We start from the raw sequence: 42,724 nt of genomic DNA on the forward strand, positions 1-42,724 counted from the left end.
CCGCGGACCACTTCGGTGCCCAGGCCCCGGCCCCAGTACGGGGGTGCGAGGGCGGCGATCAGCTCGTGTCCGTCGACGTTGCCGGTCTTCTTCACCTCCGCGTGTCCGATGAAGGCGTCGTCCTGCCACAGTCCCCACACGTCGAACCGGCGCTTGGGGTAGACCTCGGTGAGGATGGCGCGGAACAGCGTGCGGATGTCCGCCTCGGGCACGCGTTCCTGGCCCATCCAGCGGCAGACCTCCTCGTCGCGCAGCAGCTCCACGAAGACGTCCTCGTCCTCGGGGCGGTAGGGGCGGAAGGTGAGTCGTTCGGTGTGCAGGACCGGTGTGGTCATGAGGGCTCCTCGGGACATGCGGGGAGGCGGGCGGAACCGGACCGGGGTGCGCGGCTGCGGGACGCACCCCGGCCCGGTCCTTCGTGGCTCCGCGCGAGCACGTCAGGCTTCGGCGTTCTCCATGCGCTCGCGCAGGCTGCGCGGACGCATGTCGGTCCAGACCTCGTCGACGTAGGCGGAGCACTCCGCCTCCGTGCCCTCCTTGCCGACGGGCTGCCAGCCGGCGGGCACCTCGATGTCGGCGGGCCACAGCGAGTACTGCTCCTCGTCGTTGCGCAGCACCTGGTAGCGGGTGTTCTCGTCCATGTCCGGCGGTCTCGCTCTCTCGGGTGGTGATCGGGTGGTGAAGGGGGCTGGGAAGGGGTTCGTGGTGCGTCTGCGGCGGTGGGGCGCGGGCCGCGGGGCGGGGTGTCACCGGCGGTCGCGGGCGTGGTGGGCGATGTGGCGCAGGGCCCGGGCGAAGTCCTCGGCGACGGCCCGCACGGTGTCGGTGGCGTGCAGGACGGGCCGGTGGTGCCAGGTGAAGGACAGCCGGCCGCCCTGCACCGCGCCGACGATCTCCAGCGGGTGGGAGCCGCTGTCGCGCGGGTCGTGGTGACGGCCGAACGAGCCGTGCTCGGCACGCACCAGGCCGTCGCCCGCCTTCTCGGGGCGGGCGTCCCACTGCCCGAGGTAGTTGAAGACGACCTGCCCGTGCGCGGCCCGGCCGAGCCGCTCGCGCACCTCGGGCGGGCCGAAGGTGCGCAGGGCGCCGAAGCCGAGGCCGTTGCCGGGGACGGCACGCAGCTGGCGGCGCACCGACTTCACCAGGGTCCGCCAGTCCCGGTCGGGGCTCAGGTCGGCGGGTTCGGGCACCTGGAGGGCGACCGGGTGGACGGTGGTGAACCAACCGACCGTGCGGGTCAGGTCCACGTCGTCGAGGACGTCCTCGCGGCCGTGTCCTTCCAGGTCCAGGCGGACCTCCTCGCGGCCGGTCCAGCGGGCCAGGGCCAGGGCGAGGGCGGCGAGCAGCACGTCGTTGACGCGGGTGCGGTAGGCGGTCGGCGCGGCGCGCAGCAGGGCCTCGGTGTCCGCCTCGTCCAGTTCGACGGTGAGTGTGCCGACGACATCCGTCCCGGGCCCGGCGGGTGTCTCGGCCGGCAGTGGTGCGGCGTTCACCGCTCGTTCCCAGTAGGGCAGTTCGTCGTCGAGGGCGCCGGACGCGACGTGCGCTTCGAGGCCTCGGGCCCAGTCGCGGAAGGATGTGGTGCGCTCTCCCGGCGTGACGGGTTCGCCCTGGGCGGCCTGGCGGTAGGCGACCTCCAGGTCGTCGCGCAGGATGCGCCAGGACACGGCGTCCACGACCAGGTGGTGGGCGACCAGGAGGAGGAAGGCGGGCCGGTCGGCGTCGCCGGTGAACAGGGCCGCCCGCAGCAGCGGGCCGCGCGCCAGGTCGAAGCCGGTGTGCAGGTCGTCGGCGGCCTTCTCCATCACCGCGTCGGCCTCGGTGGAGGTCAGTCCGCTCAGGTCGTGGCGGGTCAGGAGCCGGTCGCGGTCGGTGTCGGTCGTCGGCGGGTTGAACTGGTGCCAGCCGTCCTGGTCGGCGGTGAAGCGCATGCGCAGGGCGTCGTGGTGGTCGAGCAGGGCGTTCAGGGCCGTTTCCAGGGCGGTCGCGTCCACGTCGGCGGTGAGTTCCAGGAGCAGTGACTGGTTGAAGTGGTCGTGGTTGGCGCGCGGGCTGGTCAGGAACCACTCCTGGACGGGGGTGAGCGGCACGTCACCGGTCACCGGTTCGTCCCCGGAGTGCTGGGGGGCGTCGGTGACGACGTCGGCCAGCTCGGCGACCGTCTGGTGGGTGAAGAGGTCACGGGTGGTCAGGTGCAGCCCGTCGCGGCGCAGCCGGGAGACGACCTGCATGCTCAGGATGGAGTCGCCGCCGAGGTGGAAGAAGTTGTCGTGCGCGCCGACGTCGGCCACGCCGAGGACGTCGGCCCAGATGCGGGCGATGCGGTGTTCGGTGTCGGTGCGCGGTGGCGTGTGCGGCCCGGTGGCGGTGTGGGTGGGGCCGGGTTCGGGGAGGGCGCCCCGGTCGGTCTTGCCGTTCGGGGTGAGCGGCAGGTGGGCGAGCGGCACGAACGCCGACGGGATCATGTGCGGCGGGAGCAGCCCGGCGAGGTGGTCGCGCAGCTCCGGTACCGGCAGTTCCTCGGGGGTGCCCTCGGCGGGTACGACGTGGGCGACCAGCCGTCCGCCGGAGCGACCGTCCGGGTCGCTGCCGCCGCCGCGTACGGTGACCACCGCGTCGCGCACCCGCGGGCTGCGGCGCAGCGCGCTCTCGATCTCTCCGGGTTCGATGCGGAAGCCGCGCAGTTTGACCTGCTCGTCGGCGCGTCCGGCGAAGCGCAGTTCACCGTGGGAGTCCCAGCGGGCCAGGTCGCCGGTGCGGTACATGCGCTCTCCGGGCGCCCCGAACGGGTCGGCGACGAACCGGGCGGCGGTCAGGCCGGGCCGGTTCAGGTAGCCGCGGGCCAGTCCGGGTCCGGCCACGTACAGTTCGCCGGTGACGCCGGGCGGGACGGGCCGCAGCGCCGCGTCGAGGACGTGGACGCGGGTGGCGCCGGCCGGGCGTCCGATCGGCGGGGCGCCCGTGCCCGGGGCGAGCGGGCCGGTCCAGGTGGCGACGACGGTGGCCTCGGTCGGGCCGTACGAGTTGATCATCCGCCGGCCGGGGGCCCACCGTTCGACGAGGTGGGCCGGGCACGCCTCGGCGCCGACGATGAGGGTGCGCAGGTGCGGCAGGGCGCCGGCGGTCTCGGGGGCGACCGTGGCCAGGGCGGCCGGCGGGATCAGCGTGTGGCTGACGCGCCGCTCGGCGAGGACCTGGGCGAGCCGTTCGCCGACGAGAGGGCCTTCCTCCCCGGTGATCAGGGTGGCTCCGCTGAGCAGGGACACGCACAGCTCCAGCACCGAGGCGTCGAAGCTGGGCGAGGCGAACTGCAGCACCCGGTCGCCGGGGCCCGCGTCGTAGCGGCCGGCGGCGGCCGTGGCGAAGGCGGCCAGGCCGCGGTGCGTCACCGTCACGCCCTTCGGTGTGCCGGTGGAACCGGACGTGTAGATCACGTACGCCGGGTGGTCGGTGGTCAGCGCGGCCGTGCGGTCGGCGTCCGTGGGCGCGGTGTCGGGGCCGTCCGCGTCCCACACGGCGGCGAGGTCGTCCAGGACGAGCCAGGCGCCCGCGTCGCGCAGCATGAACGCGCGGCGCTGTTCGGGATAGTCCGGGTCGACGGGCAGGAAGGCGCCGCCGGCCTTGGCCACGGCGAGCTGCGCCACCACCGTCTCCGCGCTGCGGGGCAGGGCCAGCGCCACGATCCGCTCGGGTCCCACGCCCTGGGCGATGAGGCGGTGCGCCAGCCGGTTGGCGGCGCGTTCGACGTGCGCGTACGTCAGCTCGCGGCCGTCGGCGTCGGCCAGGGCGACGGCGCCGGGGGTGTGGGCGGCCTGCCTTTCGAACAGCTCGGGCAGGGTCGCCGCCGGGACCGGGCGGGCGGTGTCGCGTCCCTGGTCGAGGACGGCCTTGAGCGTTTCGTCGGTGGCGAGGGGCAGGGCGCCCAGGGGCCGGTCGGGGTCGTCGGCGACGGCGGTCAGGAGCGTGCCGAGCTGGTCGGCCATGCGCTCGGCGGTGGCCGGGTCGAACAGGTCGGTGTTGTAGGTGAGGACGCCGTGCAGTTCCCCGGTGCCGGTCTCGGCGAACTCCAGGGTGAGGTCGAACGCCGCGTGCCGCAGCTCGGTGTCGACGTCGGTGACCTCGATGCCGGGCAGGTCGAGGGCGGCGGCCGGGGCGTTCTGCAGCACCACCATGACCTGGAACAGGGGGGTGCGGCTGGTGTCGCGGACCGGCTGCACCGCGTCCACCACCTGCTCGAACGGCGCCTCCTGGTGGGCGAAGGCGTCCAGTACGGTCCCGCGCACCTCGCTGAGGAACTCGGGGAAGGGGCGGCCGGGTTCGACGCGGGAGCGCAGGACGAGGGTGTTGACGAAGAACCCGACGAGGTGCTGGGTCTCGGCGCGGTCCCGGCCGGAGGTGACCGTGCCGACGGCGATGTCCTCGCCGCCGGTCAGGCGGGCCAGGTAGGCCTGCGCGGCGGCGACCAGCGTGGTGAACAGGGTGGCCTGCCGGTCCCGGCCCACCCGGGCGAGGCGGCGGGTGGTGTCGCGGGGCAGGACGAGGCGCACGGTGGCGCCGTCGTGGGTGCGCACCGCCGGACGCGGCCGGTCGGTGGGCAGGTCCAGCGCCTCCAGGCCGGCCAGGTGCTCCTTCCAGTACGCGAGGTGGTCGTCCGTGCCGCGCCCGCGCTGCCAGTGGGCGTAGTCGGCGTACTGCACGGGCAGCGGCGGCAACTGGGCCTTTTCCACGCCGAGCTGAGCGCGATAGAAGTGGGCGAGGTCTCCGGTGAGCACTCCCGTGGACCAGCCGTCGGTGACGATGTGGTGCAGGGTCAGCGTCAGGACGTGCTCGTCGTCCGCGAGCCTGATCAGGCCCGTGTGCAGGAGCGGGCCGCGCCGCAGGTCGAAGGTGCGGGCGCGTTCGGCCTCCAGCAGTCCCGCCAGCCGGGTCGCGCGGTCGCTCTCCGCGAGCGCCGACAGGTCGTGCAGGGTCAGGGGCACCTCCCGCGTCGGGTGGACGATCTGCACACCGTGGCCGTCCACCGCGTCGAAGGTGGTGCGCAGCGCCTCGTGCCGCTCGACCAGGGCGCGCAGGGCCGCGGTGAGGGCGGGCACGTCCAGCCGGCCGCGCAGCCGCAGGGCCAGCGCGGTGACGTACTCGCCGCTGCCCGGCGCGAACTCCTCGAGGAACCACAGGCGTTGCTGGGCGTACGACATCGGGGCGGGCGTGTCACGGGTGACCGGGACGATCGCGGCGGGCGCGGCCTCACCGGAGCCGTCGGCGGTGAGCAGAGCGGCGAGGGCGGCGGGGGTGGGGTGGGTGAACACCGCACGCGGGGACAGGTCGGCGCCGAACGCCTCGGACAGGCGGGCGGCCAGCCGGATGCTGAGGATGGAGTCACCGCCCAGCTGGAAGAAGTCGTCCTCCACACCGGGGCACGGCACGCCGAGGACGTCGGCGAAGACGTCGGCGGTGCGCCGCTCGGCGTCGGTGCGCGGCTCGGCCGGGGCGTCCTGCCGGTCGCCGCCCGCGGGCTCCGGCGCCGGGAGCGCCGCCCGGTCGACCTTGCCGTTGCGGCTGAGCGGCAGCGCGGGCAGGGCGACGAACGCCGACGGGACGAGATAGTCGGGCAGCGTGCGGCGGGCGAACTCCCGCAGGGTTGCGGCGTCTTCGGTGCCGACCACGTAGGCCACCAGGCGACGGCTGCCGGGCCGGTCCTCGCGGGCCACCACCGTCACGTCCGTGACGCCGGGGTGCGCCGCCAGGGCCGCCTCCACCTCGCCGGGTTCGACGCGGAAGCCGCGGATCTTCACCTGGTCGTCGGCTCGGCCCAGGAACTCGACGGTGCCGTCGGGGCGGCGGCGGGCCAGGTCGCCGGTGCGGTACATGCGGGTGCCGGGCGGGCCGGCCGGGTCGGCGAGGAAGCGGGCCGCGGTGTCGCCGGGACGGCCCAGGTAGCCGCGTGCCACGCCTTCGCCCGCGATGTACAGCTCGCCGGCACAGCCCGGCGGTACGGGCCGCAGCCGGCCGTCGAGGACGTGCACGCGCAGGTCGTCGAGCGGGTGGCCGATGGGCACGGTGTCGGGGACGGCACGCGCGTCGGCGAGCGCGAAGGACGTCGCGAACGTCGTCGTCTCGGTGGGGCCGTAGCCGTCCACGACGGTCAGGCCGGGGCAGGCGGCCAGGACACGGCGCACGGCCGCGGCGGGTACGACGTCACCGCCGGTCCACACCTGGCGCAGATCGGTGAAGCAGTCCGGCGCGTCCTGCGCCAGCAGCCGGAAGAGGCCGGCGGTCAGCCACAGCACGCTCAGGCCACCGTCGCGGACCAGCTGCCGCAGCAGTGCCGCGTCCAGCGGCCGCGGGGGCGCCACGACGACACAGCCGCCGGTGAGCAGGGGCGCCCACACCTCGAAGGTGGCGGCGTCGAAGGCCACCGGGGAGTGCAGCAGCACCCGGTCGCACACGCCGCCGGTGAAGCGGCTGTCGGTGGCGAGGGCGGCCACGTCACGGTGGCGTACCGCGACCGCCTTCGGTTCGCCGGTCGATCCGGACGTGAACATCACGTACGCGAGTCGGTCGGGGTCCGCGGGGGCGGCCGTGGGCGCGCCCGGCACGGGGGTGCGCGCGGCGGCGACGTCCGCGGCGGTCAGCTCGGCCGTCGCGCCCGCCCGTTCGGTCAGGGTGCGCCGCCGGTCCTCGGGGGCGTGGGCGTCCACCGGGACGTAGGCGCCGCCCGCCTTGAGGACGGCGAGCTGGGCGACGACGAGTTCGGCACAGCGGTCCATCGACAGCGCCACCCGGTCCTCGACGCACAGGCCGTCGGCGAGGAGCCGGGAGGCCACGGCGTCGGACCAGTCGTTCAGGTGGCGGTACGTCAGCTCGGTGTCGCCGTCGCGCAGCGCGGGCGCGTCGGGGGTGCGGCGGGCCTGCTCGGCGAAGAGTTCGACGGGGCTGTGCGGTGCCGTCGGCCGGGCGGTGGTGTTCCACCGCTCCAGCAGGGCGTGGTCGTCCCCGGTCAGCGGCTCCAGGCCGGTCACGTCCGCGTCGGCCTCGATGGCGTCGGTGAGGGCGCGCAGGACGGTCGCGAGCCGGTCGGTGAGGCGTTCGGCCGTGTCCGCGTCGAACAGGGTGGCGTCGTAGGCGAGGTCGATGCCGAGGCGGTCGCCGAGGTGGGCGCGCAGGCACAGCGGGAAGGTCGGCGCGTCGTCGGCGCGTACCTCCTCCACCCGCACGCCCGTGCGGGCGGTGGCGGATTCGTCGACGGGGTAGTTCTCGAACACCACCATGCTGTCGAACAGCGACTCACCGGCCGGGACCTCGCTCAGCGCCTGGATGCGCGGCAGGGCGAGGAAGTCGTGGCGGCGGGCGTCGCTCTGCCGCTCCTGCACCTCCCGCAGCCAGGACGCCGCTCCCCCGCCCGTCACCCGGACACGGGTGGGCACGGTGTTGATGAACATGCCGATCATCGACTCCACGCCGGGCAGTTCGGCCGGGCGCCCGGAGACGGTGGTGCCGAACACGACGTCCTCGCGGCCGGCGTGGCGGGCCAGCAGCAGCGCCCAGGCGCCCTCGATCACGGTGTTCACCGTGAGCCCGGCCCGGGCCGCCGTCTGCCGCAGCCGCGCCGAGAGGTGCTCGTCCAGCTGCCGGTGCGCCACGGCGGCGGCGCGGGCGCGGTGCCGCTCGGCCGGTGTGCGGTCGTACGGCAGCGGGGTGCGGGCCGGGAAGCCGGCGAGGAGGCCGGACCAGTGGGCCTCGGCCGCGTCCTCGTCCTGGTCGCGCAGCCAGCGCAGGAAGTCGGCGAACGGGCGCCGGACCGGCGCGAGGGCTTCACGGCCGCCGGTGAGCGCGGCGTAGCGCTCGCACACCTCGGTGAGGAGCTGGCCGGTGCTCCAGCCGTCCAGGATCAGGTGGTGGGAGGACCACAGCAGCAGGATCTCGTCGCCGGGCAGCGCGGCCAGGGTGATGCGGGTGAGGGGTGCGGTGGTCAGGTCCATGCCCGCCGCGCGGTCGGCGGCCAGCAGTTCCTCGGTTTCCCGCTCGCGCCGCTCGGGCGTCAGGTGCCGCCAGTCGAGGTGGGTGACGGGCAGTTCCACGCGCCGGTGCACGACCTGGACGGGGTGCGGCAGGCCCTGCCAGTGGACGCTGGTGCGCAGGGCCTCGGTGCGGTCGGCGACCTGCTGCCAGGCGGCGGCGAGGGCCCGCGGGTCGGTCACCCCGGACAGCCGTACGGCCACCCGGTCGAAGTAGGCGCCCGCCGTGTCCACCAAGCCGTGGAAGAGCATGCCGGCCTGGAGGGGCGTCAGGGGCAGGACGTCCGCGACGTGCCGGCCGTCGCCCACGAGGCGGTCCAGCTCCGGCTGGCCGAGTCCGGCGAGCGGGAAGTCCGACGGGGTGCGGCCGCCCGCGTCCGGGCGGGCGCAGTGGGCCGCGATCTCGCGCAGCGCCGCGCACATCTCCTCGGCGAGCGCGCGGACGGTGGACTCGTCGTAGACGGCCGGCGGGTAGGTCCAGCCGAGTTCGAGCCGGCCGTCCTGGACCACGCCGGTGATGTCCAGCAGGTAGGGCCGGGGGGCGTCGGGGTCGGTGTCGGAGCCGACCGGGGGCAGGGCGGCGCCGTACAGGCCGCTGCCGCCGCCGTCGGCGTCCCACTGGCCGTGGTAGTTGAAGCCGACCTGCGGTGCCGGGGCCCCGCCCAGCGGGCTGTCGGGCAGGAGGTGGCGCAGCGCGCCGTGGCTCAGGCCGTGCAGGGGCACCGCGCGCAACTGCTCCTTGACCGAGCGCAAGGTGTCGTGCCAGCCGGCGTCGGGGGCGACGTTCAGCGCGAGGGGGAACTCGGCGGTGAACCAGCCGACCGTTCGGGACAGGTCCACGTCGTCGAAGAGGTCCTCGCGGCCGTGGCCCTCCACGCCGACCAGCACGCTCGCACGCCCGCACCAGCGGGCCAGGGTGCGGCCGAGGGCGCTGAGCAGGACGTCGTTGACCTGGGTGCGGTAGACCTCCGGGACCTGGCGCAGCAGGGCCTGGGTCGTCTCCGGCTCCAGTTCCACGGTGACGGTGGCGGCGGTGCCGTGGGTGTTGGGGCCGGGCCGGCCGGCGGGCAGGTCGGCAGGAGCCTCCGTGGTGTGCCGCCAGTGGTCGAGGTCGCCGTCCAGGGCGCCGGAGCGGGTGTGCGCCTCCAGCCGGGCCGCCCAGTGGCCGTACGCGGTGGTGGCCGGGGGCAGGTCGACGGGGTGCCCGGTCGCGGCCTGTCGGTGGGCGGTCTCCAGGTCGGCCAGCAGGATCCGCCAGGAGACGCCGTCGATCACCAAGTGGTGGACGGTGAACAGCAGTTGTGCGGGCAGGTGCGGACCGCGGTCGAAGATCAGGACGCGCACCACCCGGCCCTCGGCCGGGTCGAGGGAGGAGCGGGCGTCGTCCGCGAGGCGGGCGGCCTCGGTCTCCAGGGCGGGGCCGTCGAGGCCGCCGGCGTCGTGGTGGGTGACGATGCCGTCCGGGATCTCGGGCAGGATCTCCTGACGCCAGCCGTCCTCGGTGCGGCGGAAGCGGGTGCGCAGGGCCGGGTGGTGGCGTACGAGGGCGTCCACGGCGGTGCGCAGCGCGGACAGGTCGGTTCCGGGGGCCAGTTCGAGGCGCTGCGACATGGTGAAGCGCAGCGGGTCACCGGGGCGGCGGCCGTCGAGGTACCAGCGCTGGATGGGCGTCAGCGGTGCCTCGGCGGGCACGGCCTCCTGCGCCGCGGCCGGCGCCGTCTCGGTGACCCGCAGGGCGAGTTCGGCGACGGTCTGGTGGCGGAAGACGTCCTTGGTGGTCAGCGCCAGTCCGGCCTGGCGGGCCCGGGAGACGATCTGGATGCTGAGGATGGAGTCGCCGCCGAGCGCGAAGAAGTTGTCCCGCGCGCCCACCCGTTCGACCCGCAGGACGTCCGCCCAGATCACGGCCAGCGTCTCCTCGGTGCCGGGGCGGGGTGCCACGTACGTCGTGGCGGGGTCGGGCTGCGCGGGCGGGGCGGGCAGGGCACGCCGGTCGGTCTTGCCGCTGGTGGTGCGCGGGATCCGGGCCAGCGGCACGAACGCCGCCGGCACCATGTGGTCCGGCAGGGTGCGCCGCAGCGCGAGGCGCAGCTCGTCGGCGGTCGGGGCGGTGTCCCCGGCGGGCACCAGGTAGGCCACGAGCATCAGCCGGCCCGCGTGCTCGCGTGCCGTCACGACGGCCTCGGTCACCTCCGGGTGGGCGAGCAGCGCGGCCTCGACCTCGCCGGGTTCGATGCGGAACCCGCGGATCTTGATCTGCTCGTCGGCGCGGCCCAGGAACTCCAGCAGTCCCCGCTCGTCCCAGCGGGCGCGGTCGCCGGTGCGGTACATCCGCTCCCCCGGCGCGCCGAACGGGTCGGCGAGGAAGCGGGCCGCGGTCAGGCCGGGGCGGTTCAGGTAGCCGCGGGCCACCTGGGCACCGGCGAGGTACAGCTCACCCGGCGTGCCGGGCGGCACCGGACGCAGGGCGCCGTCGAGGACGTAGGCGCGCAGGTTACGGCCGGGCCGTCCGATGACCGGCCGGTCGGGGCGGTCGGTGACGCGCCCGTAGGTGGCGTCGACGGTGCACTCGGTGGGGCCGTACATGTTGTACGCGGTGACGTCGAGTCCTTCGGCGGCGCACAGTTCCCGCCAGGTGTCCGGGCCCGTCGCCTCACCGCCGACCAGCAGGACGCGCGGGTGGTGGCGGCCGGGTGCGAGGAGTCCGGCGGCGATGAGTTCGCGCAGGAAGAGCGGGGTGACGTTGACCAGGTCCAGACGGCGTTCGGTGATCTGCGCGCAGAACGCCTCGGGGTCGAGGCGTACGTCCTCGTCGACGAGGTGGACCTCCTGGCCGAGGGCGAGCAGCAGCGGGCCCTCCCACGAGGTGTCGAAGGAGAACGAGGCGCTGAGCGCGGCGCGCAACCGCCGCCCGTCCGCGGTGTGCGGGGCGACGAGCCCCTCACGGTGGTCGTGGACGAGGTTCACCAGGTGGCGGTGTTCCACGACGACGCCCTTGGGGCGGCCGGTGGAGCCGGAGGTGTAGACGATGTAGGCGGCGTGGTCCGGGCGCAACGGGGCCGGGCGGTCGCGGTCGGTGGGGTCGTGGGCGGGCAGTCGGTCCCACGGCGTGTCGCGCAGCGTGCCGGTGGTCAGCACGGTGTGCGGGGCCGCGTCCGCGAGGAGACCGGCGAGGCGTTCCTCGGGGAGGTCCGGCTCCAGGCACAGCAGGGTGCCACCCGCCTTGGCGACGGCGAGGACGGCCACCATCAGGTCGGAGGTGCGCGGCAGCCGTACGGCGACCACTCGCTCAGGGCCGACGCCCTGGGCCAGCAGGTGGTGGGCGAGGCGGTTGGCGCGCTCGTTCAGGGCGGCGAAGGTGAGCGTGGCGTCCCGGGCCACCAGGGCGGTGACGTGCGGGGTGCGGGCCGCCTGCGCCTCGAACAGGGCGGGGAAGGTGGCCTCCGGGACCGTGAGCCGCGGTCCCTGCCAGTCGTGCAGCACGCGCCACTGCTCGTCGGCGGTCATCAGGTCCAGCGCTCGTACGTCCCGGTGGGGATCCCGCGCCGCCGCCTCCAGCAGGAGACGCAACCGGGCGGCCAGCCTCCGGATGGTGTCCTCGTCGAACAGGCCGGTGTTGTACTCCAGGTGGCCGGTGACACCGCCGTCGCCCTCGACGAAGTCGAAGGCCAGGTCGAACGTGGCGTGCCGGACCGGCGGCAGGACCGGTTCGACGTCCAGGCCCGGCAGCGCGGGAGCCTCGGCGCCCAGGTTGTGCAGGGCGACCATGACCTGGAACAGGGGGGTGCGGCTGGTGTCCCGTTCGGGCTGGAGGGCATCCACCAGCCGCTCGAAGGGCACGTCCTGGTGGGCGAACGCGTCCAGGACGGTGCCGCGCACCTCTTCCAGCAGGGCGTGGAACGACATGCCGGGGCGCACCCGGTTGCGCAGCACGAGGGTGTTCACGAACATGCCGACCACGTCGTGCAGTTCGGGACGCTCGCGGCCGGCGGTGACGGTGCCGACGGCGAAGTCGTCCTGGTCGGCCCAGCGGGACAGCAGGACCGTGCACGCGGTCAGCAGCGTCATGTACAGGGTGGCGTCGGCCTCCCGGCCGCGTTCGCGCAGCCGGTCGGTCAGTTCGACGGGCAGGTCGAAGGAGACGAGCGCGCCGTCCCGGGTGCGGACGGCGGGGCGCGGCCGGTCGGTCGGCAGCTCCAGCAGCGGCACTCCGTCCAGCTTCTCGCGCCAGTGTGCGAGTTGGCGCTCGGTCTGTTCGGTGCGGGCGCGCTGCCAGGCGACATGGTCGGCGTACCGGACGGGCAGTTCGGGCAGTTCGGGGCGGCGGCCTTCGCGGGCCGCCGCGTACAGCTCGCCCAGGTCCCGGCCGAGGACGCCGAGCGACCAGCCGTCGGTCACCATGTGGTGGACGGCGAGGGCCAGCACGTGCTCGTCGGCCGCCGTGCGGGCCAGCCGGGCACGCAGCAGCGGCCCGGCCGCCAGGTCGAAGGGCGTGGCCGCCTCGCGCTCCAGCAGCGCTTCCAGCGCCGCCCGCGGGTCCGGGGCGGTGGTGAGGTCGTCCACGGGCAGGCCGACCGGGCGCGGTGGGTGCACCCATTGCCACGCCTGGCCGTCCTGTTCGGCGAACGTGGTGCGCAGCATCTCGTGTCGGGCGACCAGGCCGTCCAGGGCGGTACGCAGGGCATGCTCGTCGAGCGGGCCGCGCAGGCGCAGCACGGACAGCGTCGTGTACTCGGTGCTGCCGGGCTCGAACCGGTCGAGGAACCACAGGCGCTGCTGGGCGTGCGACAGCGGCGCCGGGGTCTGCGGGTCGGCCGCCGGTATCGCGTCGGCCTGGGGGGCGGGCGCGTCGCCGGCCGGTTCGCCCAGCTCGGCGGCGAGCGCGCGGACCGTGCGGCGGGTGAACAGCAGTCCCGGGGAGACGTCGGGGCCGAACGCGGCGCGCAGCCGGGCGGTGACCCGGACGGCGAGGATGGAGTCGCCGCCGAGCGCGAAGAAGTCGTCCCCGGAGTGCACCTCCTCGACCCCGAGCACGTCCGCCCAGGCGGCGGCGACCGCCCGTTCGGCGGGCGTGCGCGGCGGTGTCCGGTCGGTGTCGGCGGCGTAGCCGTCCGTCGTCGGCGCGGGCAGGGCGCGCCGGTCGAGCTTGCCGTTGACGGTGAGCGGCAGCGTGTCCATCGGCACGTAGGCGGCGGGCACCATGTGGGCGGGCAGCAGCCGCTCCAGATGGGCGCGCAGCTCGGCCGCCGAGGGGGCCGCGCCGCCGGAGCCGACGACGTGCGCGACGAGCCGGCGGGTGCCGGAGGCGTCCTCGAACACGCCGACCGCGGCGTCGGCGACGCCCGGGTGGGTGTGCAGGGCCGCCTCGATCTCGCCGGGCTCGATGCGGTAGCCGCGGATCTTCACCTGGGCGTCCGCGCGGCCCAGGTACTCCAGGGTGCCGTCGGGACGCCACTTCGCGCGGTCGCCGGTGCGGTACATGCGGCTGCCGGCCGGGCCGAACGGGTCGGCAAGGAAACGGGTGGCGGTGAGGCCGGGGCGGCCCAGGTAGCCGCGGGCCAGGCCCTCCCCCGCCACGTACAGTTCACCGGTCGCGCCGGGTGGCACGGGTGCCAGGTCCGCGTCGAGCACGTACACCCGCAGGTCGGGGATGGCCACGCCGATCGGGCTGGCGGGGCCGCTCGCGGCGGTGACGGGGTCGAGCGGGGCGTGGGTGACGTGCACGGTGGTCTCGGTGATGCCGTACATGTTGACCAGGCGGGGGGCGCCGGCCGGGTGGCGGGCCCACCAGTCGGCGAGCCGGCCGACGTCCAGGGCCTCGCCGCCGAAGATCACCGTGCGCAGCGCGAGGCGGGCGCCGGTCTCGGGGTGTTCGGCGTCCGCGCGGATGAGCGGGTAGAACGCGGACGGCGTCTGGTTGAGGACGGTGACCCGCTCGTCGGCCAGCAGCCGCAGGAAGTCCTCCGGGGAGCGGGCGGTCTCCTCGGGCACGACGACGAGCCGGCCGCCGTGCAGCAGCGGGCCCCACAGTTCCCACACGGAGAAGTCGAACGCGTAGGAGTGGAACAGCGTCCACACATCGTCCGGGCCGAAGTCGAACCACTGGCTCGTGCGAGTGAACAGCCGCACCACGTTGGCGTGCGGGATCACCACGCCCTTGGGGCGGCCGGTGGAGCCGGAGGTGTAGATGGCGTACGCGGGGCTCTCGGGCAGCGGTCGGCGAGCCTGGGCGGGGCCGGTGGCAGGGCGGCGGGCGAGGTCGGCCTCGGTGTCCGGGTCGTCGAGGAGGAGGACGGGCACACGCGTGCCGTCGACCCGGGCCGCGGTGGTGGTCACCAGGGTCACCGCGGCGGCGTCGGCGAGGAGGTGGGTGATGCGTTCGGCAGGCGAGTTCGGGTCGATCGGCAGGTAGGCCGCGCCGGTCTTCAGCACGGCCAGGACGGCGACGACCTGGTCGGTGGAGCGGGGCAGGGCGAGGGCGACGAACCGTTCGGGCGCGGCGCCGAGTTCGGCGAGGAGGTGGGCGAGGCGGCCGGCGCGGGCGTCGAGGGCCGCGTAGTCCAGGTGCTCGGTTCCGTGGGTGACGGCGACGGCATCGGGTGTGCGGGCGGCCTGCGCCTCGAACAGGTCCACCAGCGTCTCGGCGGGACGGCCGTGTGCGGTGCCGTTCCAGTCGGTGAGGATCCGGCGCCGCTCCTCGGCCGTCGTCCATGCCAGGGCGCGCAGCGGCCGGTCGGGGCCGTCGGCCAGTTCGGTGAGCAGCAGGCACAGTCGGCCGGCGAGCGCGCGGACGGTCGTGGCGTCGAACAGGGCCGGATCGTAGGCGAGGTCGAAGCCGAGGCGTTCGCCGTGGTAGGCGCGCAGGACGAGGGGGTAGTTGGTGGCGTCGCGGGAGGTCACGTCGGCCAGGCGGACCCCGGAACCGGCCGCGCGGGCCTCGTCGAAGGGGTAGTTCTCGAAGGCGACCATGCTGTGGAAGAGCGGGCTGCCGGACGGCACGTCGCTCAGCTGGGTCACCTCCGCCAGCGACACGGCCGCGAACCGCCGCGACTCGGCCTGGGCGTCCTGGAGTTCGCGCAGCCACGCGCCGGCCGTCCGGGCGGGATCGACGCGGACGCGGGTGGGCACGGTGTTGATGAACATGCCGACCATCGACTCGACGCCGGGCAGGTCGTCGGGCCGGCCGGAGACGGTGGTGCCGAACACCACGTCGTCCTGGGCGGCGTAACGGGCCAGCAGCAGCGCCCAGGCGCCCTGCACGACCGTGTTGAGGGTGAGTCCGGCCTCGCGGGCGGTGCGCGCGAGACGGGCCGACGCCTCCTCGTCCAGGCCGGCCGTGTGCACGTCCGCGGAGCGGGCCTGGTGGGCGTCGCGCAGGGGGCGGTCGGCGGGCAGCGGGACGGGCTCGGCGAAGCCGGCGAGGACGCCCTGCCAGTGGGCGCGCGCGGCGTCGGGGTCCTGTTCGGCGAGCCAGCGCACGTAGTCGCCGAAGGGGCGCCGCAGCGGCGGCCGGGGCTCGGCGCCGGAGGTGAGCGCGGCGTACTCCTCGCACACCTCGGTCAGCACCTGGGCCAGGCTCCAGCCGTCCAGTATCAGGTGGTGGGAGGTCCACAGCAGGTGCAGCCGCGCATCGGGCAGCCGGACCAGGGTCAGTCGCATCAGCGGGGCGGCGGCGAGGTCGATGCCACGGGCCAGGTCGTCGGCGCGCAGCCGGGCCAGGCGCTCGGCGCGCTCGGCCTCGTCCAGGTCGCGCCAGTCGAGGTGGGTCACCGGCATGCGTACGTCGCGGCGCACGACCTGGAGGGGCACCGGTACGTCCTCCCAGACGACGCAGGTGCGCAGGGCGGGTGTGCGGTCGGTGACGCGCTGCCAGGCGACGGCGAAGGCGTGCGGGTCGGCGACGCCCTCCAGCAGCAGTCCGGCCTGGTCGACGTAGACGTCGTCGGGGCCGCCGACCAGCCGGTGGAAGAGCATGCCCTCCTGGAGGGGGGTCAGCGGCAGGACGTCCTCCACGTCCCGCCCGTCACCGACCAGCCGGTCCAGGCGCTCCTGGTCGAGGCGGGCCAGCGGGAAGTCGGACGGGGTGCGCCCGCCGGCACCGGGGCGGGCACAGTGCTCGGTGATGGCGGCGAGCGCGCGGGTCATGGCGTCGGCGAGGGCGCGGACGGTGTCCTCGTCGTGCACCTGGTCGCTGTAGTGCCAGGTGATCTCCAGTTCGCCGCCGGTGACGACGGCGGAGACGTCCAGCAGGTGGTCCAGCGGCTCGTCGGGGGCGATGTCGCGGCCGGGGGCCTCGCCCGCCGGGACGAAGTCCCCGCCGTCGCCGGGCTCCCACTGGCCGTGGTAGTTGAAGCTGATCTGCGGCAGGGGCACGTCCCGCAGGGCGCGGGCGGCCGGGTCGGGCGAGCCGAGGCGGGCCAGGGCCTCGTGGCTCAGGCCGTGCCGGGGGACGGCCCGCAGCCGCTCCTTGACGGCCTTGAGGGTGGCGCCCCAGTCGGGTGCCTCGGCCGCTCCGGCGGGCGCGAGGGTGACGGGGTACTGGGCGGTGAACCAGCCCACCGTGCGGGACAGGTCCAGCGTGTCGTCCTCGCGGCCGTGGCCTTCCAGCAGGACGGTGACCCGCTCGGTGCCCGACCAGTCGGCGAGGACCCGGCTCAGCGCGCCGAGGAGCACGTCGTTGACCTGGGTGCGGTAGACCGCGGGCACGTGGCGCAGCAGGGCCTCGGTGGTGGCGCGGTCCACGCGGGTGCCGAGGGTGCGGACCGAGCCGGCGAGCGGGGTGCCGGGGCGGTCCACGGGCAGCGGGGTGCGGGGCCGGGCGGCCTCGGCCGCCCAGTGCGGCAGGTCGGCGTCGAGGTCGCCGGCGCGCACCCGGCGCGAGAGGTGTGCGGCCCAGTCGGTGAACGGCGTGGGCACGGGCTCCAGCCGGACCGTCTCGCCCCGGGCCGCCTGCCGGTAAGCCTCGGCGAGGTCGGCGAGGAGGATCCGCCAGGAGACGCTGTCCACCGCCAAGTGGTGGGCGGTGACGAAGAGTTGCGGTCGCTCGCCAGGGCGGGACAGCAGGGCGGCGCGCAGCAGGGCGCCGGTCTCCGGGTCGAGGGCGGCGCGGGCGGCCTCGGCGGCCTGTTCGCGGGCGGCCGTCGGGTCGGCGGCGCGGGAGAGGTCGTGGCGGGTGAGCAGGCCGGTGGCCGGGCCCTCGCCGGGGTGCTGGCGCCAGGTGTCCCCCGAGCGGGCGAACCGGGTGCGCAGCGCCGGGTGGTGGGCGGCCAGGGCCTCCAGGGCGCGCTCCAGCGCCGGCTCGTTCAGGTCGTGCGGCAGGTCCAGCAGCATGGACATGCTGAAGTGGCGCAGCGGGCCGTGCGTGGCGAAGAACCACTCCTGGACCGGCGTCAGCGGTGCCGGGCCCTGTTCGGCCGGCCGCCGGGGCGCGGGTACCTCGGCGGTGCGCACGGACGCGGCGGCGGCGAGGTCGGCGACGGTCTGGTGGCGGAAGACGTCCCGCGAGGTCAGGTGCAGGCCGGCCGCGCGGGCGCGGGAGACGGCCTGGATGCTGAGGATGGAGTCGCCGCCCAGCTCGAAGAAGTTGTCCGTCACGCCGACCCGGCGCGCACCCAGCACCTCGGCCCAGATACGGGCCAGGGTCTCCTCCTCGGGGGTGCGCGGGGCGACGAACTCCCGCTCGCGCTCGCCGCCCTCGAAGTCGGGGGCGGGCAGGGCGCGCCGGTCGACCTTGCCGCTGACGGTCATCGGCAGGGCGTCGAGCACGGTGAAGGAGGACGGCACCATGTGGTCGGGCAGCACCCGCCGCAGGGCCGCCCGCACCTCCCCCGCGGCGAGCCGCGCGTCACGGGCGGCGGGAACGAGGTAGGCGGCGAGCCGGAGGTGGCCGCGCGGGTCGGTGACGGCGACGACCGCGGCGGCGGCGACCTCGGGCAGGTCGGTGAGGGCCGCCTCGACCTCGCCGGGCTCGATGCGGTGGCCGCGCACCTTGACCTGGTCGTCGGCGCGCCCCAGGTAGTCCAGGCGTCCGTCGGCGGTCCAGCGGGCCAGGTCGCCGGTGCGGTACATGCGGGCGCCGGGCGGGCCGAACGGGTCGGGCAGGAACCGCGCGGCCGTCAGTCCCGGCCGGCCGCTGTAACCGCGCGCCAGCTGCACACCGGCCAGGTACAGCTCGCCGCCGACACCGGGCGGCACGGGCTGGAGCCGGTCGTCGAGGACGTAGGCACGCACGTTGGCCAGCGGCCGTCCCACGGTCGGGCGGCCGTCGCCCTCGATACGGCAGGCCAGCGCGTCGACCGTGCACTCGGTGGGCCCGTAGAAGTTGTACGCGGCCACGTCCCGCCGCGCCGCCAGCTCCCGCCACAGGGCGGGACCGACGGCTTCGCCGCCGAGCATGAGCACGCGCGGGTGGTGGCGCGGGTCGTCGAGCAGTCCGGCGGGCAGCAGCTGGCGCAGGTAGGTGGGGGTCAGGTCGAGGAAGTCGATGCGGTGCCGGACGACGTACTCGACCAGCGCGGCGGCGTCCAGCCGGGTCGTCTCGTCGACCAGGTGCAGCGGGTGGCCGTCGGCCATCAGCAGCACGCCCTCCAGCGAGGTGTCGAAGGAGAACGACGCCGTCAGCGCCACCCTCAGCGGGCCGCCGCCCGCCTCGGCGACGAAGCCCTCGCGGTGGCCCGCCAGGAGGTTCGCCGCGGCACGGTGCGTCACCGCCACGCCCTTGGGGCGGCCGGTGGAGCCGGAGGTGTAGATGACGTAGGCGGTGGTGTCGGGGTCGGGCGGGGCGAGCGGGCCACCGGTGGTGTCGCCGGCCTCTCGCAGCGCGGCCTCGTCCAGCACCAGCGCGGGCCGCGCGTCCTCCAGCAGGAACCGCACCCGGTCCTCGGGCAGCGCGGGGTCCAGGGGCAGGTAGCCGGCGCCGGCCTTCCAGACGGCGAGGATCGCCACGATCATGTCGGCGGTGCGCGGCAGTCTGAGCGCGACCAGGCGCTCGGGTCCCGCGCCACGCGCCACCAGGTGACGGGCCAGGCGGTCGGCGCGTGCGTCGAGCGTCGCGTAGTCCAGGCGGACGTCCCCGGCGACGAGGGCGGTGGCGTGCGGGGTGCGTGCCGCCTGCCGGGCGAACAGCTCGGGCAGGGTCTCCTCGGACACGGGGCGCGCCGTGGCGTTCCAGTCCTCTGTCACCTGCCGCTGCCGCTCGGGTGAGAGCAGGGGCAGGGCACCGAGCGGCCGGTCGGGTTCGGCGGCGGCGCCGTCCAGCGTGCGCAGCAGCTGGTCCGCCATGCGCTCGGCGGTGGCCGCATCGAACAGGTCGGTGCGGTACTCCAGCAGGCCGGTCAGCCCTTCTCCGTCCGGGACGAACTCCACGCTCAGGTCGAACGTGGCGGCCCGCCGGGGCACGGCGACCGGGGAGGCGGCCAGGCCGTGCAGGCCGGGCGCGGCGGGCGGCGCGGGGTGCAGCAGGACCATCACGTCGAACAGGGGGTTACGGCCCGCCTCACGGGTCGCGCCGACGGCCTCCACCAGCCGCTCGAACGGCGTGTCGCCGTGGGCGAAGGCGTCGTTGACGGTGTCCGCGGCAGCGGCGAGCAGGTCACGGAAGGAACCACTCGTCTCGACGCGGGTGCGCAGCACGACGGTGTTGACGAAGAACCCGACGGCCCGCTCCAGGTCGGTGCGCCCGCGTCCGGGGGTGAGCGAGCCGACCGTGATGTCGTCCTGCCCGGACCAACGCGCCAGCAGGGTCTGGCAGGTGGCGACCAGGGCGGTGAACAGCGTGGTGCGCTGCTCGGCCGCCAGGTTCCGCAACCGCTGCGTGGTGGCGGCGGGGACGGTGAAGGTGTGCACCGCGCCGGCGCCGGACTCCTCGCCGCGCCGCGGCCGGTCCAGCGGCAGCTCGGGCGCCACCGCTCCGGACAATTTCTCCTTCCAGTACGCCAGTTGACGATCCAGCCGGGGACCGGACAGCTGCTCGCGCTGCCAGACGGCGAAATCCGGGTACTGCGTGGCCACCGGCGGCATCACGGGCCGCGCGCCCTGGACGAGGGCGTCGTAGGCGGTGCACAGCTCCTCCAGCAGTACGCCCATCGACCAGCCGTCGGTGATGATGTGATGGGCCGTCAGGAGCAGGACGTGCGCGTCGGGTGCCTCCCGCAGCAGCAGGGCGCGCAGCAGCGGCCCGGCTTCCAGATCGAAGGGGCGCTCGTACTCGGCCAGTAAGGCCGCGTCCAAGTCCGTCTCGGCCTCGCGCGGGGCGGCCGTCAGGTCCCGGACGGGCAGCGGGAGCGGCCCGGCGGGACGCACGGTCTGCGCGGGGGTGCCGTCGGTCTCCTGGAACGTGGTGCGCAGGGCCTCGTGCCGCGCCACCACGTGCTCCAGCGCGGCGGACAGGGCGGTGTGGTCGAGGGCGCCGGTGAGGCGCAGCGCGACGGCGCTGTTGTAGCGCGGGTCGCCGGGGCGCAGCCGGTCCAGGAACCACAGGCGCTGCTGGGCGAAGGACAGCGGCAGCGGCCGGGTGCGGTCGGCGCGCGGGATGGCCTGCCGGGCGGCGGTACCGGGGGTGCCGGCGGCTCGTCCGGCCAGCCGGCGGCGGAGTACTTCCTGGAGGTCCTGCGGCAGGGCCTCGGCACGGTTTCGCTTCGAAGACGTCATGGTCGTCCGGTCCTCACCGTTCTTCGTGGTCGCTGTCGCCGCGTGCGGCGTCTTCGAGTTCGCTCAGCACCTGTTCCTCCACCAGGTCCGCCAGGGCGGCGACGGTGCGGCCCACCAGGACGTCGCGGGGCGTGAGGGTCACGCCGAAGGTGTCGTTGGCGCGGGAGGCGATGAGCAGGGCGCGCAGGGAGTCGCCGCCCAGGGCGAAGAAGTCGTCCTCGGCGCCCACGGTGGTCTCCAGGGCCTCCTCCCACAGGGCGGCGACGGCCTCCTCGGTGGGGGTGCGGGGCGGCACGTGTCCGGCGGTCCGCTCCCCCGCGTCGGGGACGGGGGCGGGCAGCGCGGCCCGGTCGGTCTTGCCGTTCTCCGTCAGCGGGAAGCGGTCCAGGGTCACGAACGCCGAGGGCACCATGGGGCCGGGCAGGGTGCGGGCGGCGAAGGCCCGCAGGTCGGCGGCGGTGGGCGGTTCGGCGCCGGGGGCGACGAGGACGTGGGCCACCAGGCGCGGCAGCCCCGGTTCGTCCTCCCGCACGCTCACCACGGCGTCCAGTACCGCCGGGTGGCGCACCAGGGTGGCCTCCACCTCGCCGGCCTCGATGCGGTGGCCGCGCAGCTTGAGCTGGTGGTCGGTGCGTCCGAGGTAGTGCAGTTCGCCGCGGGCGTCGCGGCGGACCAGGTCGCCGGTGCGGTACATGCGGGTGCCGGGCGGTCCGAACGGGTCGGCGCGGAAACGGGCCGCGGTCAGGCCGGGGCGGCCCAGGTAGCCGCGGGCCAGGGCCGGTCCGGCGAGCCACAGTTCACCGGGCACGCCGTCGGGGACGGGGCGCAGGCGCGTGTCGAGGATGTAGACGGCGGTGGCGGGCAGCGCGCGGCCGATGGGCGGTGCGGTGCCGTCCGGTTCCAGCGGGTCGGACCAGGTGGCGACGACGGTGGCCTCGGTGGGCCCGTAAGAGTTGATCATCCGGTGGTGCGGTGCCCAGCGGGCGACCAGCTCGGCCCGGCAGGCGTCCGCGCCGACCACCAGGGTGCGCAGGTCCGGCAGGGTGCCGGGGGTGTCCGGCGGGAGGGTGGCGAGCGCGGCGGGCGGCAGCAGGGTGTGCGTGATGCGCGCGGTGCGCAGGACGGCGGCCAGTTCGGCGCCGAGCAGCGGGCCGGGCGGCGGTACGACGAGGGCCGCGCCGTTCGGCAGGGACATGCACAGCTCCAGCACGGAGGCGTCGAAGCTGGGCGTGGCGAAGGCCAGCACGCGGTCCCCGGCGCGGACCTGGTAGTGCGCGGCCTCGGCGGCGGCGAACGCAGCCAGTCCCCGGTGGGTGACGACGACGCCCTTCGGGGTGCCGGTGGAGCCGGAGGTGTAGATGACGTACGCGGGGTCGTCGAGGTCCAGCGGGCGGACGCGGTCGGTGTCGGTGGGACGGTGGCCGGGTGTGCCGTCGGGCGGTGCGGCGAGCAGGCCGGCGACCTCCTCGGCGGTGAGGGTGACGGCGGGGTTCGCGTCGCGCTGCATCAGCGCGACCCGCTCGGCCGGGTAGCCGGGGTCCACCGGGAGGAACGCGGCGCCCGTCTTCGCCACGGCGAGCTGGGCGAGGACCATGTCCGCCGAGCGCGGCAGGACCAGCGCGACGATGTCGCCGGGTCCCGCGCCGCGCGCGATGAGCCGGTGTGCCAGCCGGTTGGCGCGGGCCTCCGCCTCGGCGAAGGTCAGCAGCGACTCCCCCGTGTCGAGGGCGGGCCGGTCGGGCCACCGGTCGACCGCGGCCTCGATCAGCGCGGGCAGCGTCGCCGGGGCCGGCGGCGGCGACTGCGGGCGGGCGGGGCCGTGCAGCAGCCGGTGCCGTTCGGCGGGCGGCAGCACGTCGACCGTGTGCAGCGGCGCCCGGTCCCCCGTGGCGGCGAGCGCGGTCAGGGCGTGCGTCAACCGGTCGGCCAGGGCGCGGGCCGTGCTCTCGTCGAAGTACCGGGGGTCGTAGCCGAGTTCCACGCTCAGCTCGTCGCCGGGTGAGATCACCACGGTGAGCGGGTAATTGGTCGCCTCGCGGGCGTCGAGGTCGCGTACGCGCACGCCGTGCGCTCCGGCGGTGGCGTCGCCGACCGGATAGTTCTCGAACACCAGCAAGCTGTCGAACAGGGGTGTGCCGGGGGGCAGTTCGCTCCACTGGTGCAGGTCGGTCAGCGGCACGTGGTCGAAGCGCCGGTCCTCCGCGCGGGCGGCCTGCGCCTCCCGCAGCCACGCGGCGCACGGGCTGGACTCGTCCACGGTGACCCGTGCGGGCAGGGTGGTGATGAACAGGCCGGTGATGGTGTCGGCGCCCGGGAGGTCGGCGGGCCGCCCGGAGACGGTGGTGCCGAAGCACACCTCCCGCTCGCCGCTGAAGCGCGCCAGCAGCAGCGCCCAGGCTCCCTGCACCAGGGTGTTGAGGGTGAGCCGGTGGCGGCGGGCGAAGTCCGTCAGCCGGGCCGTGCCGACCGCGTCGAGCCGCTGCGACAGCCAGGTGCCCGACCGGGCGGCGGCGCCCGGGGCGGGCCTGCGGTCGTACGGCAGCGGGGTGGGCGTGGCGAGGCCGGTGAGGGCGGCCTTCCAGTGTTCCTCGGCGGCGGCGGTGTCCCGGCCGGCCAGCCAGGCGGCGTAGTCCGCGAAGGGCCGTCGCCGCGGCAGCCGCGGCTCGGTCCCGGCGGCGAGCGCGGCATGCGCCTCCAGTACGTCCGACAGCACGTGGAAGACGCTCCATCCGTCCAGCAGGACGTGGTGGAAGGTCCACACCACGCGTACCTCGTCCGGGCCGAGCCGGATCAGGGTGACGCGCAGCAGCGGAGGCCGGTCCAGGTCGATACCGCGGGCGCGGTCCTCGTCGAGCAGCCGCCGCAGCTCGGCGTCCTGCCGTGCCGGGTCCAGGCCGCTCCAGTCGAGGTGGGTGACGGGCAGGGTGACGTGCCGGTGCACGGTCTGCAGCGGGGCCGGGACCCCGGCCAGGGCGACGGCGGTGCGCAGGACGGGAGTCGCGTCCACGACGTGCTGCCAGGCGGCCGCCAGCAGCGCGGGCTCGCGCACGCCGTCGGCGACGAAGGTGATCTGCTCGGTGTACAGGCCCTCGCCGGGCTCGTCCATGCCGTGCACGACCATGCCGGTCTGGGTGGGGGTGAGGGGGTAGACGTCCGTCACGTCGCGCCCGTCGCCGACGAGCCGGTCGACGGCCGCCTGGTCCAGGGCGGCCAGGGGGAAGTCGGACGGGGTGCGCCCGCCCGCGCCGGGCTCGGCGCAGTGCCGGACGATTCGGCGCAGTTCCTCCGCCGTCTCCTCCGCGAGGCGTGTGACGGTGTCGTGCCGGTGCACCCGGCGGGAGTACGACCAGGTGAACTCCAGCCGCTTGTCGGTGACCCGGCCGAGGACGTCGATCAGGTGCGGCCGGTCCGCCGAGCGGTCCATGCCGCCGGTCAGCCCCTCGTGGGGCGCACGCAGCAGACCGTCTCCCGCGGCACTCCAGTCCTGCTGCCCCAGGTAGTTGAAGCCCACCTGCGGCAGGCCGGGCAGTTCGCGTCCCGCCGTGGGGTGCAGGTGCCGCAGCGCGCCGTAGCCCACTCCCCCGCGCGGTACGGCCCGCAGGTTCTCCTTGACGGTCTTCAACGCGGTGCCGGGGTCGGCGTCGCGAGGCGCGTCGAGGCCGACCGGGAACATGGTGGTGAACCAGCCGACGGTGCGGGAGAGGTCGACGTCGTCGAAGAGGTCCTCACGGCCGTGGCCCTCCAGCGCGACCACCACCCGGTCCTCTCCCGTCCAGCGGGCCAGGACCCGGCCCAGGGCGCACAGCAGGACGTCGTTGACGCGGGTGCGGTAGGCGTCCGGCACCTCCTGCAGGAGCCGGCGGGTGTCCTCGGCACCGAGGCTCACCGTCACGGTCTCCTCGTCGGCGGCGGTGTTGCTGCCGGGGAGGTCGGTCGGCAGGGCGGCCGGGTGCAGGGCGCTCCAGTGCGCGATCTCGTCGTCGAAGCCGCCGTCGGCGGTGTGCGCGGCCAGGCGCCGGGCCCAGTCGCGGAAGGAGGTCGTCTTCGCTCCCAGGTCGGGGGTCTCCCCGGCGCGCAGCGCCCGGTGGGCGGTGTCGAGGTCTTCGAGGACCACCCGCCAGGACACCGCGTCGACGACCAGGTGGTGGGCGGCCAGCAGCAGGACGGGCGGCCGGTCGCCGTCCCGGTGGCACAGGGCGGCCTTGAGCAGCGGCCCTCGCGCCAGGTCGAACTCCGCGCTCAGGTCGGCGGCCACGGCGGCCGGGTCCGCCGGGCTGTGGTGCACCTCCAGGTGCGGGTCCGCGCCGGGCGGCGTGCCCAGCTGCCGCCACCGCCCGTCGCCGTCCGGCTCGTACCGCATGCGCAGCGCGTCGTGCTGCTCCAGCACCGCCGCGAGGGCGGCGCGCAGCAGTTCCTCGTCGGTGTCGGACGCCACCTCGAAGGAGACCGCCTGGGTGAAGCGGGCCGGGGCGCCGGTGAGGGTGTCGAGCAGCCAGTGCTGTACGGGCGTGAGGGGGACGTCCCCGACGACCGGCCCCTGGTCGGCCGTGGCTGTGGCCGTGGCGGCCGGCGACTCGTCGACCGCCGCGGCGAGTTCGGCGATCGTCTGGTGCTGGAAGAGGTGCCGGGGTGTCAGGGTCAGTCCGGCGCGGCGGGCCGCGGAGACGATCTGGATGCCGAGGATGGAGTCTCCGCCGAGCGCGAAGTAGTTGTCGGTCGCGCCCACGTCGGGCACGCCCAGCACTTGCGACCAGATCGCGGCGAGGGTCCGCTCGACGGCGGTGCTCGGCGGCCGGGTGTCCTCCGCGGCGACGGTCGCGGACCACACCGGTTCCGGCAGGGCCCGCCGGTCCAGCTTGCCGGTGGCGCCCAGCGGCAGCCGCTCCAGCGGCACCATGACCGCCGGGACCAGGTGGTCGGGCAGCGTCCGGGCGAGGAAGGCCCGCAACTCGGCCGGTGCCGGGGCGTCGCCGGCGCGCGGCACGGCGTAGCCCACGAGGCGCTTGTGGCCGTCGTGTTCCACGACGCGTGCGGCGGCCTCGGCGACCCGCGGGTGCCGCGCCAGCGCGGCCTCCACCTCGCCGAGTTCGATACGGAAGCCGCGCACCTTCACCTGGTCGTCGCCACGGCCCAGGTACACCAGGTCGCCGTCGGCCGTCCAGCGGACCAGGTCGCCGGTGCGGTACATGCGGCTGCCGGGCGGTCCGAAGGGGTCGGCGAGGAAACGGGCCGCGGTCAGGCCGGGCCGGTTCAGGTAGCCGCGGGCCACTCCGGTCCCGGCGAGGTACAGCTCGCCGGGCGCCCCGACGGGCACGGGCCGCATGCGGGAGTCGAGGACGTAGGCGCGGGCGCCGCCGACAGGTCGGCCGATGGGCGGGACTCGGTCGGGGTCGGCCGGGTCGCAGGTGAAGGCGGTGGCGTAGACGGTGGCCTCGGTGGGGCCGTAGATGTTCATCACCCGGCAGCCGGGGACGGCCTCGCGGACCTGGTGGACGGTGCGGGCGGGCAGTGCCTCGCCGGCCAGGACGACCGTGTCGGCGGTGACGTGCACGGTGTCCTCGGCCAGCAGGCGGCCGAGGGCGGAGGGTACGGCGCTGAGCAGCCCCGCGCGCCACGGCTCGGGCCGCTCGGCGAGGGCCAGCAGGTCGCGGACGACCTCGACCCGGCCGCCCGCCAGCAGCGGCGAGAGGATCTCGAACACCGACACGTCGAAGTTGAGCGACGTGGAGGCCACCACGTGGGCGAGTCCGCGGCCGGTGAACTCGGTGGCGGCCCAGTCGGTCAGCGCCACCACGGAGGCGTGGGAGACGACGACGCCCTTGGGGCGGCCGGTGGAGCCGGAGGTGTGGATGACGTAGGCGGGGTGGTCCGGCAGCAGCCGGGTGCGCCGCTCGCCGTCGGTGACGGGCGCGGCGGACGCGGCGGCCAGCCGCCCGGCGCAGGCCGGGTCGTCCAGGGTGATCCGCGTGTACGGGCCGTCGGGCAGCCGCGCGGAGGTCTCCGCACTGGTGATCACCGCGTCGGGGCGCACGTCGTCGAAGAGGAACGCGATGCGCTCCGCCGGGTGGCCGGGGTCGACGGGCAGGTAGGCGGCACCGCTCTTGAGGACCGCCAGGAGCGCCACGATCAGGTCGGCGGTGCGGGGCAGGGCCAGGGCGACGAACCGCTCCGGTCCGGCTCCGGCCTCGATCAGCAGGCGGGCCAGGCGGTTGGAACGCTCGTCGAGCTGCCGGTACGTGAGGTGGTCGGTACCGGCGCTGACGGCGGGGGCGTCGGGGGTGCGGGCGGCCTGTGCCGCGAAGGCGTCCGGGAGGGTGCGCCGCGGCAGCCTCGCCACCGGTCCCGCGAGCCGGTCCAGCAGGCGGCGTCCGTCGGCCGGCTGGAGCGGCGCCAGGTCGGCCAGGCGGCGGTCGGCGGCGGCGTCAGCAGTGTCGGCGGCGAACCGGGTCAGCAGCGTGCGCAGGCTCGCGCCGAGCCCTTCGACGGTGGCGGCGTCGAAGACGGCCGGGTCGTAGTCGAGGGTCACCGTCACGTCGTCGCCGGGCGCGACGACCACGCTGAGCGGGTAGTTGGTCGGCTCCACGTCGCGTTCCTGCTCGACGGCGAGTCCGTGCCGGGCCAGGGCGCCCGCGTCGAACGGGTAGTTCTCGAAGACGACGATGCTGTCGAACAGGCTGGTGCCGCCGGGCACCTCGCTCCACGACTGCAACTGGGCGAGGGAGACGAAGTCGTGGCGCCGGGACTCCGACTGGGCGGCCTGCACCTCGCGCAGCCACTCCAGCAGGGGACGCCGCCCGTCGATGCGCAGCCGGGTGGGCAGGGTGTTGATGAACAGGCCCACCATGGAGGTCACGCCGGGCAGTTCGGCCGGGCGGCCGGACACGGTCGTGCCGAAGACGACGTCGTCGCCGCCGCCGTAGTGGTGCAGCAGCAGCCCCCAGGCTCCCTGGAGCACCGTGTTGACGGTCAGCCCGGCCCGCTGGGCGGTCTCTCGCAGCCGCACCGACACCTCCTGTCCGAGGGCCACCCGCACCGTGCCCGACGAGGACGCGCGGTGGGCGTCGGCGGGGCGCCGGTCGCGGGGCAGTTCGGTGGGGACGGCGAACCCGGCGAGGGTCTCACGCCAGTGGCGTTCCGCCCGGGCGGTGTCCTGGGCGGCCAGCCACTCCAGGTAGCGGGCGAAGGGCGCCCGGTCGGGCACCTGCGGGCGGCGGCCGGCGGTCAGGGCCGCGTACCGCTCGCACACCTCGTCGAACACCTGGGCGGCGCTCCAGCCGTCGAGCAGCACGTGGTGGAACGTCCACACCATGCGCACCCGGTCCGGTGCCAGCCGGATCAGCGCCAGCCGCATCAGCGGGGCCGCGCCCAGGTCGATCCCGGCCTCCCGGTCCGCGTCGAGCAGCGCCTCCGTCTCCCGCGCGCACCGCTCGGCGGACCACCCGGACCAGTCGTGGTGGGTGACCGGGACGGCGGCCCGCCGCTCCACCACCTGGAGGGGTTCGGCGGTCTCCTGCCACACCAGGCGGGTGCGCAGGACCGGATTGGCGTCCGCCGTGCACTGCCACGCCTCGGCGAGCGCGTGCGGGTCGGTGACGCCGTGCAGGACGACCTGCACCTGGTTGACGTAGGTGCGGGCCTGCGGGTCCATGAGGCTGTGGAAGAGCATGCCCGCCTGCATCGGCGTCAGCGGGTACACGTCCTCGACGCCGCGGCCGTCGCCCACGACCCGGTCCACGGCGGCCTGGTCGAGCCGGGCCAGCGGGAAGTCCGAGGGCGTGCGGCCACCGGCCTCCGGGGCGGCGCAGTGCGCGACGATCTCCTCCAGTGACCGCAGCATGCTCTCGGCGAGGGAGGCGATCGTCTCCTCGCGGTGGCGACCGCCGCTGTAGTGCCAGGTGATCTCCAGTCGGTCGTCCTCGACGCGGGCCACCACGTCCAGCAGGTGCGGACGCGGCGCACCAGGGTCCTCCGCGCCGTCCAGGCCGCCGGGAACGGCCCGCACCAGCGCGCCGTCGGCGGCGGACCAGTCGAACCGGCCCAGGTAGTTGAAGCTGATCCCGGGCGGGGGCACGGCGGCGAGCCGTTCGTCGCCCGCCAGGTGGCGCAGGGCGCCGTAGCCGATCCCCCGGTCGGGCACGGCCCGCAGCTGCTCCTTCACGGCCTTCACCGCGGCGCCCCAGTCGCCCCGGGGCAGGTGGAGGGCGACCGGGAAGAGGCTGGTGAACCAGCCGACCGTGCGGGACAGGTCGAGGTCGTCGAAGAGCTGGTCCTCGCGGCCGTGTCCCTCCAGACCCACGGCCACGGTGCCGCGTCCGGTCCAGTCCGCCAGGACGCGGCCGAGGGCGGTCAGCAGGACGTCGTCGACGCGGGTGCGGTAGACGCCGGGGACCTTGCGCAGCAGGTCGTCGGTGCACTGCCGGTCGAGGCGTACGGTCACGGCGCGCAGGTCGGCGGCGGTGTTGCCGCCGTCGAGGTCCACGGGCAGGGGTTCGGCGCAATGCCGCGAGACGTCCGCCCAGTGGGCACGCTGCGCGGCGAGGTCCGCCTCACCGGTGCGTTCGGTGAGCCGCCGCACCCATTCGCGCACCGACGTGGTGCGCTGCGGCAGCCGTACCGGCTCGCCGGTACGGGCCTGCCGGTAGGCGGTCTCCAGGTCCTCCAGCAGGACGCGCCAGGAGACGCCGTCGACGATGAGGTGATGGGCCGCCAACAGCAGGCGGGCGGCCCGGCCCTCGCCGGTGAACAGGCGGGCGGCGATCAGCGGGCCGGTGTCCAGCCGGAAGCCCGTGTGCGCCTCGTGGGAGAGGCGGGCCTCGGCCTCCTCGGCGGCGCGGGCGTCCAGGCCGCTCAGGTCGTGCACCCGCAGCAGCTCCGGAACCTCGGTGTCCGCGGCGGCGTACTCCTGGTGCCAGGTGCCGTCCGCCGCGCGGGTGAAGCGGGCGCGCAGGGCGTCGTGGTGGGCCCACAGCGCGGCCAGGGCGGCACTCAGCGCGCCGGGGTCGACGTCCTCGGCCGTCTCGACGACCACGGACTGGTTGAAGTACTCCGGGCGAGGCGGCTCGGCGTCGAGGAACCAGTGCTGGATCGGGGTGAGGCCCACCTCCCCGGTCACCGGGCCGGTGCCCGCGACGGTCGCGGCGGCGCCGGACGCGGCGGCGGCCAGGGCTGCGAGGGTGGGATGGCGGAACAGGTCCCTCGGGGTCAGCGCGAGCCCGGCGGTGCGGGCGCGGGAGACGACCTGGATGCTGACGATCGAGTCGCCGCCCAGCATGAAGAAGTGGTCGTCGAGGCCGACGCGTTCCACGCCGAGCAGTTCGGTCCAGATCCCGGCGAGCACCCGCTCGGCCTCGGTGCGCGGCGCGCGGTGGGCGGTGTCGGCCGCCGCCGACCACTCGGGCTCGGGCAGCCGTCGCCGGTCGACCTTGCCGTTCGCGGTCAGGGGCAGCTCGGCCACGGTGACGAACGCGGCCGGGACCATGTAGTCGGGCAGTTCCCCGGACACGTGGGCGCGCAGCTCGGCCGTCTGCGGCGCGGCCGCGCCGGGGGCCCGCACCAGGTGGGCGACCAGGCGTTTGCGTCCCTCGTGCCGCGACACCGACACCACCGCCTCGGCGATCGCCGGGTGGGCGGTGAGCCGGGCCTCGATCTCGGCGGGTTCGACGCGGAAGCCGCGGATCTTGATCTGGTCGTCGGCGCGTCCCACGAAGTGCAGTTCGCCGTCGGCGCTCCAGCGCACGATGTCGCCGGTGCGGTACATCCGCGTGCCGGGCGGGCCGTAGGGGTCGGCCAGGTAGCGGGCCGCCGTCGCGCCGGGGCGTCCGGCGTAGCCGCGGGCCAGTCCGGCGCCCGCGAGGTACAGCTCTCCCGGTACGCCGGGCGGTTGCGGCTGGAGCGCGCCGTCCAGGACGTAGACGCGGGTGTCGTCCAGGGGCCGGCCGATGGGCAGCGTCGCGGGCAGCGCGTCACCGGCGCGGAAGACCCGCCGGGTGGCGAAGGTGGTGGTCTCGGTCGGCCCGTAGACGTCGACGACGGTGAGGTCGGGGCAGGCGTCCAGCACCCGCCGCACCGCGGCGCCCGGCACGGCCTCGCCACCGGTCCACACCTCCAGGGCGCCGCGCAGGCAGGCGGGGTCCTCCTGGGCGAGGAGACGGAACAGGCCCACCGTCAGGAACAGGCAGCTCACGCCCTGTTCGGTGATCGCGTGGCGTACGGCGGCGGCGTCCAGGTCGCCGGGCGGGGCGAGGACGGCCGTTCCGCCGCGCAGCAGCGGCACCCACAGCTCGTAGGTGGAGGCGTCGAAGGCGTGCGGGGAGTGCAGGAGGACGCGGTCGTGGCCGGCGAAGGCCCGGTCGAGGGCGAGCGCGGCGACGTCCCGCTGCCGCACCGCCACGCCCTTGGGGGCGCCGGTGGAACCGGACGTGAACATGAGGTACTGGACGTTGTCCGGGTGCACGCGCGGCACCGTTGCGAGATCGGCGGTCGCGACGGTGTCGTCGTCCGGACGCAGCACGCGCCCTTCCGGGAGGAGATCCGCTGCCGTCTCCTGCCACTCCGCGTCCGTGAGCAGCAGATCGGCGCCGGCCTCCGCGAGCATCGTGCGCAGCCGTTCGCGCGGCGCCCTGCCGTCGAGCGGTACGTACACGCCGCCGAGGCGGGCGAGGGCGAGCTGGGTGACGACGAGGGCGGCCGAGCGGTCCATCAGCACGCCGACGGCGACCTCCGGGCGCACCCCGAGCGCGGCCAGCCGGCCGGCCAGTTCCGCCGCCCGGCCGTCGAGGTCGCGGTAGGTCGGCCGCTCGGTACCGGCGAGCAGCGCGACGGCGTCGGGGGTGCGCTCCACCTGCGCGGCGAAGAGGTCGGCGGTGGTCGCGGCGGGGGTGCCGGTGGCCGTGTCGTTCCACTCGTGGAGGACCTGTTCGCGGCGGGCGGCCGTCAGCAGGGGCAGGCGCGCGGGCGTGCGCCGTGGTGTGGCGGCGAAGCCCTCCAGCAGGACGGTGAGGTACTCGGCCATCCGCTCGACGGTGGGGGCGTCGAAGAGGTCCGGGTCGTAGCCGAGGCGCAGGGCGAGTTCCGTGCCGGGGTAGGCGACCAGGCTGAGCGGGTAGTTGGTGGTCTCGATGCCGTCCAGGCCGGTCAGCCGCAGCCCGTGCGCGGCGGCGAGATCGTCGTCGACCGGGTAGTTCTCGAACACCATGATGCTGTCGAAGAGGGCGGCCCGCTCGGGCAGGTCGGTGTACGCCGTCATCCGGTGCAGCGGCACGTGGCCGTGGCGGCGGTCCTCGCTCTGCTCCTGCTGGAGCCGGCCCAGCCAACCGAGCAGCGGCTCGTCGCGCGGCACGCTCACGCGGGTGGGCAGGGTCGCGATGAACAGGCCGGTGATGGCGTCGGCCCCGGGCAGCTCGGGCGGTCGTCCGGAGACGGTGGTGCCGAAGACCACCTCGTCGCGGCCCGCCTGGCGGCTCAGCAGCAGTGCCCAGGCGCCCTGGACGAGGGTGTTCATCGTCAGGCCCGCCGTCCGGGCCAGGCCCGCGAGGGCCCGGGTGGTGGCCTCGGGCAGGGTGACGCGCACCGCCTGTGCCGACTCCGCGCGGTGACTCTCGCGGGGCTCGCGGTCGAAGGGCAGCGCGGTGGTCTCGCTCAGGCCGTTCAGGCGGGTCCGCCAGTGCCGTTCGGCCTCGGCCAGGTCGGCGCGTTCGCGCAGCCAGGCGACGTAGTCGCGGAAGGGGCGGCGGTCGGGCAGTGGGACCTGTGCGGCGCCGGACAGGCCGGCGTGGCAGGCGAAGACGTCGGAGAGGACCTGGAACAGGCTCCAGCCGTCCAGGATCAGGTGGTCGAAGGACCACACGACACGCACCGCGCGGTCGGAGACCCGGGCCAGCACCAGGCGCTGGAGCGGTGCGCGGGTCAGGTCGACGCCACGGGCGCGGTCGCGGTCGAGCAGGTCGTGCAGCCGTTGATCCTGCTCGGCGTCGGACAGGCCGCGCCAGTCGGGCAGTTCCACCGGCACGGCCGCCCGGCGCTGCACCACGAGCAGCGGCTCGGGCACGTCCTGCCACACCACCCGCGAGCGCAGCACCGGCGTACGGTCCGTGACCCGCTGCCAGGCGTCCGCCAGCACCGCCGGGTCCGGCACGCCGTCCAGGACGAACGTCAGCTGCTGGAAGTACACGCCGCGGTCGTCCTGCGAGAGCCGGTGGAAGAGCATGCCGGCCTGGGTGGGCGTGAGGGGGTGGACGTCCTCCACACCGGCGGGGTCCTCCCCCGCGATGCGGTCGACGTGCGTCTGGTCGAGCCGGGCCAGCGGGAAGTCCGAGGGGGTGCGTCCGGCGGCACCGGGGCGGGCCGCGTACCGGGCGAGACCGGCCAGCGCCTCGGCGTACCGTTCCGCGAGGTCCGCGACGGTCTCCGGGCGGTGCAGCCGCTCCGAGTGGAACCAGGTGAACTCCAGACTGTCGCCGTCCAGCCGTCCCACGACCTCCAGGGCGTGCGGGCGCGGTGCCGAGGGGTCGGCGTCCAGCTCCAGCGGGCGCGCGAGCCCGCGGTACAGCCCCCCGGACGTCGCGGACAGTCCGAAGCGGCCCAGGTAGTTGAAGCTGATCTGCGCGCTGGTCGCCGGAAGCGGTGTGCCCTCGCGGCCCGGCAGGGTCAGGGCGCCGTGACCGATACCGTGCCGGGGCACCGCGCGCAGGTGTTCCTTGACCTGCTTCAGCACGGTGTCCCAGGACTCCTCGGGCGGGACGGCCAGGGAGACGGGGTGGCGGGTGGTGAACCAGCCCACGGTGCGGCTGGTGTCGACGTCGGCGAAGAGGTCCTCGCGGCCGTGGCCCTCGACGTCCACCAGCACCTGGTGGTGCCCGCTCCAGCCGCACAGCACCCGGCCGAGGGCTGCGAGCAGGACGTCGTTGGCCTGGGTGCGGTACGTCTCGGGCAGGGTCCGCAGCAGCGCTTCGGTCTCCTGGGGGCCGAGACGCACCGTCACCGAGCGCTGGGAGGCGTAGGTGTTGGCGCCCTCCTGGTCCGCCGGCAGGACGGTCCCGGCGCTTTCGGTCACCCCGATCCAGTACGCCTTCTCGTCGTCGAAGCCGCCGGCGGCGGTGTGCGCGGCCAGGCGCTCGGCCCACTGCCGCACCGGGGAGGACTTGCGGGGCAGCGCGGTCGCGCCGTCCCGGCCCTCGCGGCGGGCTCGGTAGGCGCGGTCGAGGTCCTCGAGCAACAGGCGCCAGGAGACTCCGTCCACGACGAGGTGGTGGACGGACAGGTGCAGGACGGGCGGCCGTCCCGGGCCCCGGTCGTGCAGGACGGCGCGCATCAGCGGGCCGCGGCTCACGTCGTACGGGCCGAGGTGCGGGGTGTCGGTGTCCGGACCGGTGTGATGCGTGAGGCGGCAGCGGGCGCCCTGGCCGTCGATCAGCCACCGTACGCCCCCGTCGTCGGCGAGGAAGCGGGAGCGCAGTGCGTCGTGGTGGGCCACGACGTCATCGAGGGCGGCCTCCAGCGCGGTCGCGTCGACATCGGCGGGCAGTTCCACCGAGAGCGTCTGGGCGAAGTGTCCGGCCCGCTCGGCGGCGCTGTCGAAGAGCCAGTGCTGGATGGGCGTCAGCGGCGCGGTGCCGGTCGCCTCGACGGGTGCGGTGGTGGCGGCGGGCCGGCGGCTGCCCGTCTCGTCGGCGCGGCGGGCCAGGGCGGCGACCGTCTGGTGCCGGTAGACGTCCCGGGAGGTGATCGTCAGGCCCGCCTGCCGGGCCTGGGCCACGACCTGGATGCTGAGGATGGAGTCGCCGCCCAGCGCGAAGAAGTTGTCGTCCGCGCCGACGCGGTCGACGTGCAGGACATCGGCCCAGATGGCGGCGAGGGTGCGTTCGGTGGGGGTCCGGGGCGCGACGTGGCGTGCGGCGGGTTCGGCCGGCGCCGGGTCGGGGAGCCGGTCGCGGTCCAGTTTGCCGTTGGGGTTGAGCGGCAGGGCGGGCAGCACCACGACGGCCGAGGGGACCATGTAGTCGGGCAGGGTGCGCCCGAGTTCCCGGCGCACCGCCTCCGGCTCCACGCGGGCGCCGGAGGCGGGGACGACGTATCCGGCCAGGCGGCGGTGACCGTCGCCGTCGCGGACGGTGGCGGCGGCCTCGGCGACACCCGCGCAGCCGCGCAGTGCCTCCTCGACCTCGCCGAGTTCGATGCGGAAACCGCGCACCTTGACCTGCTGGTCGATGCGGCCCAGGTACTCCAGCTGGCCGTCGGCCCTCCAGCGCACCAGGTCGCCCGTGCGGTACATGCGGCCTCCGGGGGCGCCGAACGGGTCGGCGACGAAGCGGGCGGCGGTCAGGCCGGGGCGGCGCAGATAGCCGCGGGCCAGTCCGTCACCGCCGAGATACAACTCGCCGGTGATGCCGGGTGGTTGGGGGCGCAGCAGGCGGTCCAGCACGTAGGCGCGGGTGCGGGCGACGGGACGGCCGATGGGCGGGGCCTGGTCGGGGACGGTGCCGTCGGCGAACCAGGCGGTGGCGTAGACGGTGGCCTCGGTGGGGCCGTAGATGTTCGCCACCTCGGCCGAGGGCATGGCGTCCCTGATGTCCCGTACGGTCCGGGCGGGCAGGGCCTCGCCGGCCAGGACGACGGTGTCCGCCTCGACGGCGCCGTCGCCTGTGCCGCCGCCGAGTACGCGGGAGAGGACGGACGGCACGCCGCTGAGCAGTCCGGCCCGGCGCGGGCCGGAGCCGTCGGCGAGGGCGGGGAGGTCGGCGACCACCTCGACGCTGCCGCCGGCCAGCAGGGGGCACAGCAGCTCGAAGACGGACACGTCGAAGTTGAGGGAGGTGGACGCGACGACGTGGGAGAACCCGCTCCGGCCGAAGGTGTCCCGCGCCCAGGCGGCCAGCGCGGCCACGCTGCGGTGGGTGACGACCACGCCCTTGGGGCGGCCGGTGGAGCCGGAGGTGTAGATGACGTAGGCGGGGTGGGCCGGGCGCAGCGGTGCCGTCCGGTCGGCGTCGGTCAGGTCGGCGGCGTGGGCATCGCCATCGGCACACTCCACGTCCTCCAGCAGCAGCGGCTCGCAGCCGTCGGGGAGCGCGTGCGCCGTCTCGCGGGTGGCGAGGACGAGGGCGGGGGCCGCGTCGGCGAGCATGAAGCGGATGCGCTCGGCCGGGTAGCCGGGGTCGATGGGCAGGTATCCGGCGCCGGACTTCAGTACGGCCCACAGCACCGGCAGCAGGTCGGCGGTGCGCGGCAGGCACAGCGCCACCAGGGACTCCGGGCCCGTGCCGCGCGCCGCGAGGAGCCGGGCGAGACGGTTGGCGCGCCGGTTCAGCCCGGCGTAGTCCAGCCGGGTCCCGCCGCAGGTCACGGCGGTCCGGTCGGGCGTCCGGGCCGCCTGCTGCTCGAACAGCGCCGGGAGCGTGGCGCCGTCGGTGCCGTCCTCGGCCGGCACGGACGGGCTCCAGGAGTCCAGGAGCGTGCGCAGCTCGTCGTCGGACAGCAGCGGCAGTTCGGCCAGCGTTCGGTGCGGGCCGTCCGCCATGCCTTCCAGCAGGCGGTGCAGCTGCCGGCTCATCCGGGCCACGGTCGCCGCCTCGAACAGGTCGGTGTTGTACTCGACCGTCAGCTCGCAGCCGCCGTCGGCGCGCGGCGCGAACTCCAGCACGAGGTCGAAGCGGGCGGCCGGGCGGGGCAGCGGATGCCCCTCGATCCGCACCCCGGCCGCCATCGGCGGCCGGGCGGGCGCCGCCTGCTGCACCACCAGCACCTGCACCAGCGGAGTGCGGCTGGGGTCCCTGGGCGGGGCGAGTTCCTCGACCACCCGGTCGAAGGGCACGCTGTCGTGGGCGAAGGCGTCCAGCACGGTCGCGCGCATGGTCTGGACGAACCGGTCGACCGTGGCGGCGTCGTCGACCTCGCCGCGCAGTACGACGGTGTTGGCGAAGAAACCGGTCACGTCCTCCAGTTCGCGGCGGGCCCTTCCGTTGGTGACGGTCCCGAACGCCACGTCCCGCTGTCCGGAGTAGCGGGAGAACAGCACGGCCGCCGCCGCGGCGAACAGGGTGAAGACGGTGGTGCCGCAGCCCGAGGCCAGCTGCCGCAGCCGGTCCACCAGGTGGCGCGGGATGTCCTGGCGGTGTGCCGCTCCGGCGGTGGTGCGCACCGCGGGGCGGGGCCGGTCGGTGGGCAGTTCGAGTTGCTGGAGGCCGGCCAGGTGGCGTCTCCAGTAGGCGAGGTCGTCGGCGTCGGCGGTGCGCCGCTCGCGCTCCCACAGCGCGAAGTCCGGGTACTGCACGCCCGGCCGGGGAAGCCCGTCCGGTTCACCGGAGGCCTCCGCGCGGTAGAACGCCGCCAGGTCCCGGGTCAGGACGCCGACCGACCAGCCGTCGGTGACGATGTGGTGCTGGGCCAGCAGCAGCACGTGGTCGTCGGACGCCCGGCGGATGAGCAGCGCCCGGGTCAGGGGCCCGGTCGTCAGATCGTGGGGGCGGCGCAGTTCCTCGGTCAGCAGGCGCTCGACGGCCTGGTCCCGCCGGTCGGCGGGCAGGTGTCCGACGTCGGCGGTGCGCAGGGGCAGTACGGCCTCGTCGGCGACCAGCTGGACGCCCTGGCCGTCGACGGTGGCGAAGGTGGTGCGCAGGGAGTCGTGGCGGGCGGCGAGCCGGTTCAGGGCGCGCTCCAGGGCCGGTGTGTCGAGCGGGCCGTGCAGCCGCAGCGCCACACCGGTGTTGTACTCGGTCCCGCCGTCGGCGAGGTCGTCGAGGAACCACAGGCGCCGCTGGGCGCTGGAGAGCGGGACGGGCTTGCCGCGCGGGGCGGCGGGGATCGGCTCCGGCGGGGCGGCGGCGGACGGCTCGGCGGCCAGCGGGGCGAGCGCGGCGACGGTCCGCGCGGTGAACACGTCGCGCAGGGTGAGCCGGGCGCCGAGTGCTTCCCGGATGCGGGTGAGGGTGCGGGCAGCGAGGATCGAGTCGCCGCCCAGGTCGAAGAAGTCGTCGGTGACGCCGACGGTGTCGACGCCGAGGACGTCGGCCCAGATCGCGGCCAGGGTCCGTTCGCCGTCGGTGCGCGGTTCGACCTGCTCCTCGGTCGGGGTGCCGCCGGGGGCGGGCAGCGCCCGCAGGTCGATCTTGTGCTGCGGGGTGAGCGGCAGCGCGTCCAGCACGACGACGGCGGAGGGCACCATGTGGGCGGGCAGGGCGGCGGCGAGGGCAGCGCGCAGCCGGGCGGGATCGGGCCGGCGAGCCGGATCGGCGGGGGTGACGTAGCCGACGAGCCGCCCGCGGGCGGGTTCCTCGTCGCGGACCACGACGACGGCCTCGCGGACGTCCGGGTCCTGGATCAGGGCGGCTTCGATCTCGCCGGGTTCGATGCGGAATCCGCGCACCTTGACCTGGCGGTCGACCCGGCCGAGGAACTCCAGCTCCCCGTCCGCCCGTTGGCGCACACGGTCACCGGTCCGGTAGAGGCGGGCCCCGGGCGGCCCGGAGGGGTGGGCGACGAACCGGGTCGCGGTCAGGCCGGGGCGGCCGAGGTAGCCGCGGGCCAGCCCGTCGCCGCCCACGTACAGCTCACCCTCGGTACCGGGGGGCACCGGGCGCAGCGTCGCGTCCAGGACGTGGGCCTCGGTGCCGGGCAGCGGGCCGCCGATGGCCGGTGTGCCGGTGCCGGCGGTCAGCGGCCCGGTCCAGGTGGCGACGATGGTCGCCTCGGTCGGCCCATAGGAGTTGATCATGCGGCGGCCGGGTGCCCACCGGTCGATGAGCGCGGCCGGGCACGCCTCGGCTCCGACGATCAGGGTGCGCAGCGACGGCAGGCCGCCGATGTCCGCCGGGTCGGGCAGCGTGGCGAGGGCGGCGGGCGGTATGAGGGCGTGGGAGATGCGGTGCTCGTCCAGGACGGTGGCGAGTTCGTCGCCCAGCCAGGGCCCGTGCGGCGGGACGACCAGCGTGGCGCCGGACAGCACCGAGACGCACAGCTCCAGTACGGAGGCGTCGAAGCTGGGCGAGGAGAACTGCAGCACGCGGTCGCCCGGGCCGACGGCGTACCGCTCGGCGGCCGCCGCGGCGAACCCGGCGATGCCGCGGTGGGTGACGGTGACGCCCTTGGGGGTACCGGTGGAGCCGGAGGTGAAGATGACGTACGCCGCGTGGTCGGGGAGCACCCGGTGCGCGGGCGCGGTCACCTCCCGGCCCTCGTCGTCCAGCAGTGCGCGGACCCGGTCGAGGTCGTCCAGGACGACGGCCGGTGCGGCGTCGGCGAGCATCAGTTCCCGCCGTTCGGCGGGGTAGTCGGGATCGACGGGCAGGAAGGCGGCACCGGTCAGGGCCACGGCCAGCTCGGCGGCGATCAGTTCCATCGAGCGCGGCAGGACGAGTGCCACCGTCCGCTCCGGTCCGGCGCCGTTCGCGGCGAGGTGGGCGGCGAGCCGGCCGGCCCGCCGGGCGAGTTCGCCGTACGACCAGGTGCGGCGGCCGTCGGTCACCGCGGGGGCGTGCGGGTCGCGCGTCACCCAGCCGGTGAACACCTCACCGAGCGGGACGTGCCGGGTGGCGTGGTCGGCACGGGCCGGCGGGACGGGACCGGCCGCTGGGGAGGCGGGCGTGGCGGGGCGCGGGGCGTGCAGGTCCGTCATCGGGAAGCAGTCCTTCGGGCGGGGGCGGCGCGCGGACCCGGCGCGCCGCTTGCGGGCGGCGCGCGGGCACACCGGAGCGGTGCGGGGGTCCTCGCGTACGGGGCGGGTGCGTGACGGGTGGCGCGGGACGCGGTCGGACGGCGGCGGTGCGGTGCGTTCAGACGGCGGCGGTGCGGCGCGCGGTGCGTCCGGAGATCTGCAGGCGGTCGATGACCCCGGTGGCGGGGTCGCGGTGGAAGCGGCCTCCCGGTTCCAGCCGGCCGGTGGCCGGGTCGACCAGATCGCAGGTCAGGTCGGCATAGCACACCAGCGGAATGGGATAGTCGCCGTCGACGGACAGGGTGGGCGTGCCGTCCCCGTCGAGCTTGACCGCGTACTCGGTGCCTCCGTTGCGGTAGGTGCCGGCGCAGTCCGCGAGCGGTACGACGGGACCGCGGCGGGAGTCCGCGGCCGGGCCGGTGGGCACCCGTACGCCGGTGAGCCGGGCGAGTTCCGCGGCGAGGTCGCGCCACAGGGCGGTGGCACCGCCGGAGTTGCCGGTGAAGGCGACGACGACGCCGCTGTCCGGATCGGCCCGCAGGTGGCAGGAGGTGCCCTGGGCGTTCCCGTCGTGGCCGCACCACACCCGCCCGTCCTGCCTGAAGAGGGCGAGGCCCAGGCCCCAGGAGTCCGCCAGGGCACCGGGGTCGGCGGCGGGTTCGGGGCGGCGCATCCGGTCGGCGACGGCGGTGGGCAGCGCGGTGGACCGGCCGATGACGGCCCGGCCCAGGGCGGCCAGGTCCTCGGCGCTCGCCAGGAGGGCGCCGGCCGGGGCCTCCACCGGGGCGAGGTTCTGGTGGGCCGGGCGCAGCAGGCCCGTGGCCGTGTTGAGGGCGTGGCCGGAGGCGACCGGCCGCGCGGGGGCGGCCTCGCCGAGGAAGGCGGGGACGATGCCCAGGGGTTCCAGCAGGAGCGCTCCCAGCGCTTCCTGCCAGGTCATGCCGGTCACTTCGGACAGGATGCGGCCGGCGGCGACATAACCGGCGTTGGAGTACGAGAAGCCGGTTCCCGGCGGGAAGAGGGCGCTGTGCGCGGTGCAGACCGCCGAGAGGTAGCGGGTGACGGTGGTGCCGGCGGCGCTGTCGGAGTCGGGTCCGGTGGGCAGACCGGCGGTGTGACTGAGGAGGTGACGCACCGTCACCTCGGGTATGTCCCCTAACTCGGGCAGCAGTTCGGCGGCCGGCTCGTCCGGGTCGAGGTCTCCGTCGTCGGCGAGGAGCAGGACGGCCGCGGCCGTCGCGACCTTGGTGACGGAGCCCAGGGGTACGGCCGTCTCCGCGGTGAACGGGGTGTTCGTCAGGGCGTCGGCCGTGCCGGTGTGCACGCTGAGGGTGTGGGTGCCGGTGTGCACGGTCAGCTGGGCACCGGGCACGCGGTGGGCGCGCGCGAGGGAGTCGAGGCGGCTCTGCACCTCCTCGTGCGACAGGGACGACGGCCGGTCGGCGGCCGGAGCGGCGGTCGGATACGGCATGGGGAGCTGACTCCTGGTGAGAGCGGGTGGGGAGAGGGACGCGGCCGGTCCGCGGGAAGAGCGGTACGGGACGTGCGCGTCGACGCGGGTTACGGCCTGGTGACGGCGATCGGCAGGTGGCGTACGCCGACGATGACGGCCGGGTTCTGGTACGTGACGTCGTCGTAGGAAGGCACCTCGATGGTGGGGAAACGCTCCATCAGGGCGCGCAGCGCGATGCGCGCTTCCAGCCGGGCCAGGGGGGCGCCGAAGCAGAAGTGGATGCCGTGGCCGAAGGTCAGATGGGGATTCGGACAGCGGGCCATGTCGAAGGCGTCCGGGGACGTGAAGCGGGAGGGGTCGCGGTTGGCGGCGCCCAGGTGCACCATCAGCAGGGTGTCCGCCGGGATGTCGTGGCCGCCGAGCACCACCGGCCGGGTGGTGCGCCGCCCCAGTTCGGGGAAGGGCGGCAGCCAGCGCAGGACTTCCTCGATGGCGTCCGGCAGCCGGTCGGGGTTCTCCCGTAGCGCGGCGAGGGTGCCGGGATGCCGGTCGAAGGTGACCATGGCGTTGCCGAGCAGCGCGGTGGTGGTGATGTGCCCGGCGACCAGCAGCAGGGCGACGAAACCGACCATCTCCTGGTCCGCCAGTCGTGTTCCGTCGACCTCGGCGGTGAGGAGTCTGCTGGTGAGGTCGTCGCCGGGGTGGGCGCGGCGGTGCCGGATGTGGTCCAGCATGTAGCCGTTCATCTCACGCACGGTCGGGGCGATGGCCTCCAGCGCCCGTTCCAGGTCGGCCGTGTCGAGGCTGTCGCCGAGCTGGTCGCCGCCGAAGAGGGTGGCGGCCCACTCCTGGAACAGCCTGTGGTCCTCGGCGGGGATCCCGAGGAGTTCGGCGATCACGATGATCGGCAGCGGGTAGGCGAGGGTGTCGACCAGGTCGAACCGGTCGCGGTCGGCGACGCCGTCGAGCAGGCGCGCGCACACCGCCTCGATGCGCGGTGCGAGTCCGTGGACCACTCTCGGGGTGAAGGCCTGACTCACCAGGGTGCGCAGCTTGCGGTGTTCCGGAGGATCCATCCCGACGAAGTTGCCCTGCCGGAAGTCCTCGAAGTCCTCCTGGGTGGGGGCGATCGGCGTCATGTCGGAGGAGTACGTCGCCGGGTCCGCGAGTACGGCCGAGACGCCCTGGTGGTCCACGACATGCCACTGCCGCCGGTCCTCGTCGTACGTCACGGGGCCCGCGTCGCGCAAGGACCGCCACCGCTCGGGTAAGGCGTCAAGAGGCGATTCGGCTCCGGTCAGTTGTGTGCTTGTCACCGTTTCTCCTTGGGTGAGAACGCGCCGGCCCGGCGGTGGGTCACCGACGATGCCGTGGTGCGACGGTGCCGTGGTTCGCCGCGGGCAGGGGTGGCCGTCACGGGCACGGCCACCGGGCGTGGCACCGCGGGGCGGCCCTCGCTCCGCGCCAGGTGGCCGCCGCGCGGCCCGGCCGGGCCGGGAGGGACCCGCCGATCCGCCCGCTCACGGCATTCCGGCCCCCGGCGTCAGCGCACCCGGGGACAGTTTCCGGACGGCGGGGCGGCGGCTCCGAGCGGTCCGGACGCCCGCCGAGCAGCGGACAGGCCCGCACGTGCGCAGCCTGGCAGCACGTGCCCCGGGCACCAAGCAGACACCACCACGCCCCCCAGCGTCTTCTCCCGCGCAGCGACCCTGCACAGGACCCCCCTTGTCCCACGATTTCGCACTTCACATGCCAAGAACGCGCCTTCGACACAATCCATCCGGGCCGAGCGCGCTCACAGTTTTCACGTTGGGTGATGAGATGGCAACCCCTAGGAATTGAAGGGGAGATGGCCCTCAGACGACCCACTGAGAAGGCCGGGTGTCCCGATGTCTCGCACTCAAACCTGGTGAGCGGAAAGAGAATTCACCTGTTCTGCACGCCCCGCCACACGCCCCCCTC

At 75.3% G+C, this 42,724-nt stretch carries 6 protein-coding genes; all 6 read right to left on the bottom strand.

Annotated elements, in window-relative coordinates; all coding sequences use genetic code 11:
* Nucleotides 1–335, bottom strand: a 335-nt coding sequence (locus RIM90_RS11820) for a GNAT family N-acetyltransferase (RefSeq protein WP_309060598.1), incomplete at its 3' end; no start/stop codon positions are given.
* A 102-nt stretch (nt 336–437) separates the two neighbouring features.
* Entirely contained in the window at nt 438–641 is a 204-nt protein-coding gene (locus RIM90_RS11825; RefSeq protein WP_309060599.1) for an MbtH family NRPS accessory protein, read from the bottom strand.
* Between the two features lie 105 nt (nt 642–746).
* Nucleotides 747–20,663, bottom strand: a complete 19,917-nt coding sequence (locus tag RIM90_RS11830) for a non-ribosomal peptide synthase/polyketide synthase (RefSeq protein WP_309060600.1) — start codon at nt 20,661–20,663, stop codon at nt 747–749.
* Between the two features lie 13 nt (nt 20,664–20,676).
* Entirely contained in the window at nt 20,677–39,270 is an 18,594-nt protein-coding gene (locus RIM90_RS11835; RefSeq protein ID WP_309060601.1) for a non-ribosomal peptide synthase/polyketide synthase, read from the bottom strand.
* A 157-nt stretch (nt 39,271–39,427) separates the two neighbouring features.
* Nucleotides 39,428–40,780 carry a serine hydrolase domain-containing protein gene (locus RIM90_RS11840; RefSeq protein WP_309060602.1) on the bottom strand — a complete coding sequence of 451 codons (1,353 nt, stop codon included), beginning with the start codon at nt 40,778–40,780 and terminating at the stop codon, nt 39,428–39,430.
* A gap of 89 nt (nt 40,781–40,869) precedes the next feature.
* Nucleotides 40,870–42,078 (bottom strand): cytochrome P450, encoded by a 1,209-nt coding sequence (locus tag RIM90_RS11845; RefSeq protein WP_375165431.1) that lies wholly within the window; start codon nt 42,076–42,078, stop codon nt 40,870–40,872.
* Nucleotides 42,079–42,724 lie beyond the last annotated feature (646 nt).

Origin of the sequence: Streptomyces sp. (assembly GCF_031181555.1) — a bacterium.
GTDB lineage: Bacteria > Actinomycetota > Actinomycetes > Streptomycetales > Streptomycetaceae > Streptomyces > Streptomyces fimbriatus.

Bases quoted from the DNA above. Each gene is read 5' to 3' on its own strand.
- RIM90_RS11835 (WP_309060601.1), bottom strand. From the start codon at position 39,270: ATGACGGACCTGCACGCCCCGCGCCCCGCCACGCCCGCCTCCCCAGCG.
- RIM90_RS11840 (WP_309060602.1), bottom strand. From the start codon at position 40,780: ATGCCGTATCCGACCGCCGCTCCGGCCGCCGACCGGCCGTCGTCCCTG.
- RIM90_RS11830 (WP_309060600.1), bottom strand. From the start codon at position 20,663: ATGACGTCTTCGAAGCGAAACCGTGCCGAGGCCCTGCCGCAGGACCTC.
- RIM90_RS11825 (WP_309060599.1), bottom strand. From the start codon at position 641: ATGGACGAGAACACCCGCTACCAGGTGCTGCGCAACGACGAGGAGCAG.